Genomic DNA, 57,130 nt, shown 5'->3' on the forward strand with positions numbered 1-57,130 from the left:
CGCCCTCGGCCCGACCGCCGCCCAGGCCGGTTCGGAGAACTCCCCGGGCCGCTTCCGCTTCGACTTCGGCTCGCCGAACGCCGTGCCCGGCACCGTCCTCACGGACGTCGAGCAGAAGATCAACGAGGTGCTGGCCCGCGAGCTCGACGTGCACGCCGAGGTCATGCCGATCGACGAGGCCAAGCGCCAGGGCGCCATCGCCGAGTTCGGCGAGAAGTACGGCGAGAAGGTCCGCGTCGTCACCATCGGCGACTTCTCCAAGGAGCTGTGCGGCGGCACCCACGTGCACAACACCGCCCAGCTGGGTCTGGTGAAGCTGCTGGGCGAGTCCTCCATCGGCTCCGGCGTGCGCCGCATCGAGGCCCTGGTCGGCGTGGACGCCTACCACTTCCTCGCCCGCGAGCACACGGTCGTCGCCCAGCTCCAGGAGCTGGTCAAGGGCCGCCCGGAGGAGCTGCCGGAGAAGATCTCCTCGATGCTCGGCAAGCTGAAGGACGCCGAGAAGGAGATCGAGAAGTTCCGCGCGGAGAAGGTCCTGCAGGCCGCCGCCGGTCTGGTCGACTCCGCCCAGGACGTCCGCGGGGTGGCCCTGGTCACCGGCCAGGTGCCGGACGGCACCGGCGCCGACGACCTGCGCAAGCTGGTCCTCGACGTCCGCGGCCGGATCCCCTCCGACCGCCCGGCCGTCGTGGCCCTCTTCACCACGGCCAACGGCAAGCCGCTCACGGTCATCGCCACCAACGAGGCCGCCCGCGAGCGCGGCTTCAAGGCCGGCGAGCTGGTCCGCACGGCCGCCAAGACCCTCGGCGGCGGCGGTGGCGGCAAGCCGGACGTCGCCCAGGGCGGCGGTCAGAACCCGGAGGCCGTCGGCGCGGCCATCGAGGCCGTCGAGCGTCAGGTGCTGGAGATCGCGTGACGATGCGTCGAGGCCGCCGGATCGCGGTCGACGTCGGGGACGCCCGGATCGGGGTCGCCTCGTGCGACCCCGACGGGGTCCTCGCGACGCCGGTGGAGACCGTGCCGGGGCGTGACGTCCCGGCCGCCCACCGGCGGCTGCGCCAGATCGTCGAGGAGTACGAGCCGATCGAGGTCGTCGTGGGTCTGCCCCGCTCGCTCAGCGGGCGGGAGGGCCCGGCCGCGACCAAGGTCCGCGCCTTCGCCCGGGAGATGGCCAAGGGCATCGCGCCGATCCCGGTCCGGCTCGTGGACGAGCGCATGACGACGGTGACGGCGACCCAGGGCCTGCGGGCCTCGGGCGTGAAGTCCAAGAAGGGGCGCTCCGTCATCGACCAGGCCGCCGCTGTGATCATCCTTCAGAACGCTCTTGAGTCCGAACGGGTATCAGGTAATCCGCCTGGCGAGGGCGTCGAAGTGGTCATCTGATCGCGATACGGTAACGTTCCGCGCGATGCGGCGGTGTTCGAACAGCTGCCGCACAACGTAGAGGCGGAACGTCCGGAAGCCTCGCGGCTGTTTGGGGATCGATGACTGAGTATGGCCGGAGCCCCGGCTCCGAACCGTGGCACCCCACGGACCCGCTGTACGGGGACCAGGGGTGGGAAGGCCAGCAGCAGTACCCGCAGCAGGCGCAGTACGGTCACCAGGGGCTTCAGGGCCATCAGGACCCGTACGGACAGCAGCAGGCGTATGCCGACGGCACGTACCCCCAACAGCCGCAGAGCTACGACGACGGGCAGCACGAGCAGCGGTACGACGGGCAGCAGTACGGCGCACAGCAGTACGGCAACCAGGAGTACGGCGCGCAGCAGTACGGCGGACAGCAGTACGGGAACCCGGGCGGTTACGACACGCCCGGGTATCCCGCACAGCAGTACGACGGCACCTGGGAAACCGGCCAGGCGGCCATGCCGTACAACGCTCCTCCCGCCGATCCCTACGGCGGCCAGAACCCGGACCTCTACGGCACCCCCGAGGCGTACCCGCCGCCGCAGCCGCCGGGCCACCGGCAGGTCCCGCCGCAGCCGGCCACGGACTGGGAGGCGGAACCGCAGGAGGAGGACCATCCCTTCTTCACCGGCGAGGAGCCCGCCCAGGGCACCCGCCGGCGTCGCGGCCGCGAGGACCGCGAGGACGAGTACGCCGAGGACGAGTACGACGACGACGCGTACGAGGAGGAGCCGGGCGGCCGCCGCGGCTCCCGCTCCGGCGGCGACCGCCGCGGCAACAAGGGCCGCAAGGCGAAGAACGGCATGGCCTGCCTGGTGGTGGCCGCCGTCATCGTCGGCGGCGTGGGCGGCATCGGCTACTTCGGCTACCAGTTCTGGCAGGGCCAGTTCGGTGCCGCGCCGGACTACGAGGGCACGGGCAGCGGAGACGTCCAGGTCGAGATCCCCAAGGGGGCCGGCGGCTACGAGATCGGCAACGTCCTCAAGAAGGCCGGTGTCGTCAAGAGCGTCGACGCCTTCGTCTCCGCCCAGCAGAAGAACCCCAAGGGCATCACGATCCAGGCCGGCGTCTACACCCTGAAGAAGGGGATGTCCGCCGAGAGCGCGGTCGCTCTGATGCTCGACCCGGTGAGCCAGAGCAACTTCGTCATCCCCGAGGGCCGGCGGAACGTCTGGGTGTACGAGCAGGTCGACAAGCGGCTCGACCTCAAACCCGGCACCACCCAGGGCATCGCGAAGGCCAAGGCGAACGAGCTCGGCCTCCCGGACTGGGCGAAGGACCACAAGAACGTCAAGGACCCGCTGGAGGGCTTCCTCTTCCCGGCGAGCTACCCGGTGGCCAAGGGCAACAAGCCCGAGGACGTGCTCCGCAAGATGGTGAGCCGCGCCAACCAGGAGTACGGGAAGTTCGACCTGGAGGGCAAGGCGAAGGCGCTCGGCGTCGACGGCCCCTGGGAACTCGTCACGATCGCGAGCCTGGTCCAGGCGGAGGGCACCTCGCACGACGACTTCCGCAAGATGGCCGAGGTGGTCTACAACCGCCTCAAGCCGAACAACCCGCAGACCTACGGCGGGCTCGAGTTCGACTCGACGTACAACTACATCAAGAACCAGAGCAAGCTCGACCTCTCCCTGGCGGAGCTGCGGAAGTACGACAACCCGTACAACACGTACTTCGTCAAGGGCCTGCCGCCCGGTCCGATCGGCAACCCCGGTGCCGAGGCCATCACGGGCACGGTCAACCCGACGAGCGACGGCTGGTACTACTTCATCTCCCTCGACGGCAAGACCTCGCAGTTCACGAAGACGAACGCGGAGCACCAGAAGCTCGTCGAGAAGTTCAACGAGTCGAGGAAGAACTGATGGCAGCAGCGCGCCGGGCGGCGGTCCTGGGATCGCCCATCGCCCACTCGCTCTCCCCGGTGCTGCACCGGGCCGCCTACCGGGAGCTCGGTCTCGACGACTGGTCGTACGGCCGGTTCGAGGTCGACGAGGCCGCGCTCCCCGGCTTCGTGGAAGAGCTGGACGCCTCGTGGGCGGGGCTGTCGCTGACCATGCCGCTGAAGCGGGCGATCATCCCGCTGCTCGACGAGATCACCGACACCGCGGCCTCGGTCGAGGCCGTCAACACGGTCGTCCTCACCGAGGACGGCCGCCGCGTCGGCGACAACACCGACATCCCCGGCATGATCGCCGCGCTGCGCGAGCGGGGCGTCGAGAAGGTGGACTCCGCGGCCGTCCTCGGCGCGGGTGCCACCGCCTCCTCGGCCCTCGCCGCACTCGCCCGGATCTGCTCCGGTCCCGTCACCGCGTACGTCCGCAGCGAGGCCCGCGCCGACGAGATGCGCGGCTGGGGCGAGCGGCTCGGCGTCGACGTGCGCACCGCCGCCTGGGACGACGCGGCGGAGGCCTTCGCCGCGCCGCTGGTGATCGCCACCACCCCGGCCGGCACCACCGACGCCCTGGCCGCGGCCGTCCCCGACGCGCCCGGCACCCTGTTCGACGTCCTGTACGACCCGTGGCCCACCCGGCTCGCGGCCGCCTGGTCGGCGCGGAGCGGGAAGCTCGTCGGCGGGCTCGACCTCCTCGTGCACCAGGCGGTGCTCCAGGTGGAGCAGATGACCGGCCGCGTCCCGGGGCCGCTGGCCGCCATGCGGGCGGCGGGGGAGCAGGCGCTCGCCGAGCGCTGAGCCGTGGATCCGAGGGGGACGTACAGATCATGGGGGGCGACGTGCTGCTCGCGTCGAAGTGGGACATCGCGGTCGATCTCCTGCGGCTGATACGGGGTGTGATCGGGTTCGTGCTGATGGACGGGCCGGACTGGGTCCGCTATCCGGCCATCGCGCTGGGGTCCGGACTCGCCCTGTACATCGCCTGGAGCTGGTGCCGCGACCGGTGGTGGCCGCGGGGGAGCGAGCCGGCGGAGGAGGCGGACGCCTCACCCGACTCGTGAGACATGCGTTCCGACCCGTGGACCGGAGATCGATCGGATCCCCGGACGTGGGAGGATCGGGGGAGGCGGACCAGGGCCGCGCACCCAGGTCGCGCCGTCGCAGTGCCCAGGCGCGAGCATGAGGAGCATCGTTGAGCAGGTTGCGTTGGCTGACGGCGGGGGAGTCCCACGGACCCGCGCTGGTTGCAACCCTTGAGGGACTTCCGGCCGGCGTTCCGGTCACCACGGAGCTGGTGGCGGACCATCTCGCGCGGCGGCGTCTCGGCTATGGACGCGGTGCCCGCATGAAGTTCGAGCAGGACGAGGTCACCTTCCTGGGTGGCGTCCGGCACGGGCTGTCCCTCGGTTCGCCGATCGCCGTGATGGTCGGCAACACCGAGTGGCCCAAGTGGGAGAAGGTCATGTCGGCCGACCCGGTCGACCCCTCCGAACTCAAGGAGACCGGCCGCAACGCGCCGCTCACGCGCCCGCGCCCCGGCCACGCCGACCTGGCCGGCATGCAGAAGTACGGCTTCGACGAGGCCCGGCCGATCCTGGAGCGCGCCAGCGCCCGGGAGACCGCCGCCCGTGTGGCCCTCGGCGCCGTGGCCCGCTCCTTCCTGAAGGAGACGGCCGGCATCGAGATCGTCTCGCACGTCGTGGAGCTGGCCTCCGCCAAGGCCCCGTACGGCGTGTACCCGACCCCGGCCGACGTAGAGAAGCTCGACGCCGACCCGGTGCGCTGCCTCGACGCCGACGCGTCGAAGGCGATGGTCGCCGAGATCGACCAGGCCCACAAGGACGGCGACACCCTCGGCGGCGTCGTCGAGGTCCTCGCCTACGGCGTGCCCGTCGGCCTCGGCTCCCACGTGCACTGGGACCGGCGCCTCGACGCCCGGCTCGCCGCCGCCCTCATGGGTATCCAGGCCATCAAGGGCGTCGAGGTCGGCGACGGCTTCGAGCTCGCCCGCGTCCCCGGCTCCCAGGCCCACGACGAGATCGTGAAGGGCCCCGACGGCCTCACCCGCAGCAGCGGCCGGGCCGGCGGCACCGAGGGCGGCCTCAGCACCGGCGAGCTGCTGCGCGTCCGCGCCGCGATGAAGCCGATCGCCACCGTGCCGCGCGCCCTGGCGACCGTCGACGTGGCCACCGGCGAGGTCGCCGCGGCCCACCACCAGCGCTCCGACGTCTGCGCCGTGCCGGCCGCCGGCATCGTCGCCGAGGCGATGGTCGCGCTGGTCCTGGCGGACGCCGTCCTGGAGAAGTTCGGCGGCGACAGCGTCCCCGAGACCCGCCGCAACGTGCGGTCCTACCTCGACAACCTCCACATCCGGTGACCGGGGGCCCGCTGGTCGTCCTCGTCGGCCCGATGGGCTCCGGCAAGTCCACGGTGGGCGCGCTCCTCGCCGAACGGCTCGGCGCGCCCTACCGGGACACGGACGCCGACATCGTCGCCGCCGAGGGCCGCGAGATCGCGGACATCTTCGTCGAGGACGGCGAGGACCACTTCCGCGCCCTGGAGCGCGAGGCCGTGCGCAAGGCCGTCGCCGAGCACGAGGGCATCCTCGCGCTCGGCGGTGGCGCCGTGCTCGACGCGGGCACCCGTGCCCTGCTGAGCGAGCTGCCCGTCGCCTACCTGTCGATGGACGTCGAGGCGGCCGTGCGCCGCGTCGGCCTCGGCGCCGCCCGCCCGCTGCTCGCCGTCAACCCGCGCCGCCAGTGGCGCGAGCTGATGGACGCGCGCCGCCATCTGTACGAAGAAGTCGCGAGCGCCGTCGTCGCCACCGACGACCGCACGCCCGAAGAGGTCGCCGACGCGATCCTCGACGCACTGGAGTTGAAGGACGTATGACGGACCAGGCAGTGACCCGTATCCAGGTCGGCGGCTCCGCGGGCACCGATCCGTACGAGGTGCTGGTCGGCCGGCAGCTGCTCGGTGAGCTCCCCGGCCTGATCGGTCCCCGGGCCAAGCGGGTGGCCGTGATCCACCCCGAGGCGCTGGCCGAGACGGGCGAGGCGCTGCGCGCCGACCTCGCCGACCAGGGCTACGAGGCCGTCGCCATCCAGGTGCCCAACGCCGAGGAGGCCAAGACCGCCGAGGTCGCCGCCTACTGCTGGAAGGCGCTCGGCCAGACCGGCTTCACCCGCACCGACGTCATCGTCGGCGTCGGCGGCGGCGCCACCACCGACCTGGCCGGCTTCGTCGCCGCCACCTGGCTGCGGGGCGTGCGCTGGATCGCCGTGCCCACCACCGTCCTCGCCATGGTCGACGCGGCCGTCGGCGGCAAGACCGGCATCAACACCGCCGAGGGCAAGAACCTCGTCGGCGCCTTCCACCCGCCCGCCGGGGTGCTGTGCGACCTTGCCGCGCTCGACTCGCTGCCCGTGCACGACTACGTCAGCGGGCTCGCCGAGATCATCAAGGCCGGCTTCATCGCCGACCCGGTCATCCTCGACCTCATCGAGGCCGACCCCGAGGCCGCCCGTACCCCGGCCGGACCGCACACCGCCGAGCTCATCGTGCGGTCGATCCGGGTCAAGGCCGAGGTCGTGTCCGGCGACCTCAAGGAGTCCGGCCGCCGCGAGATCCTCAACTACGGGCACACGCTCGCGCACGCCATCGAGAAGAACGAGCGGTACAAGTGGCGCCACGGTGCCGCCGTCTCCGTCGGCATGGTCTTCGCCGCCGAGCTCGGCCGGCTCGCCGGCCGTCTCGACGACGCCACCGCCGACCGGCACCGCGCCGTCCTGGAGTCGGTCGGGCTGCCGCTCACCTACCGCGGCGACCAGTGGCCCAAGCTCCTGGAGACCATGAAGGTCGACAAGAAGTCCCGCGGCGACCTGCTGCGCTTCATCGTCCTCGACGGTCTGGGCAAGCCGGTCGTCCTGGAGGGCCCCGACCCGGCCGTCCTCGTCGCGGCGTACGGCGAGGTGTCCGCGTGACCGAGCGGCGTCGCGTCCTCGTACTGAACGGCCCGAACCTCGGGCGCCTCGGCTCCCGGGAGCCCGACATCTACGGCGCCACCTCCTACAAGGGGCTCGTCGAGTCCTGCCGGAGCCTCGGCGAGGAGCTGGGCTTCGACGTCGAGGTGCGCGAGACCAACGACGAGGGGGAGATGATCCGCTGGCTGCACGAGGCCGCCGACGGTTCGCTCCCGGTCGTCCTCAACCCGGGCGCCTTCACCCACTACTCGTACGGGATGCGTGACGCGGCCGCCCAGCGGACCGCGCCGCTGATCGAGGTGCACATCTCGAACCCGTACACCCGTGAGGAGTTCCGCCACACCTCGGTGGTCGCCGCCGTCGCCACCGGCACCGTCGCCGGCTTCGGCATCGGCTCCTACCGGCTCGCCCTGCGCGCGCTCGCGGAGGAGCTCGGCGCCTGACCGGTGTCACCGCGGCGCCCCTGCGGGCACGTCGATCCGCCCCCGGCCGTTTCCCCTCGGGAAGCCGGGGGCGGTAACGTTCCGGCAACGACGGATTCATCGGCGCAGGGACGGAGTGGGGCACCGGATGCAGCACGGGATGGGGGCTCCGTTGCCACCGCACGAAGCCGCGGGCCAGGCCCACTGGGGCGCCGGGGCCCCCGGAGCCCGGGCCCAGGGCGGTCACCCGCCGGTCCCGGCGCACCACCCGTACCCGGCCCCGCCGAGCCCCCAGGGCCCCCCGGCCCCGCCGAGCCCCCAGGGCCCCCCGGCCCCGCCGAGCCCCCAGGGCCCCCCGGCCCCGCCGAGCCCCCAAGGACCCCCGGCCCCGCAGGCCCCGGCCTCCCATGCCCCGGGTCCCGCTCCGGCCCCGCATGCCGCCGCCGCTCCTCAGGGGCCGCCGCCCGGGTGGGGAGGCGGACAGGTCACCGGGCACATCACCATGCCGCCCGCCGTGACCGGCACCGGTGCCGCCACCCTCGCCGTGCTGCTGATCGGCCCGGCCGGCGCCGGCAAGACGACCGTCGCCCGCCACTGGGCCGCCCGGCGCCCGGTCCCGACCGCCCACATCAGCCTCGACGACGTGCGCGAATGGGTCTGCTCCGGCTTCGCCGACCCGCAGTCGGGGTGGAACGAGAACTCCGAGGCCCAGTACCGGCTCGCCCGCCGCACCTGCGGCTTCGCCGCCCGCAACTTCCTCGCCAACGGCATCTCCTGCATCCTCGACGACGCCGTCTTCCCCGACTGGCCGGTCGTCGGCCTCGGCGGCTGGAAGCGCCACGTGGGGCCCGGCCTGCTGCCCGTCGTCCTGCTCCCAGGTCTCGACGTCGTCCTGGAGCGCAACGCCGAACGCAGCGGCAACCGGCGCCTCTCGGACGAGGAGGTCGCCGCCATCCACGGCCGGATGGCCGGCTGGTACGGCTCCGGACTCCCGATCATCGACAACTCGACGTACGACGTGGAGACCACCGCCCGCGTCCTGGACGACGTCCTGGCCCGCGCGATATCCGGCCGGCCCCCGGCCTGACCCGCGGTCCGCACGGCTCGACCCGCGGGCCGTACGGCCTGACGCCCCCGACCCGCCCCGGCGACCCGGTGCCGCAGGTACGGCGCACGGCCGCTGCCCGCACGGCCGCTGCCCGGTCGGGCGTTCACAACAGGCCACCGGGCCCGGCCGCTCGTAGGCTCGGAAGCATGTCAGAGGTGTATGCGGACCGGCGTCTACGGCTGCGCGACCGGTGCATGGCCGCGGGAAGCCCGGCCGCCCTGGTCTCCCGCCCCGCCAACGTCCGCTATCTCACCGGCGGATCGCCCGCCGGCGCCGTGCTGCTGCTCGGCCCCGACGAGGACGTGCTGCTCTGCCCGACCGCGCCGGGCGGCGACCCGGCCGACGGGCGGGTCGACGAGATGCTGCGCCAGCTGGTGCTGCCCACCGGCGGCGGCGATCCGGCGGTCGCCGGCGTCGACTTCGCCCGTAAGGCGGGCGCCGACGCCCTCGCCGTCGAGGAGCACCACCTGACCGTGGCCCGGCACCGCGCCATGGGCTCGGTCGCCCCGGGGCTGCGCCTCGCCGACCTCTCGTACGCCGTGGAACAGCAGCGCATCGTCAAGGACGAGGACGAGATCGCCTGTCTGCGGATCGCCGCCGAGATCGCCGACCAGGCCCTCGGCGAGCTCCTGGAGTCGATCCTGGTCGGCAGGACCGAGCGGCACCTCGCCCTCGAACTGGAGCGCCGGCTCGTCGACCACGGCGCCGACGGGCCCGCCTTCGCCACCTCCGTGGCCACCGGGCCGCACTCCGGGCGGGCCGGACACCGGCCCACCGACCGCCGGGTCGAGGAGGGCGACTTCCTCTCCGTCTGCCTCGGCGCCAACTACCGCGGCTACCGCTGCGAGATCGGCCGCACCTTCGTCATCGGCACCACCCCCGCGGACTGGCAGATCGAGCTGTACGATCTCGTCTTCGCCGCTCAGCGGGCCGGCCGCGAGGCCCTGGTGCCCGGCGCCGCGTACCGGGACGTCGACCGCGCGGCGCGGCAGATTCTCGCCGCGGCGGGCCACGGCGACGTCGCCACGGCCCTCACCGGGCACGGCGTCGGCCTGGAAATCGACGAGGACCCGCAGCTCGCACCCGCGGCCATGGGTAAACTGGACGCTTGTGTGCCGGTCACCGTCGAACCGGGGGTCCACCTCCCGGGCCGGGGCGGGGTCCGGATCGATGACACGCTCGTCGTACGCCAGGAGGCGGACGGCGGACCCGAGCTACTCACCATCACGACCAAGGAGCTGCTCGCGCTGTAGCGGCGCGTAAGCCTCCCGGTCCCACGTCAGTCCAGGAGATTCCGCAACCGTGGCTTCCACGAACGACCTCAAGAACGGCATGGTGCTCAAGCTCGAAGGCGGCCAGCTCTGGTCCGTCGTCGAGTTCCAGCACGTCAAGCCCGGCAAGGGCCCGGCCTTCGTGCGCACCAAGCTCAAGAACGTGCTGTCCGGCAAGGTCGTCGACAAGACCTTCAACGCCGGCGTGAAGGTCGACACGGCCACCATCGACCGCCGCGACATGCAGTTCTCCTACATGGACGGCGACTACTTCGTCTTCATGGACATGGAGACCTACGACCAGCTGCACGTCGACCGCAAGGCCGTCGGCGACGCCGCCAACTTCCTCATCGAGGGCTTCACCGCCTCCGTGGCGCAGCACGAGGGCGAGGTGCTCTACGTCGAGCTCCCGGCCGCCGTCACGCTGACCATCCAGCACACGGACCCGGGCGTCCAGGGTGACCGCTCCACCGGTGGCACCAAGCCCGCCACCCTGGAGACCGGCCACGAGATCCAGGTCCCGCTCTTCATCACCACCGGTGAGAAGATCAAGGTCGACACCCGCACCAGCGACTACCTCGGCCGGGTGAACGACTAACCGTGGCCGCCCGGAGCAAGGCCCGCAGGCGGGCCTTCCAGATTCTGTTCGAGGCCGACCAGCGCGGTGCCTCGGTGCAGGAAGTCCTCGCGGACCAGGTCCGGATGCACCGGACCGACGACCGCCAGCCGCCGGTGAACGAGTTCACCATGCAGCTGGTCGAGGGCTACGCCCAGCACGTGGCCCGGATCGACGAGCTCATCGCCACCTACGCGGTGGACTGGGACCTCGATCGCATGCCCGTCGCCGACCGGAACATCGTGCGCCTCGCCGCGTACGAGCTGATCTGGGAGGACGGCACGCCGGACGCGGTGGCGATCGACGAGGCCGTGCAGCTCGCCAAGGAGTTCTCCACGGACGAGTCGCCGACCTTCGTGAACGGCCTGCTCGCGCGCTTCAAGGACCTGAAGCCGCGCCTGCGCCGGGACGCCTGAGCGGCTCCCCGGCAGTCGAAGGGGTCCGCAGCACCTCGCGTGCTGCGGGCCCCTTCGCCGTGTCTCCCTCGCGTGTCCCGTTCGCCCTGTCCGCCGGTGGTCCGTCATCCGTTCGTCGTCGTACCGCCGAACGGGTGAAAGAGGCGTGCGGAGGCATGCGAAACGCCGGGGCCCCGGGAGTCGTGATGACTCCCGGGGCCCCGGCGGCACGTTTCTGCGCTGACCTGTCGGGTCAGTTCTCCTCGTGGGCGACCGCACGGCGCGCGTCCGCGTCGAGGACACCCCAGCTGATGAGCTGCTCGGTCAGGACCGAGGGCGACTGGTCGTAGATCACGGCAAGGGTGCGCAGGTCGTCCTGGCGGATCGACAGCACCTTGCCGTTGTAGTCGCCGCGCTGCGACTGGATCGTCGCCGCGTAGCGCTGGAGGGGCCCGGCCTTCTCCGCGGGGACGTGGGCCAGCCGCTCCAGGTCGAGGACCAGCTTCGGCGGCGGCTCGGCGGCGCCGCCCGGCGTGGTGCCCGGCAGCAGCTCCTGCACCGGCACCCCGTAGAAGTCCGCCAGCTCGGCCAGACGCTGCACGGTCACGGCACGGTCGCCACGCTCGTACGAACCGACCACGACCGCCTTCCAGCGGCCCTGGGACTTCTCCTCCACACCATGGAGGGAAAGGCCCTGCTGGGTGCGGATCGCACGGAGTTTGGCCCCGAGCTGCTTTGCGTATTCGCTGGACATAACGCTCCCGGACGCTGTGACGACTGCGGCTGCGCCGCGCGGCTGGTAACTCACTGTGAGGTTACGCAGCGTGACACTCTCCCGTCAAGCCGAATGGTCCATACCGCCCTCTCCCGAGGTACGGCGCCCGGAGCGGCGCACGGGGGGTGAGCTGGGCACACCGCCACCCCTGGTAAGGTGGACGGCGCAATTCCGACGTCCTTTAAGGTCCGTCCCGTGAGGCGGAGAAGGAGGTCCGTTTTCACATGGACGCACAGCAGCAGCACACCGATGTGGCCCGGCCCGTTCTCGAGGCCCCCGACATCGCGCGGGTTCTGACCCGCATCGCCCACGAGATCGTCGAGCGCGCCAAGGGCGCCGACGACGTGGTCCTCCTCGGCATCCCGACCCGCGGTGTCTTCCTCGCCCGCCGGCTCGCGGAGAAGCTCGAGTCCATCACCGGCGCCAAGATCCCGGTCGGCTCCCTGGACATCACCATGTACCGGGACGACCTGCGGCTGAAGCCGGCCCGCGCGATCGGCCGCACCGAGATCCCCGGTGACGGTGTCGACGGCCGTCTCGTCGTCCTCGTCGACGACGTCCTCTTCTCCGGCCGCACGATCCGCGCCGCCCTCGACGCCCTCGGCGACATCGGCCGCCCCCGCGCGGTCCAGCTCGCCGTCCTCGTCGACCGGGGCCACCGCGAACTCCCGATCCGCGCCGACTACGTCGGCAAGAACCTCCCCACGTCGCTGCGGGAGACGGTCAAGGTCCAGCTCGCCGAGGAGGACGGTCGCGACACCGTGCTGCTCGGCAGCAAGCCCGCCTCCTCCTAGCCGGACCGGCACACCCGACGGGTCCAGGGCACGCCCCTGCGCACCCGCATGCCCTCACCCTCCCCACCAGGAGTGAAAACCCCGATGATGCGTCACCTCATCTCGGCCGCCGACCTCACCCGCGACGACGCCGTCCTCATCCTCGACACCGCCGAGGAGATGGCCCGGGTGGCCGACCGGCCCATCAAGAAGCTCCCGACCCTGCGCGGGCGCACGATCTGCAACCTGTTCTTCGAGGACTCCACCCGCACCCGCATCTCGTTCGAGGCGGCCGAGAAGCGCCTCTCCGCCGACGTGATCAACTTCGCGGCCAAGGGCTCCAGCGTCTCCAAGGGGGAGTCCCTCAAGGACACCGCGCAGACCCTGGAGGCCATGGGCGTCGACGCCGTCGTCATCCGGCACAGCGCCTCCGGCGCCCCGTACCGCCTGGCCACCTCCGGCTGGATCGACGCGCCCGTCATCAACGCCGGCGACGGCACCCACCAGCACCCGACGCAGGCCCTGCTCGACGCCTTCACCATGCGCCGCCGCCTGGTCGGCCGGGACGCCGGCCTCGGCCAGGACCTGGCCGGCAAGCGCGTCACCCTCGTCGGCGACGTCCTGCACAGCCGGGTCGCCCGCTCCAACGTCGACCTGCTGCACACCCTCGGCGCCGAGGTCACCCTGGTGGCCCCGCCCACCCTGGTCCCCGTCGGCGTCGAGACCTGGCCCTGCGAGGTCTCGTACGACCTCGACAGCGTGCTGCCGAAGTCCGACGCGGTGATGATGCTGCGTGTGCAGCGAGAGCGGATGAACGCCGCCTTCTTCCCCACCGAGCGCGAGTACTCGCGTCGCTACGGGCTCGACGGCCACCGGATGGCGAAGATGCCCGAGCACGCCATCGTCATGCACCCGGGGCCGATGGTCCGCGGCATGGAGATCACCGCCGAGGTCGCCGACTCCGACCGCTGCACGGTCGTCGAGCAGGTCGCCAACGGCGTCTCCATCCGGATGGCCGTCCTCTACCTGCTGCTCGGCGGCTACGAGCCCGCCACCCCCGCCACCGCCCGTCCCACCGAGGAGAGCTGAGACCCCCCATGAGCAAGATCCTGATCCGTGGTGCGAAGGTCCTCGGCGGCGAGGCGCAGGACGTCCTGATCGACGGCGAGGTCATCGCCGAGGTGGGCACCGGCCTGTCGGCCGAGGACGCCCAGGTGATCGAGGCCGAGGGCCAGATCCTCCTCCCCGGCCTGGTGGACCTGCACACCCACCTGCGGGAGCCCGGCCGCGAGGACTCCGAGACCGTCCTCACCGGCACCCGCGCCGCCGCCTCCGGCGGCTACACGGCCGTCTTCGCCATGGCCAACACCCACCCCGTCGCCGACACCGCCGGCGTCGTCGAGCAGGTCTACCGGCTCGGCAAGGAGGCCGGCTACTGCGACGTCCAGCCCATCGGCGCCGTCACCGTCGGCCTGGAGGGCAGGAAGCTCGCCGAGCTCGGCGCCATGCACGACTCCGCCGCCGGCGTCACCGTCTTCTCCGACGACGGCAAGTGCGTCGACGACGCCGTGATCATGCGCCGCGCCCTGGAGTACGTGAAGGCCTTCGGCGGCGTCGTCGCCCAGCACGCCCAGGAGCCCCGCCTCACCGAGGGCGCCCAGATGAACGAGGGCATCGTCTCCGCCGAGCTCGGCCTCGGCGGCTGGCCGGCCGTCGCGGAGGAGTCGATCATCGCCCGCGACGTCCTCCTCGCCGAGCACGTCGGCTCCCGCGTCCACATCTGCCACCTCTCCACCGCCGGCTCCGTCGAGATCGTCCGCTGGGCCAAGTCCCGCGGCATCGACGTCACCGCCGAGGTCACCCCGCACCACCTCCTCCTCACCGACGAGATGGTCCGCACGTACAACCCGGTCTACAAGGTCAACCCGCCGCTGCGCACCGAGCGTGACGTGATGGCGCTGCGCGAGGCCCTCGCCGACGGCACCATCGACATCGTCGCCACCGACCACGCCCCGCACCCGCACGAGGACAAGGACTGCGAGTGGGCCGCCGCCGCCATGGGCATGGTCGGTCTGGAGACCGCCCTGTCCGTGGTCCAGCAGACGATGGTCGAGACCGGCCTGCTCGACTGGGCCGGCGTCGCCGACCGGATGTCCGTCCAGCCGGCGCGGATCGGGCAGGCCCGCGGGCACGGACGCCCCGTCTCGGCAGGTGAGCCCGCCAACCTGACGCTGGTCGATCCGGCATACCGTGGTGTCGTGGACCCCGCCGACTTCGCCTCCCGCAGCCGCAACACCCCCTACGAGGGCCGCGAGCTGCCGGGCCGCGTCACCCACACGTTCCTGCGGGGCCGGGCAACGCTCGTCGACGGGAAGCTGGCGTGACACCACTCACTCACCTGGCCGAGGCGGCCGGACAGAAGTCCGCCGAGGTCACCGACTGGGCCGGACGGATCGGCTGGGTCGCCGGACTGCTGCTCTTCATCGCCTTCGTCTACTGGCTGATGCGCCAGGGATGGAAATGGCGCGGCAGCCTCCAGTCCGGACTCCCGCCCCTCCCCGAGGTGCCGGAGACCCCCGGCGGGGCCGAGCCGGCCAGGCCGGCCGTGCTGTCGATGAGCGGCCGCTACCACGGCTCCACCACGGCCGGGCAGTGGCTGGACCGGATCGTCGCCCACGGCCTGGGCGTCCGCAGCCGCGCCGAGCTCACCCTGACGGACGCCGGGATCAGCGTCGTACGCCCCGGGGCGAACGACTTCCTCATCCCGGCCCACGCCCTGCGCGAGGCCCGCCTCGACAAGGGCATCGCGGGCAAGGTCCTCACCGAGGGCGGCCTGCTGGTCGTCACCTGGGCCCACGGCGACACCCTGCTCGACTCCGGCTTCCGCGCCGACCGGGCGGCCGAGCACGCCGCCTGGGTCGAAGCCCTGAACAACCTGAACACCGCAAGCACGACGGAAGGCATCGCACGATGACAACCTCCATCCAGGGGGCTGCCTCTCCGAGGCACAAGGCAGTTCCCGCCGTACTCGTCCTGGAGGACGGCCGCATCTTCCGCGGCCGCGCCTACGGGGCCGTGGGGGAGACCTTCGGCGAGGCCGTGTTCTCCACCGGCATGACCGGCTACCAGGAGACCCTCACCGATCCGTCGTACCACCGCCAGGTCGTCGTGATGACCGCCCCGCACGTCGGCAACACCGGCGTCAACGACGAGGACCCCGAGTCCGCCCGCATCTGGGTCTCCGGCTACGTCGTCCGCGACCCCGCCCGCGTCTCCTCCAACTGGCGGGCCCAGCGCTCCCTCGACGAGGAGCTGCGCCACCAGGGCGTCGTCGGCATCCAGGGCATCGACACCCGCGCCCTCACCCGCCACCTGCGCGAGAGCGGCGCCATGCGCGTCGGCATCTTCTCCGGCAGCGCGCTGCCGGACGAGGGCACCATGCTCGCGGAGGTGCGCCAGCAGCCCGAGATGAAGGGCGCGAACCTCTCCGCCGAGGTCGCCACCAAGGAGACCTACGTCGTCCCCGCGATCGGCGAGAAGAAGTTCACCGTCGCCGCCGTCGACCTCGGCATCAAGGGCATGACCCCGCACCGGATGGCCGAGCGCGGCATCGAGGTCCACGTGCTGCCCGCCACCGCCACCGCCGAGGACGTCTTCGCGGTCGAGCCGGACGGCGTGTTCTTCTCCAACGGCCCGGGCGACCCGGCCACCGCCGACGGCCCCGTCGCCGTCATGCAGGAGGTCCTGCGCCGCAAGACCCCGCTGTTCGGCATCTGCTTCGGCAACCAGATCCTCGGCCGCGCGCTCGGCTTCGGCACCTACAAGCTGAAGTACGGCCACCGGGGCATCAACCAGCCCGTCCAGGACCGCACCACGGGCAAGGTCGAGGTCACCGCGCACAACCACGGCTTCGCCGTCGACGCGCCCCTCGACAAGGTCTCCGACACCCCCTTCGGGCGTGCCGAGGTCTCCCACGTGTGCCTGAACGACAACGTCGTGGAGGGCCTGCAGCTGCTCGACCAGCCGGCCTTCTCCGTCCAGTACCACCCCGAGGCGGCCGCGGGCCCGCACGACGCCGCGTACCTCTTCGACCGCTTCGTATCCCTGATGGAGGCCGAGCGTGCCTAAGCGCACCGATATCCAGTCCGTCCTGGTCATCGGCTCCGGCCCGATCGTCATCGGCCAGGCCGCCGAGTTCGACTACTCCGGCACCCAGGCCTGCCGGGTCCTCAAGGCCGAGGGCCTGCGCGTCATCCTGGTCAACTCCAACCCGGCCACGATCATGACCGACCCGGAGATCGCCGACGCCACCTACGTCGAGCCGATCACCCCCGAGTTCGTCGAGAAGATCATCGCCAAGGAGCGCCCCGACGCCCTGCTGCCCACCCTCGGCGGTCAGACGGCCCTCAACACGGCCATCTCCATGCACGAGCAGGGGGTGCTGGAGAAGTACAACGTCGAGCTGATCGGCGCCAACGTCGAGGCGATCAACAAGGGCGAGGACCGCGACCTCTTCAAGGAGGTCGTCGAGGAGGTCCGCCGCAAGATCGGCCACGGCGAGTCCGCCCGCTCGGTCATCTGCCACTCCATGGACGACGTCCTCAAGGGCGTCGAGACGCTCGGCGGCTACCCCGTCGTCGTCCGCCCCTCCTTCACCATGGGCGGCGCCGGCTCCGGCTTCGCCCACGACGAGGAGGAGCTGCGCCGCATCGCCGGCCAGGGCCTCACGCTCTCCCCGACCACCGAGGTGCTCCTGGAGGAGTCCATCCTCGGCTGGAAGGAGTACGAGCTCGAGCTGATGCGCGACAAGGCCGACAACGTCGTGGTCGTCTGCTCCATCGAGAACTTCGACCCGATGGGCGTGCACACCGGCGACTCCATCACCGTCGCCCCGGCGATGACCCTGACCGACCGCGAGTACCAGCGGCTGCGCGACATCGGCATCGCGATCATCCGCGAGGTCGGCGTCGACACCGGCGGCTGCAACATCCAGTTCGCGGTGAACCCGGTCGACGGCCGGATCATCGTCATCGAGATGAACCCGCGCGTCTCCCGTTCCTCCGCGCTCGCCTCCAAGGCCACCGGCTTCCCGATCGCCAAGATCGCCGCCAAGCTGGCCGTCGGCTACACGCTGGACGAGATCCCCAACGACATCACCGAGAAGACCCCGGCCTCCTTCGAGCCGACCCTCGACTACGTCGTGGTCAAGGCCCCGCGCTTCGCCTTCGAGAAGTTCCCCTCCGCCGACGCCACGCTGACCACGACCATGAAGTCGGTCGGCGAGGCCATGGCGATCGGCCGCAACTTCACCGAGGCCCTCCAGAAGGCCCTGCGCTCCCTGGAGAAGAAGGGCTCGCAGTTCGCCTTCACCGGCGAGCCCGGCGACAAGGCCGAGCTCCTGGAGCTGGCGGTCCGCCCGACCGACGGCCGCATCAACACGGTCATGCAGGCCATCCGCGCCGGCGCCACGCCGGAGGAGGTCTTCGAGTACACCAAGATCGACCCCTGGTTCGTCGACCAGCTCTTCCTCATCAAGGAGATCGCCGACGAGCTCGCCGAGGCCGAGAAGCTCGACCCCGAGCTGCTCGCCGAGGCCAAGCGCCACGGCTTCTCCGACGCCCAGATCGCGGAGATCCGCGGCCTGCGCGAGGACGTCGTCCGCGAGGTCCGGCACGCCCTCGGCGTCCGCCCGGTCTACAAGACGGTCGACACCTGCGCCGCCGAGTTCGCCGCCCGGACGCCGTACTTCTACTCCTCCTACGACGAGGAGTCCGAGGTCGCGCCGCGCGAGAAGCCCGCGGTGATCATCCTGGGCTCCGGCCCGAACCGCATCGGCCAGGGCATCGAGTTCGACTACTCCTGCGTCCACGCCTCCTTCGCGCTCAGCGACGCGGGCTACGAGACCGTGATGGTCAACTGCAACCCCGAGACCGTCTCCACGGACTACGACACCTCCGACCGCCTGTACTTCGAGCCCCTGACGCTCGAGGACGTGCTGGAGATCGTCCACGCCGAGTCGCTGGCCGGCCCCGTCGCCGGTGTGGTCGTCCAGCTCGGCGGCCAGACCCCGCTGGGTCTCGCCCAGGCGCTCAAGGACAACGGCGTCCCGGTGGTCGGCACCTCCCCGGAGGCCATCCACGCCGCCGAGGACCGCGGCGCCTTCGGCCAGGTCCTCGCCGACGCCGGGCTGCCCGCGCCCAAGCACGGCACCGCGACCACCTTCGCCGGCGCCAAGGCCATCGCCGACGAGATCGGCTACCCCGTGCTCGTCCGCCCCTCGTACGTGCTCGGCGGCCGCGGCATGGAGATCGTCTACGACGAGGCGCGCCTGGAGGCGTACATCGCCGAGTCCACCGAGATCTCCCCGACCCGCCCGGTCCTCGTCGACCGCTTCCTCGACGACGCCATCGAGATCGACGTCGACGCGCTCTACGACGGCCAGGAGCTCTACCTCGGCGGCGTCATGGAGCACATCGAGGAGGCCGGCATCCACTCCGGCGACTCGGCCTGCGCCCTGCCCCCGATCACCCTCGGCGGCTACGACATCAAGCGCCTGCGCGCCTCCACCGAGGCGATCGCCAAGGGCGTCGGCGTCCGCGGCCTGATCAACATCCAGTTCGCGATGGCCGGCGACATCCTCTACGTCCTGGAGGCCAACCCGCGCGCCTCCCGCACCGTCCCCTTCACCTCGAAGGCGACCGCGGTGCCGCTGGCGAAGGCCGCCGCCCGCATCTCGCTCGGCGCCACCATCGCCGAGCTCCGCGCGGAGGGCCTGCTGCCCAAGCAGGGCGACGGCGGCACCCTGCCGCTCGACGCGCCGATCTCCGTCAAGGAGGCCGTGATGCCGTGGTCGCGCTTCCGCGACATCCACGGCCGCGGCGTGGACACCGTCCTCGGCCCGGAGATGCGCTCCACCGGCGAGGTCATGGGCATCGACTCGGTCTTCGGCACGGCGTACGCCAAGTCGCAGGCCGGCGCCTACGGCCCGCTGCCCACCAAGGGCCGCGCGTTCATCTCGGTCGCCAACCGTGACAAGCGCTCGATGATCTTCCCGGCCCGTGAGCTGGTCGCCCACGGCTTCGAGCTGCTCGCCACCTCCGGCACGGCCGAGGTGCTCAAGCGCAACGGCATCAACGCCACCATCGTGCGCAAGCTCAGCGAGGGCGAGGGCCCCGGTGGCGAGAAGACGATCGTCCAGCTGATCCACGACGGTCAGGTCGATCTCATCGTCAACACCCCGTACGGCACCGGTGGCCGCCTCGACGGCTACGAGATCCGTACGGCGGCGGTCTCGCGGGGCGTCCCGTGCCTCACCACGGTCCAGGCGCTCGCCGCGGCCGTCCAGGGCATCGACGCGCTCAACCACGGCGACGTGGGCGTCCGCTCGCTCCAGGAGCACGCGGCACACCTGATCGCGGCCCGCGACTAAGCAGTCCGAGGAAGCAGGGGGACACCGGCAGGACCCGCGGTGTCCCCCTCTTCATGAGCGCACGAGGGATATTTCGGACGATGTACAAGCTGTTCTTCAACCTGTTCTTCAAGCGGATGGACCCCGAGGAGGCCCACTACCTCGCCTTCCGCTGGATCCGGCTCGCCGCCCGCACCCCGGTCCTGCGCACCTTCGTCGCGGCCGTCCTCGCCCCCCGGTACGAGGCACTGCGGACCGAGGCGCTCGGACTGCGGATGCACGGCCCCTTCGGACTCGCCGCTGGCTTCGACAAGAACGCCGTCGCCATCGACGGCATGGCCATGCTCGGCTTCGACCACGTCGAGATCGGCACGGTGACCGGGGAGGCCCAGCCCGGCAACCCCAAGAAGCGCCTCTTCCGGCTCGTCCCGGACCGCGCCCTGATCAACCGCATGGGCTTCAACAACGAGGGCTCGGCCGCGGTCGCCGCCCGCCTGGGCGCCCGCAACCCGGTCTTCCGGACGGTCGTCGGCGTCAACATCGGCAAGACCAAGGTCGTGCCCGAGGCCGAGGCGGCCGCCGACTACGTGAAGTCCACCGAGCGGCTCGCCCGGCACGCCGACTACCTGGTCGTCAACGTCTCCTCCCCGAACACCCCGGGCCTGCGCAACCTCCAGGCCACCGAGTCGCTGCGCCCGCTCCTCACGGCCGTCCGCGAGGCCGCCGACCGGTCCGTGGAGGGCCGCCGCGTCCCGCTCCTGGTGAAGATCGCCCCCGACCTCGCCGACGAGGACGTGGACGCCGTCGCCGACCTGGCCCTGGAGCTCGGCCTCGACGGCATCATCGCCACCAACACCACCATCGCCCGCGAGGGCCTCGGCCTGGCCTCCGACCCCGCGCTCGTGCGGGAGACCGGCGGCCTGTCCGGCGCGCCCGTCAAACAGCGCTCCCTGGAGGTCCTGAGCCGCCTCTACGCGCGCGTGGGGGACCGGATCGTCCTGATCGGCGTCGGCGGCATCGAGAACGCCGAGGACGCCTGGCAGCGCATCCTCGCCGGCGCCACCCTGATCCAGGGCTACAGCGCCTTCATCTACGAGGGCCCCTTCTACGCCCGCGCGATCCACAAGGGCCTCGCCGCGCGCCTCGCGGCCTCCCCGTACGCCACCCTCGCCGAGGCCGTCGGCGCCGCCCACCGCACCGCTTCCGGAAAGGCCACCGCATGACCTCCTTCGGCACCCGTCTCCGCGCCGCCATGGACGAGCGTGGACCCCTGTGCGTCGGCATCGACCCGCACGCCTCCCTGCTGGACTCCTGGGGCCTGTCCGACGACGTCGCCGGCCTGGAGCGTTTCACGTTCACCGTGGTCGAGGCGCTGGCCGACACGGTCGCGGTCTTCAAGCCGCAGGCCGCCTTCTTCGAGCGTTTCGGCTCGCGCGGCGTGGCCGTCCTGGAGCGGGCCGTCGCGGACCTGCGCGCGGCGGGCGGCCTGGTCGTCATGGACGCCAAGCGGGGTGACATCGGCTCGACGATGGCCGCCTACGCGGAGGCCTTCCTGCGCAAGGACTCCCCGCTCTTCTCGGACGCGCTGACCGTCTCCCCGTACCTCGGCTACGGCTCCCTGAAGCCGGCCGTGGACCTCGCCCGGGAGAACGGCGCCGGGCTCTTCGTGCTCGCGCTGACCTCCAACCCGGAGGGCGCCGAGGTCCAGCGGGCCGTCCACCCCGACGACCCGGCCGGCCGGACCATCGGCGCGAGGATGCTCGCGCACCTGGCCGAGGAGAACGCGGGGGAGACCCCGATGGGCTCCTTCGGCGCGGTCGTCGGCGCCACGCTCGGCGACCTGTCCGCCTTCGACCTCGACATCAACGGCCCGCTGCTCGCCCCGGGCATCGGCGCCCAGGGCGCGACCCCGGCCGACCTGCCCGCCGTCTTCGGCGCGGCGGTGCGCAACGTGGTCCCGAACGTCAGCCGCGGCGTCCTGAAGGCGGGTCCCGACGGCGTCGCCTTGAAGGCCGCGGCGGAACGTTACGCGAACGAGATCCGCGAGGCGGTGGGCGCCTGAGGCACTTCGGGGACCGGTTTCGGGCGGTTCTCGCCAATCCGCAGGTCGGGCGGCGTGTCCTCGCCGTCTCACTCCTTGTCAAAAGTTGACCCAAAACAGCGTCGTTATGTCTGAAATGTCCTGGTCGGTCGATGCTGACCAGGACTTTTCGTCTGTTCTCGCTGACTGGAGCGGCCTTGGCCGCTAGTCTCCGGGACAGAGTCGGCGTTCGGCGTACTCCACGTCGGTCGTTGCTCCACTGGTGTGGGGCGCCCAGCTTCGTCGCGGGGTGCCCGGCTTCCCACCGGTCCGTATCCGACAGTTCGACATCCGAGGTGACGTAGGCGTGGCTCTTCCGCCCCTTACCCCTGAACAGCGCGCAGCCGCGCTCGAAAAGGCCGCCGCGGCTCGCCGGGAGCGGGCCGAGGTCAAGAATCGACTCAAGCACTCCGGCGCCTCCCTCCACGAGGTCATCAAGCAGGGCCAGGAGAACGACGTCATCGGCAAGATGAAGGTCTCCGCGCTGCTCGAGTCCCTGCCGGGCGTGGGCAAGGTCCGCGCCAAGCAGATCATGGAGCGACTGGGCATCTCCGAGAGCCGCCGGGTCCGTGGCCTCGGCTCCAACCAGATCGCCTCCCTGGAGCGCGAGTTCGGCGGCGCCGGCGCCTGACGGCGGCCCCGGCCCGGGACGCGCGTCCCGGGCACTCCGGTAAAGCTGGAATAATCGCTGCATGGCAGCAGAGGTACGTCCGCGACTGACCGTGCTCTCCGGCCCCTCAGGGGTGGGCAAGAGCACGGTCGTCGCTCATATGCGCAAGGTCCACCCCGAGGTCTGGCTCTCGGTGTCGGCCACGACACGAAAGCCGCGCCCCGGCGAGAAGCACGGCGTCCAGTACTTCTTCGTCACGGACGACGAGTTCGACAAGCTGATCGCCAACGGCGAGCTGCTCGAGTGGGCCGAGTTCGCGGGCAACCGCTACGGCACCCCGCGCCGCGCGGTCCTCGACCGCCTGGAGGCGGGTGAGCCGGTGCTCCTGGAGATCGACCTCCAGGGCGCGCGTCAGGTCAAGGAGTCCATGGACGAGGCCCAGCTGGTCTTCCTGGCCCCGCCCAGCTGGGACGAACTGGTCCGCCGGCTCACCGGCCGCGGCACCGAGTCCCCCGACGTGATCGAGCGCCGGCTGCAGGCCGCGAAGGTCGAACTGGCCGCCGAGTCGGAGTTCGACACCACGCTCGTCAACACCTCGGTCGAGGACGTCGCGCGTGAGCTGCTAACGTTGATGAACGTTGTCTGATCTTTTTTCCATCTTCGGAAGGTAGAGCGTGTCCTCTTCCATCACCGCGCCCGAGGGCATCATCAACCCGCCGATCGACGAGCTGCTCGAGGCGACGGACTCCAAGTACAGCCTCGTGATCTACGCGGCCAAGCGTGCGCGCCAGATCAACGCGTACTACTCGCAGCTCGGCGAGGGTCTGCTCGAGTACGTCGGTCCGCTCGTCGACACCCACGTCCACGAGAAGCCGCTCTCGATCGCCCTGCGCGAGATCAACGCGGGCCTGCTGACCTCCGAGGCCATCGAGGGCCCGGCTCAGTAAGCCTGTAACGCTTGTCACCACAGGCCCGGCGGAACATCCGCCGGGCCTGTGGTGTCTCATGGAGACGTACGCATCCGAGCCTTCAGGGGAGCAGAGTTGAGCGCGGTGACGAAGCCGAAGGTCGTCCTGGGCGTGAGCGGCGGCATCGCCGCGTACAAGGCCTGCGAGCTGCTGCGCAGGCTCACCGAGTCCGGTCACGACGTGCGCGTGGTGCCCACCGACTCCGCCCTGCACTTCGTCGGCGCGGCCACCTGGTCCGCCCTCTCCGGCAACCCGGTCTCCACCGAGGTCTGGGACGCCGTCCACGAGGTCCCGCACGTCCGGATCGGCCAGGCCGCCGACCTCGTCGTCGTCGCCCCCGCCACCGCCGACATGCTCGCCAAGGCCGCCCACGGCCTCGCCGACGACCTGCTCACCAACACGCTGCTCACCGCGCGCTGTCCGGTGGTCTTCGCCCCGGCCATGCACACCGAGATGTGGGAGCACCCGGCCACCCAGGAGAACGTGGCCACCCTCCGCCGCCGCGGCGCCGTGGTCGTCGAGCCCGCCGTCGGCCGGCTCACCGGCGTCGACACCGGCAAGGGCCGGCTGCCGGACCCGGGGGAGATCTTCGAGATCTGCCGCCGCGTCCTGGCCCGCGGGGTCACCGCCCCCGACCTGGCCGGCCGCCATGTGGTGATCAGCGCCGGCGGCACCCGTGAGCCCCTCGACCCGGTCCGCTACCTGGGCAACCGCTCCAGCGGCAAGCAGGGCTACGCCCTCGCCAGGGCCGCCGCCGCCCGCGGCGCCCGGGTCACCCTGATCGAGGCCAACACCGGGCTGCCGGACCCCGCCGGCGTGGACCTCGTGCACGTCGGCACCGCCGTCCAGCTGCGCGAGGCCGTCCTCAAGGCGGCCGCCGACGCCGACGCGGTCGTGATGGCGGCGGCCGTCGCCGACTTCCGCCCCGCCGCCTACGCCCCCGGCAAGATCAAGAAGACGGACGACGGCGGCGCTCCGACCATCGAACTGGTCCGCAATCCGGACATCCTCGCGGAGATCTCCGCCGAGCGCGCCCTGCCCGGCCAGGTGGTCGTCGGCTTCGCCGCGGAGACGGACGACGTCCTCGACAACGGGCGCCGGAAGCTGCGGCGCAAGGGCTGTGACCTGCTCGTCGTCAACGAGGTCGGGGAGCGCAAGACCTTCGGCTCGGAGGAGAACGAGGCCGTGGTCCTCGCCGCCGACGGCACCGAGACCCCCGTACCGTACGGACCCAAGGAAGCGCTGGCGGAGACGGTGTGGGACCTGGTGGTGCCGCGGCTGCGCGCCGTGGCCGGGTGAATCCCGCGCCAACGGAGCGCGACCGCCCGATATCGCTCCCACGGCCGAGAGAAAATCTACGAAAGCGGACAAAAAGCCTGCTCGGTGGGGCCGGGAGAACCCGGATTCAGCAATCCCATGCCGGGGGACCTGGCCAGATGCCCGATCGTGACGGATAGACTGTCCTCTGGAACGTCGCGGGGCGCAGCCCCCTGCCGGTCCGCAATCGCCTAGCCAGCAGCCGCTGCAACCTCAGGGAGCGTTGTGTCCCGTCGCCTGTTCACCTCGGAATCCGTGACCGAGGGCCACCCCGACAAGATCGCTGACCAGATCAGCGACACCATTCTCGACGCGCTGCTCAAGGAGGACCCCACCTCCCGCGTCGCCGTCGAGACGCTGATCACGACCGGCCTCGTGCACGTCGCCGGTGAGGTCACCACCAAGGCCTGGGCGGACATCCCGACCCTCGTCCGCAACAAGATCCTCGACATCGGGTACGACTCCTCGAAGAAGGGCTTCGACGGCGCGTCCTGCGGCGTCTCGGTCTCCATCGGGTCGCAGTCCCCGGACATCGCGCAGGGCGTCGACACCGCCTACGAGTCGCGTGTCGAGGGCGACGAGGACGAGCTCGACAAGCAGGGCGCCGGCGACCAGGGCCTGATGTTCGGCTACGCGTCGGACGAGACCCCGAACCTGATGCCGCTCCCGATCGAGCTGGCGCACCGCCTGTCCCGCCGCCTCACCGAGGTCCGCAAGAACGGGACCATCCCGTACCTGCGCCCCGACGGCAAGACCCAGGTCACCATCGAGTACGACGGCGACAAGGCCGTCCGCCTCGACACCGTCGTGGTCTCCTCGCAGCACGCCTCCGACATCGACCTCGAGTCGCTGCTCGCGCCCGACATCCGCGAGTTCGTCGTCGAGCACGTGCTGAAGCAGCTCGTCGAGGACGGCATCAAGCTCGACACCGACGGCTACCGCCTGCTGGTCAACCCGACCGGCCGCTTCGAGATCGGCGGCCCGATGGGCGACGCCGGCCTCACCGGTCGTAAGATCATCATCGACACCTACGGCGGCATGTCCCGCCACGGTGGCGGCGCCTTCTCGGGCAAGGACCCGTCCAAGGTCGACCGCTCGGCCGCCTACGCGATGCGCTGGGTCGCCAAGAACGTCGTCGCCGCGGGCCTCGCCTCCCGCTGCGAGGTCCAGGTCGCGTACGCGATCGGCAAGGCGGAGCCCGTCGGCCTCTTCGTCGAGACCTTCGGCACCAACACCATCGAGACCGAGAAGATCGAGCACGCCATCGGCGAGGTCTTCGACCTCCGCCCGGCCGCGATCATCCGCGACCTCGACCTGCTCCGCCCGATCTACTCCCAGACCGCCGCCTACGGCCACTTCGGCCGCGAGCTGCCGGACTTCACGTGGGAGCGCACGGACCGCGTGGACGCCCTGAAGAAGGCCGCGGGCGTCTGACCCCAGCCCTTCACCCGTCACGGGACGAGGCCCGGCACCCCCAGGGGGTGCCGGGCCTTCGCCGTGCCCGCCCCCCTGTCGGTGGCGTCTGGTAGGTATGAGGCTGTGAGCAGCGAGAACGAGAAGGCCGGGGGGGCGCCCGGGCATGCCGAGCCCGAGCAGCTCGCGCTCATCCGGGAGACCGTGCGGAAGGCGAAGGTGCCCCGCGCCAAGCCGCGGACCTGGCGGGGGGCCGCGCTGGCCAAGGAGCTTCCGGTCGCCCGGGTCGTGGTCAACAAGGGCGTGCTGCACCTCGACCAGTTCTTCGACTACGCCGTGCCCGAGGAACTGGACGAGGCCGCCCAGCCCGGGGTGCGGGTCCGGGTGCGGTTCGGGGCCGGCGCACACCAGGTGCGGGGCGGGCGTCGGGAGGGCGGGCGGCTGATCGACGGCTTCCTCGTCGAGCGGCGCGCCGAGTCCGACTACTCCGGACCGCTCGCCGCGCTCGCCGACGTCGTCTCGCCCGAGCCGGTGCTCGGACCCGAGCTGCTCGGCCTCGCCCGGGCCGTCGCCGACCGGTACGCGGGCAGCCTCGCCGACGTGCTCCAGCTCGCCGTGCCCCCGCGCAACGCCCGCGCCGAGAGCCGGCCCTCGCCCGCGCCGCTGCCCCGGCCGGCCCCGCCCGAGCCGGGCAGCTGGGCGCGGTACGAGCGGGGAGCCGCCTTCCTGGACTCGCTGGCGCGCGGCGGGGTGCCCCGTGCCGTCTGGAACGCCCTGCCGGGGCCGCACTGGGCCGAGGAGATCGCCCGGGCGGTCGCCGCCACCCTCGCCTCCGGGCGCGGCGCCCTCGTGGTCGTCCCCGACGGCCGTGCCGCCGCCCGCGTCGACCAGGCCCTCACGGACCTCCTGGGCGAGGGGCGGCACGCGCTGCTCACCGCCGAGGCCGGCCCCGAGAAGCGGTACGGGCAGTGGCTCGCCGTCCGGCGCGGCGCCGTCCGCGCCGTCGTCGGCACCCGGGCCGCCATGTTCGCGCCCGTACGCGAGCTCGGACTCGCCGTCATCTGGGACGACGGCGACACCAGCCACAGCGAACCCCACGCCCCGCAGCCGCACGCACGGGACGTCCTGCTGCTGCGCGCCGCCCACGACCGCTGCGCCTTCCTGCTCGGCTCCACCAGCTGCACCGTCGAGGCCGCCCAGCTCGTCGAGTCCGGCTGGGCCCAGCCGCTCGTGGCCGGGCGCGACCAGGTGCGCAGCGCCGCGCCCCTGGTACGGACCGTCGGCGACACCGAGCTGGCGCGGGACGAGGCCGCCCGCGCCGCCCGGCTCCCCACCCTCGCCTGGCAGGTCGTGGGGGAGGGGCTGAAGACCGGGCCCGTGCTCGTCCAGGTGCCCCGCCGCGGGTACGTCCCCCGGCTCGCCTGCGAGCGCTGCCGCACCCCCGCCCGCTGCCGGCACTGCTCCGGCCCCCTGGAGGCCCCCGAGCAGCAGGAACTGCACTGCGGCTGGTGCGGACGCGCGGCGGCCGACTGGCACTGCGTGGCCTGCGGATCGAACCGGCTGCGCGCGCAGGTCGTCGGCGCCCGCCGCACCGCCGAGGAACTGGGCCGCGCCTTCCCGGCCGTGCCCGTACGCACCTCCGGACGCGACCACATCCTGGACCGGGTGCCGGGCCGGCCCGCCCTGGTGGTCAGCACCCCGGGCGCGGAGCCCGTCGCCGAGGGCGGCTACGCGGCAGCCCTGCTCCTCGACGGCTGGGCCATGCTCGGCCGCCCGGACCTGCGGGCCGGCGAGGAGGCGCTGCGCCGCTGGATCGACGCGGCCTCGCTGGTGCGTGGCCAGACGGCCGGCGGGACCGTCGTGGTCGTCGCGGAACCCACCCTGCGGCCGGTCCAGGCCCTCGTGCGCTGGGATCCCGTCGGGCACGCCCAGCGCGAGCTCGCCGAACGGGCCGAGCTGGGCTTCCCGCCCGTCTCGCGCATGGCCGCCGTCGCGGGTCCGCCCGAGGCCCTCGCGGCCTTCCTGGCCACCGCCGAACTGCCCCCGGACGCCGAGATCCTGGGCCCGGTCCCGCTCCCCGTCACCCGCCCCGGCGGCCCGCGCCGCCCCGGCGACACCCCGCCGGGCGAGCAGTGGGACCGCGCCCTCGTCCGCGTCCCGCCGGGCAGCGGCCACGCCCTGGCCACCGCGCTGAAGCAGGCCCAGGCCGCCCGCCTCGCGCGGGGCGGGGGCGAGCCGGTACGGGTGCGGGTGGACCCGCCGGACATCGGGTAGCGACCGGAGACGGCCGAGGATCCTCCGACTCGGGCTGCCCGGCGGAAGGACCCGCAGCAGCGGCTGGTGACGACGCGAAGGACATGAGCCACCTGAGCCGGGCCGGCCGTCGGATGGTCGTATCGCTGCGGCACCGAACGCCGCCTCCTCGTGCTCCGTTCGGATGCCATTGACGTTTCGCGGCGAGGAAAGGGCGCGATTCAGGTGTGCACTGCCGTGGGGAATCCGGAACACGGGAGGAAGGACGGCTGTGTCTCAAGGCGCGAAAAGGGGTTCTCTCCCCATCGTCTCAGGACCCGCGCAGTTCGCGGTTCGGTCGCGGACACTGCCCGGCGGGGAGGTCTGGTTCACCTGCGGACAGGCGTGGGCATTCGACTCCGAGGACGGTCCGGCCTACGCGATCCGCATGACGATGACACCGGTGAACTGGGACGGGGACCTGCTCCTGATGCCCATCGCCGAGGACCTCAGGACGAATCCACAGGACTGACCCCCCTGCAAGGCCGGAAGGAATCACGTGCACGCCAGCGAGCAGGACCACCTCACGGAAACCAGAACACCCGATGACGTCGACGGAGTCCTGGAATTCCTCTGGCTCGAACTCACGAACCGCTGCAATCTGCAGTGTGTGCACTGCTACACAGAGTCGCATCCGCACAGTGGCGACCGGGACCTGCTGACTGCTGACGACTACGAGGCGGTGCTGACCCAGGCCTTCGACCTCGGCTGCCGCAAGGTCCAACTGATCGGCGGCGAACCCCAGCTCAACCCGGATTTCCGGCGTCTGTTGCGCCGCAGCGTGGAACTCGGCTACGAATTCGTCGAAGTGTTCAGCAACCTCACGATGCTCGACGAGGAGACCGTCACGTTCTCGTCCGAGAACGGAGTGTATTTCGCCACTTCGGTCTATGCCGACGAACCGGCCGCACACGATGCCGTCACCACCGTACGAGGCAGCCACCGGCGCACCGTGGATAATCTGCGCCGGCTCGTCCAGCGCGGGGTACGGACACGGGCTGCCGTCATCGACGTGAACCAGGACGCCGAGGCCGCGGAACGCACCGTGAAATTCCTGGCCGATCTGGGAGTCGGCGGCTCCACCCGGTCGTCCGAGGTGCGGGAGTTCGGACGGGCGCAGGAACTCCTCGGACAGGAATCGCGGCTGTCCGGCCTGTGCGGATACTGCTGGAGCGGAAAGCTCGCCGTCGCTCCGGACGGAAAGGTCTTCACCTGCGTCATGGCCAGAGAGTGGCCCGTCGGAGACGTCCTCGACCAATCGCTCGGCGACATTCTGCACGGTGCCGAGCTCGCCCGGATCCGCCGTGAGATCCACGAGACGGTGTGGCTGCCGGCCACCGCCGGCCAGGAGCGTTGCCCTCAGAGCTGCGGGCCGGATCTCTCCTGCCCGTGCGACCCCCTGCTCTGCCCGAAGTGCTGCGATCCGACGCACCTGCAGTGAATCGCCCACGCGGGCCGGCGGGAGAGAGACGACGGTCGCCGGCCCGGTGCGTGGGCGAGGGCGTGCGATGCCCACCCGTCCCGCCCTGCGGGACGACCGCCCACGCGGCGGTGGGGCGAGGGGCCCGGCCCCGCGGCGGCGTGGGCGGTCGGCCCCGCGGCTCAGCCGTTGCGCGGGGCGGGGAAGGCCGGCGCGCGGGACTCCTCGCGGAGGGTCTGGCTGCCCGAGGTCGGCTGGGGCGGCATGCTGCGGGCCGGCGGGACGACCGGCATGGTGCGGGCCGCGGCCGGCTCCGGCGTGCGGTCCTGCTCCAGGGCGACGCCCGGCTGCGGGGCGCGGCGGGAGCCGTAACGGCGGTGCACCGCCTGCTTGGTGACTCCGAGCGCGGAGCCCACCGCGTCCCACGAGAACCCGAGCGAGCGGTCGAAGTCCACCGCGGCCGTCACCAGGGTCTCGACGCTGTCCCGCAGCTCCTGGGCGAGCCGGACGGTGGGGGCGGGGGCGCGTCCGTAGACGACGAAGCCCGTCGAAGGGGCGGAGCGGCGAGGGCGGTAGACATTGCCCAGCTGGGCCGTCAGCGTGCGCAGTGCGTCCACCTGCCGCCGGACCCGCTCGATGTCCCGCACCAGCAGGTGCAGACTCGCCCGGGCCTGGGCGTCGTGGGTTGCGTGGTCGGCCATGGATAAGCCTCTCGAACCGGCGTGACAAAGGGGCGGGTCGCTGGGGGAGGGCGACCCGATTCGGTCAATCTCTCTTGACCAACGCGCCACACGGGGTTGGGTCACGCTGCGGGGGCGTATGGGCATATGCGAAGGGCGCTCGTCCGCACGTACGCCCCCTGAGGGCGGTCACGGGCCCGGAAGGCGGGGCGGGCCCCACCGCGCCTAGACTGGTGCGCTGCCCTCCCCCACGCTCTCGGCTGCGCTCGAGCGGGGAGGTACCACCATCGCCCCGAGATGCGAGGTTTTCCCGCGTGAAGCTCGTCTTCGCAGGCACCCCCGAGGTCGCCGTTCCCGCCCTGGACGCCCTGCTCGCCTCCGGGCGGCACGAGGTGGCCGCCGTCGTCACCCGGCCCGACGCTCCCGCCGGGCGCGGGCGCCGGCTCGTCGCGAGCCCCGTCGCCGAGCGCGCGGAGGAGGCGGGCATCGAGGTCCTCAAGCCCGAACGGCCCCGTGACGAGGCCTTCCTGGCGCGGCTGCGGGAGATCGCGCCGGACTGCTGCCCGGTCGTCGCCTACGGCGCGCTGCTGCCCCGGGTGGCCCTCGACATCCCGGCCCACGGCTGGGTCAACCTGCACTTCTCGCTGCTGCCCGCGTGGCGCGGCGCGGCGCCGGTGCAGCACGCGATCATGGCGGGCGACCAGGTGACCGGCGCGTCGACCTTCCAGATCGAGGAGGGGCTCGACTCGGGCCCGGTGTACGGCGTCGTCACCGAGGACGTCCGCCCCACCGACACCAGCGGCGACCTCCTGACCCGCCTCGCCTTCGCGGGCGCGGGACTGCTCGCGGCGACCATGGACGGCATCGAGGACGGCGTCCTCAAGGCCGTGCCGCAGCCGGCCGACGGGATCACGCTTGCCCCGAAGATCCAGGTCGAGGACGCCCACGTCGACTTCGCGGCCCCGGCGCTCCGTGTCGACCGCGTGGTCCGCGGCTGCACCCCGGCCCCCGGTGCCTGGACCCTCTTCCGCGGCGAGCGCCTCAAGCTGATCCAGGTCGCCCTCCTGCCGGACCGCACCGACCTGGCGCCCGGCGAGCTCGCCGTCGGCAAGAACAACGTGTACGTGGGCACCGGCTCCCACGCGGTGGAGCTGCTGTGGGTCCAGCCCCAGGGCAAGAAGCCGATGAAGGCGGCGGACTGGGCCCGCGGCGTGCGCATCGCTCCGGGTGAGCGCGTCGGTGTGTAGTGGGCGGGGCGAGCTCGGCGGGGCCGTCGGTGTGTAGCGGGCGGGGCGAGCGCGGCGGGGTGTAGCGGTCCGGGCGTGCGCGTCGGGGCATAGCGGGCAGGGGCGTCCGACGGGCCCGGAACGAGGAGGGCGGGTCCTTCCGGCTCCGGGCCCTTCCGGCTCCGGGTGTGCCCGCCGCCCTCCGCCTGCCTCCGCCGCCCTCCGCGACCCGCCTCCGCCGTCCGCCGCCCGCCTCCGCCGCCCGCCTCCGTCCGCCCGGGAGCGGGCGGACGGAGGGATTAGGCTGAGAGGGTTCTACCTTCCCCATGCGTCACGCGGAGCACCTTTGAGCGAGCAGGCACGTCGCCGTACCCCCAAGCCCTACCGTCGGCCCAAGAAGGACCCGGTGCGGATCCTCGCGTTCGAGGCGCTGCGGGCGGTGGACGAGCGGGACGCGTACGCGAACCTCGTGCTGCCGCCGCTGCTGAAGAAGGCGCGGGAGAAGAACGAGGGGTTCGACGGGCGCGACGCGGCGCTCGCGACCGAGCTCGTGTACGGGACGCTGCGGCGGCAGGGGACGTACGACGCGATCATCAGCGCCTGTGTGGACCGGCCGCTGCGCGAGGTCGACCCGCCGGTGCTCGACGTGCTGTCCCTCGGCGCGCACCAGCTGCTCGGGACGCGGATCCCGAGTCACGCCGCCGTGTCCGCGACCGTCGAGCTGGCCCGGGTGGTGCTCGGCGACGGGCGGGCCAAGTTCGTGAACGCCGTGCTGCGCAAGATCGCCCAGGACGACTTCGAGACCTGGGTGGAGCGGGTCGCGCCGCCCTACGACGAGGACGCCGAGGAGCATCTCGCCGTCGTCCACTCGCACCCCCGCTGGGTCGTCTCCGCGCTGTGGGACGCCCTCGGCGGCGGGCGGGCCGGGATCGAGAGCCTGCTGGCGGCCGACAACGAGCGGCCCGAGGTCACCCTCGTCGCCCGGCCCGGCCGGGTGAGCACCGAGGAGCTGGCCGCCGCGGCCGAGACCGAGCCCGGGCGCTGGTCCCCGTACGCGCTGCGGCTCGCCGAGGGCGGCGAGCCCGGCGCCATCCAGGCCGTCGCGGAGGGCCGGGCCGGCGTCCAGGACGAGGGCAGCCAGCTCGTCGCGATCGCCCTCGCCAACGCGCCCCTCGACGGCCCCGACACCCGCTGGCTCGACGGCTGCGCCGGCCCCGGCGGCAAGGCGGCCCTGCTCGGCGCGCTGGCCGCCGAGCGCGGCGCCGCCCTGCTGGCCTCCGAGAAGCAGCCGCACCGCGCCCGCCTGGTCGAGCGCGCGCTGGCCGGCAACCCCGGCCCGTACCAGGTGATCGCCGCCGACGGCACCCGCCCGCCGTGGCGCGAGGGCGCCTTCGACCGGGTTCTGATGGACGTGCCGTGTTCCGGCCTCGGCGCCCTGCGCCGCCGCCCCGAGGCCCGCTGGCGCCGCCGCCCCTCCGACCTCGACGGCTTCGCCCCGCTCCAGCGCGGGCTGCTCGCCGAGGCGCTGCGGGCCGTCCGCGTCGGGGGAGTGGTGGGGTACGCGACCTGCTCGCCGCACCTCGCCGAGACCCGCGTGGTCGTCGACGACGTCCTGAAGAAGGTGGGCGGCGCCGAGCTGATCGACGCCCGCCCGCTGCTGCCCGGCGTGCCGGACCTCGGCGACGGCCCGGACGTCCAGCTGTGGCCGCACCTGCACGGCACGGACGCGATGTACCTGGCGCTGATCCGCCGTACGGCCTGAACCCGGCCCGAGGACGGGGCGGCGCCGGCACCGGGGTCTCCGGGCCCGGTGCCGTCCCCACGCCCGGCCTTCGGCGGACCCGACGCTCGGTCATCTAGGTACGAGTACTCATGAGTTGAGCGTTGCTTGTGCGATGTAGTGTTCCTCGCTGGCGATCCAGAGCGGTGAAACGGGGGGCACGAACGCGTGGCGTGGGACGAGTGGGACCAGATCAAGGCCGAGGTGGCCGGCGGACAACCCGCGGCGATGCGACTCAACCATGTCCCGGTCGAGCCCAGCAGCGGGCCCAGCGCCGTGACGGGCGGCCTGAAGTCCAGTCAGAAGGCGTGGAACACGGCCGGTGAGGGCGTGGGCTCCCTGCGCCAGGGCATCGGCACCGGCCTGACCAAGCTGGACGAGGGCCAGGCGGGACTCGGCGCGACCACGGGCTGTCTGACCGCGGCCGCGCAGAAGGACGTCTACGACTCCTGGAAGAAGTACGCCGAAAGCGTCAGCAAGCGGTGCGGTTCGCTCCAGGGAATCCTGCAGCAGGTCGGCCACGACGTGCTGACGACCGATGACGCGGTCAAGGGCGAGATGGACCGGCTGAGCCGCGAGTACGCGGACACGGACGCCGTCGGCGGCCAGACGAAGGGCCGGTGACGGCGGCATGGACTACGCCACCCTCAAGGCCTTCAAGCCCGCCGAGTTCGAGGGCGCCGCCGACGGCTACCGGGCCCTGGGCAACGCGGCCCAGGCAGCCAAGGAGCACATCGAGAACACCGTCGCCACGGGGATGCGCAAGTCGCTGTCGGGCGAGGCGATGGAGGCCTCGCAGAAGCAGCTCAAGGCACTGGCGAAGAACTTCCACTACGCCCTGACCGAATGCCATGTGGTCAGCACGGCCCTGAACGGGTTCGCCTACGACATGGCGGCCGCCCAGCGGAAGCTGGAGGCGGCGATCGCCGACGCCCAGGCGGACGGCTGCACGGTCACCGCGGACGGCTCGGTCGCCTTCCCGGCGGGCCGGAAGCCCGGCGCGGACAAGGACACCGAGGGCGGCACCGTGACGGGGAGCGCCGGAGGCAACGAGACCTCCGACGCCCTGGAGCGCCAGGCGGCGAACATCCACCCGAACCCGAACTACGGGAAGGCGATGGGGTACGCCGACCGGATAGCCGACGCGGTCAAGGAAGCCACGGACGCGGACGCGAAGTGGGAGCCGAAGATACGGGCCCTCAAGGCCGATGACGACCTGACCGTGTCCGACAAGGACTGGACGGACGTCACGTCGGACACCGGGGGCGTGCGCGAGGCGGCCGACGCCTACCTCCACACGATCAAGGCGCCGCCCAAGAACGACTGGCCCCAGGACAACGCCAACTGGTGGAACGGCCTGACCGACGAGCAGCGCGAGGCCTACGTCACCATGCACCCCGCCAGCGTCGGCGCGCTCGACGGCCTTCCCTCGACCGTGCGCGACGAGGCGAACCGCACCGTGCTGGCGGAACAGCGCGCCGCCAAGCAGCTGGAGTACGACGCCTGGCTCAAGAAGGAACCGGAGCACTACCGGCCCTACATCAGCCCCGTCACCGGTCGCGAGGTGAAGGGCGCGATGGTCCCGACGGACGAGTGGAAGGAGTGGGACGAGAAGCGGAAGCAGCTGGAGAACGGCTACAAGGGCATGGACGCCATCCAGACCCGGTTCGACAACTTCACGAGCGAGAGCAACCGCCCTTACCTTCTCGGCTTCGACGGCAACAACATGGGGCGTGCGATCGTCTCCATCGGGAACCCGGACACCGCTGACAACGTGGTGACATATGTGCCGGGGACGTTCGCCAAGCTGGAGTCCATAGGCGGAGACATGGACCGGGCGGTGGCGCTCCAGGCGGAGGCCGAGCGTCAGGACGGCGCCCACTCGACGGCCTCGATCGTGTGGCTCGGCTACGACGCCCCGCAGGGCATCATGACCGACGCGACGGAGACCAAGTGGGCCGACAACGCGAGGGAGCCGCTCGGCAACTTCATCCAGGGGATCGAGGAGGCCAACCACCGCGAGGGCGGTGTGAACCAGACGCTCCTCGGTCACAGCTACGGCTCCCTGGTGGTGGGGGAGACCATGAGCATGCACGTGGACCTGCCGGTCGACAACGCGATCATGGTCGGCAGCCCGGGCGTCGGAGTGGACCACGCCAAGGACCTGAACATTCCGCCGGACCACGTCTTCGCGGCCACGGCCCAGAACGACCTCATCAACGTCGCCCCGCCGTTCGCCAAGGACTACCTCAGTCCGAAGGGGTACTGGGACACCTTCTTCGACCACGACGCGATCGTGCACGGAACCGACCCGACCTCCGAGGACTTCGGCGGCCAGGTCTTCGAGGTCCCCAACGGGAAGCTGCCGATCGTGCATGACTGGGATCTGATGCCCGCGCACTCCCAGTACTGGGACGAAAAGCCCCTCGGCACCCTGGGGAAGATCGTGACCGGAGGACGACTGTGAATCCACGCAAGGCCATCCCGGCCGCCGCACTGCTGGCCATGACGATCATGGTGAGCGCGTGCGGGGCGCAGGGCGACGGACAGACCGGCGGCAACGCACCGAAGCAGGTAACGATGAACGAGCAGCAGGCGATCGACCGGGCAGAGGAGATCATCGGCGAGGCGGTGGCCGGCATGTCGCCCCGACCGACACTGGAGCGCATGGGCAACGCGCCCGTCGGCGCCTGCATCGCCAGGGACGACCACGGTGCCGACGACCGGGTGCAGGTGACCCTCATCTACAAACTGACCGGCGTTCCGGGGGCCCAGGCCCAGAACCTCGTGCGCCAGGCACGGGACGCCTGGCTGAAGAAGGGCTACAAGTACAACACCTCGGGCGAGGTCGACTGGGCCGGAGCCTTTCCGACGGTCTACATGCGTACGGAGCCCGACGACTTCTGGATGGACGCCGTCACCGGAGTCGTGGACCGGGCCAAGGGTGAAGGGATCGCCTCTCTCAAGGTGACCTCGCCCTGCTTCCTCCCGCCCGGCAAGGGCTCGGCCGCCGCGGCCGATCCGGCCGCGTTCGAGACCGCGGACGCCGACTCGCCGGCCGCGCGCCGGGCTCTCGGGCACTCCAGCCGGATCTACGACGTGCTGGGGGTCGGCGCGGCGCCCACGCAGCCCGGGGAGGGCCTCAGCGAGGTCCGGACCGAGTCCGGAGCCGCGGTCCATCACACCTGGTCGACCGCGCCGCTGTCGGAGGAGGAGCAGGCCCGGGCCGTGGCGCGCGCCCGGGAGTACTTCCAGGGCGCGGGGTGGCGCGTCCGTCCCATGCCGACCGCCGCGGGTGCCCCGGGCGTCGTCGCCGGGCAGCCCGACGAGCACACGGTCGCGCAGATCGCGGTTTCGGACACCGGCGCGGTGCTGGTCGCGGTCACGACGCCGCACGAGGGCCCGGAGTCAGCGGACGTGTGACAGCCGATTCCGCCGGCCCTACCGGCGGAATCGACTGGTCTGTACCATTACGTACCCCGCGTGAAAAGGTCTCCGCATTCTCCTGACCGCTTCGCGGCAAAGAAGTACTCAAGAACGTGGCAGGCTTGGCACATGGCGCAGATCAATCCCAGCATCCTGTCCGCGGACTTCGCCCGGCTCGCCGAGGAGGCGAAGGCGGTCGACGGGGCCGACTGGCTGCACGTCGACGTGATGGACAACCACTTCGTGCCCAACCTGACGCTGGGCGTGCCGATCGTCGAGTCGCTCAGCCGGGCGACCGACACCCCCCTCGACTGCCACCTGATGATCGAGGACCCGGACCGCTGGGCCCCGCAGTACGTGGAGGCGGGCGCGGGTTCCGTGACCTTCCACGTCGAGGCCGCGGCCGCGCCCGTACGCCTCGCGCGGGAGATCCGCGCCAAGGGCGCGCGGGCGTCCATGGCGCTCAAGCCCGCCACCCCGATCGAGCCGTACGAGGACCTGCTGCCCGAGCTGGACATGCTCCTGATCATGACGGTCGAGCCCGGCTTCGGCGGTCAGGCCTTCCTCGACATCATGCTTCCGAAGATCCGCCGCACCCGTGAGCTGATCTCCAAGCACGGTCTGGAGCTCTGGCTCCAGGTCGACGGCGGCGTCGCCGAGTCCACCATCGAGCGGTGCGCCGAGGCCGGCGCCGACGTCTTCGTGGCCGGTTCCGCCGTCTACGGGGCCGCCGACCCGGCCGACGCCGTCCGCTCCCTCCGGGCCAGGGCCGAGTCCGCGACCGCCTCGGCGGCGTGGGCGTGTGGCCACTGAGCCTCCAATGACCCACCGGTACGTGAACGCGGTCCGTCGGGCCGCCGACACGGCCGAGTCGGACCCGCCGGATCTGACAGGATGAACGGTGAGTCCAGAGTGTGAACAGCACCAGCCGGAACACGGCACATGAGCAGCGGTACGTGAACAGCAGTGAGGAGATCGCGGTGGCGGGTATGTCGGCGGGACGGTCAGCCCTGCGGATGGGCCCCGCGGAGCTCGTGCAGGCGGCGGCCATGGCCCGCCGCTTCTACCTCGAGGGCAAGTCGAAGATCCAGATCGCCGAGGAGTTCGGCGTGAGCCGCTTCAAGGTGGCCCGGGTCCTGGAGACGGCCCTGGAGCGCGACCTCGTGCGCATCGAGATCCGCGTGCCGGCCGAGCTGGACGCGGAGCGCTCCGACGCGCTCCGCGCCCGCTACGGGCTGCGCCATGCCGTGGTCGTCGAGTCGCCGGCGGAGGGCGAGGACGAGTCGCCCGACCCGGAGAACCTCGGCGAGGTCGCGGCCGACCTGCTCGGCGAGCTGGTCAACGAGGGAGACGTGCTGGGCCTGGCCTGGGGCCGCTCCACCATCCACATGGCGGCGGCCCTGGACCGTCTCCCGCCCTGCACCGTCGTGCAGCTCACCGGCGTGTACGACGCGGGCACGGCCGAGCGCGGCTCCGTCGAGGCGGTCCGGCGGGCCGCCCAGGTCTCCGGCGGCGAGGCCCACCCCATCTACGCGCCGATGCTGCTGCCCGACGCGGCGACCGCGAACGCGCTGCGCAGCCAGACCGGCATCGCGCGGGCCTTCGAGTACTTCGACAAGGTGACCGTCGCCTGCGTCTCCATCGGCTCCTGGGAGCCGGGCATCTCGACCGTGCACGACATGCTCTCCGAGGAGGAGCGCGCCCACTACGCCTCGCTCGGCGTCGCCGCCGAGATGTCGGCGCACCTCTTCGACACCGAGGGCCGCCGGGTCGGCCGCGACCTGGGCGAGCGCTGCATCACCGTCGAGGCGGACCGGCTGCGCCGGATCCCCGAGGTCGTCGCCATCGCCGGCGGCCAGCGCAAGGCGGCGGCGATCGGCGCGGTGCTCCGCTCCGGCCTCGTCACCAGCCTGGTGACCGACCGCTCGGCCGCCGACTACCTGCTCAGCGAGTTCAGCCCGGGCCCCCGCCCGGCCCTCGACCGCACGGACCCGGACGGCAACTGACCCCACCGGGCGCGCCCGCGCGCCCTCGCGGGCGGGGCGGTGGCAGCATCGGCGCATGATCCACCGCTGCGCCCGGCTCGGGCTCACGCTCCTGGCCGGGCTCGCGCTGCTCCTCACCGGGCTCACGGGGTGCTCCGGCGGCGGCACGGGCCCGGGCGACGCCGCCCCCTCCCGTACCCCCGCCCCCTCCCGTACCGCCGCCTCCGGTCCCGCCTCCGCCGGTGCCCCCACACGGGCCTCCGGGCGCCCCACGGCCTCGTCCGGCCTCCCCACCGTCCGCGAGGACGAGCTGCCCCGCGAGGCCCGTCAGACCCTCGCGCTCATCAGGAGCGGTGGCCCCTTCCCGTACGCCAGGGACGGCGCGGTCTTCTCGAACTTCGAGCGCGTCCTGCCGCGGCGCCAGCGGGGCTACTACCACGAGTACACCGTCAGGACCCCCGGCGAACGCGACCGGGGCGCGCGGCGCATCGTCACCGGGCAGCGGGGGGAGACGTACTACACGGACGACCACTACCAGAGCTTCCGGGAGGTGGTCACCGATGAGGATCGATGACGCCGTCGTCCTCGACCTGCACGGGGTCACGGACAAGACGGCCTTCATCAACCGCTGCGTGCACGCCCTTCCGCTGCCGGTCTGGTTCGGCCGCAACTGGGACGCCCTCGCCGACTGTCTCGCCGATATGCGCCAACCCATGGCGATCGTGGTGACCCACTGGCAGGCTTATGCGGAGGCCGAACCGGACGAGTGGTCCATCGCCCAGGAGGTGTTCTCGGCGGCTGCCCGGGCCAGCTCCGCCGGCCTCGCGGTCCTGCTGTCGCTCGGGGGTCACCCCGACGATTTGGAGGATCGGACAGGCGCCTCGGCGCAAGGCTCGGATGATTAGCCCGCACCTTCCGCGCCCCCCGGCGTGGGACAATGAACTACGTGCTTTTTCCCCTGGCTGAAATGCCTAGGGGCCGATCCGAACGACTGGGATGTCAGCACGTGCGTTTCCTCAATGACGTCAAGCCGCCGTACGACCTCACGTACGACGATGTGTTCATGGTGCCGAGCCGCTCGGCCGTCGGCTCCCGCCAGGCCGTGGACCTCGCCTCGCCCGACGGGACCGGTACGACGATCCCGCTGGTCGTCGCCAACATGACCGCCATCGCCGGCCGCCGCATGGCCGAGACCGTCGCCCGCCGCGGTGGCCTGGTCGTCATTCCGCAGGACATTCCGATCGACGTCGTCACCGACGTCATCGGCTGGGTCAAGTCCCGCCACCACGTCCTCGACACCCCGATCGTCCTGGACCCGCACCAGACGGTCGCCGACGCGCTCTCCCTGCTGCCCAAGCGGGCGCACAACGCCGGTGTCGTCGTCGACGAGAACCGGCGCCCGGTCGGTGTCGTCACCGACGCCGACCTGTCCGGCGTGGACCGCTTCACCCAGCTGTCCGAGGTCATGTCGAAGGACCTGCTGCTCCTCGACGCCGACATCGACCCGCGCGAGGCCTTCAACACCCTCGACGGCGCCAACCGCCGCTACGCCCCGGCCGTCGACGCCGACGGCAAGCTGGTCGGCATCCTCACCCGCAAGGGCGCCCTCCGCGCGACCCTGTACACCCCCGCCACCGACGCCGACGGCAAGCTGCGCATCGCCGCCGCCATCGGCATCAACGGCGACTTCGTCGGCAAGGCCAAGCAGCTGCTCGACGCCGGCGTGGACACCCTCGTCATCGACACGGCCCACGGCCACCAGGAGTCGATGATCAGCGCGATCAAGGCCGTCCGCGCGCTCGACCCGCACGTCCCGATCGTGGCCGGCAACATCGTCGCCGCCGAGGGCGTCAAGGACCTCGTCGAGGCCGGCGCGGACATCATCAAGGTCGGTGTGGGCCCCGGCGCCATGTGCACCACCCGCATGATGACCGGTGTGGGCCGCCCGCAGTTCTCGGCCGTCCTCGAGTGCGCCGCCGAGGCCAAGAAGTACGGCAAGCACGTCTGGGCCGACGGCGGTGTCCGTCACCCCCGCGACGTCGCCATGGCGCTCGCCGCCGGCGCGTCCAACGTCATGATCGGCTCCTGGTTCGCCGGCACCTACGAGTCCCCGGGCGACCTCCAGCACGACGCCCAGGGCCGTGCGTACAAGGAGTCCTTCGGCATGGCCTCCGCCCGCGCCGTCCGCAACCGCACGAGCGACGAGTCCGCCTACGACCGCGCCCGCAAGGCGCTGTTCGAGGAGGGCATCTCCACCTCGCGCATGTTCCTCGACCCGCAGCGCCCGGGCGTCGAGGACCTGATCGACTCGATCATCGCCGGTGTCCGCTCCTCCTGCACCTACGCCGGTGCGGGCTCGCTCGCCGAGTTCGAGGAGCGGGCCGTGGTCGGCATCCAGTCCGCCGCGGGTTACGCGGAGGGCAAGCCGCTGCACGCCAGCTGGAGCTAGTCCGGCACCGCCGGCACGCGTCGGCACACCGTGGGCCCCCGGGAAATCCCTCCCGGGGGCCCACGGCGTTCCCGTACGGTCGGCCGCATGGACCGTACGGAGATCAGGCCCTGCCGGGCCGAGGACCTCGACCTGCTCGACCGCCACCTGCCCGCCCCGGGGGCGCCCACCCGGCACGCCGACCGGCTGGCCCGCCAGGAGGCCGGGCTCGGGACGTATCTGATCGCCTGGCGGGACGGCCTGCCGGCCGGTCACGGGCAGGTCCGCTGGGACGGCTGCGCCGCGCCCGAGGTACGGGCCGCGCTCGGGGACTGCCCGGAGTTCAACGGCCTCGACGTCCGCGCGGAGCTGCGCGGCCAGGGCATCGGCACGGCCCTGGTCCGCGCGGCCGAGGAGCTGGCCCGCGAGCGCGGCAGGACGCTCCTCGGCCTCGGCGTGGCCCACGACAACCCCCGGGCGGCGGCGCTGTACGCCCGCCTCGGCTACGCGCCCGTGACGGCGTACACCGACCGTTACGGGTACACGGACGCGGACGGCGTCCGGCGCGACCACGCCGACGGCTGCACCTTCCTCGTCAGACGGCTCGACTGACCGGCCGGTCCACGAAGCCGGCCGCCCGCAGCGCCCCCGCCACCGCCTCGGCGAGCCGCGCGTGCCCCCGGTCGTTCGGGTGCAGGCCGTCCGCCAGGTCCTCCGGGGAGAGCAGCGGGCCGCCGGGCAGCAGGGCCAGGCGGGCGTCGCCGGCCGCCACGAGGTCCCGTACGGCCTCCTCCATCGCCGTACGCAGCTCCGCGAGCGTCGCGCCCAGGGCGTTGCGGGTGTGCTCGGCCGCCGGGCGCAGGACGGGCGAGAGCAGCAGCAGCGGGGTGTCGGGGTGGCCGCGGCGGACCAGGCCGACGAAGGCCCGGGTCGTCTCGTAGAGCAGGGGCGCCGAACTGGGCACGGCCGCCCAGCAGTTGGTGCCGAAGGCCAGGGTGATCAGCGCGCCCGGGAGCCGGGCCAGGTGCTCGGCGAGGGGAAGCTCGCCGCGGGCGCCGCCCGCGTAGCCGAGGTTCACCGGGTCGAGGCCGAGGGTCCGGCCGGCCGTCGCGGGCCACGCGTGTGCGGGGCGGGTGGACCACCAGCCCTCGGTGATGGAGTCGCCGTGGACCAGCCAGCGGGGGCGGCGCGGCGCGGGGGAGAGGCGCCCGCCGACCGGCCGCAGGCCGCGCACGACCGGCGCCTGCCCCTCCGGCAGGTGGACGGTGAACTCCCCTCCCGCCGGGGGGAGTTCGATCCGGACGACGGCCTCCTCGGCCGGCTCGGCGAACACCTCGGTGACGCAGCGCGTCCCCCGCCAGAGCGCGAAGCAGTGCCGCAGGGCCCGCAGGGAGTCGCCGGCCGGCGGGGGCGCCGCCCGGTAGCGCAGCTCGACCGCCCGGGTGCCGGGCGCGGCCGTGAACTCCACCCGCACGCCGATGGGCAGCGCGGCCCGCTCGGCGATGTCCCAGGGCAGGCGTCCGAGGTCGGCGGGGTCGGCGCGGACGGGCCGGTCGCCGTCCAGCCACGCCGTGCCGCGGAGAAAGGGTTCGGGCTCCAGCCAGCTCACGAGGACCTCCGTTCGGGCGGGTGCAGGGTGGGTCGTCGGGCCCGAGGAGTCAATGCGCATGACGGGCACGTCATGCCCCCGATGTGTCGATTCATGCGGGGGAGCGCAATGTTTCCCCGTCTGTGCCCGAAGAGCGCAATGATCATCCGGCAGTGCGCAACAACCCTGCATTACGACTGCGAAGCTCTAGCCCTTAGGCTCGTGCCCCGTACCAGGAGTGGCGGCGACCGCCTGCTCGGCGGTTCCCCCTTCCCCCGTGGGCTGTCTCGGCATGCCCGCGTACCGCCGCGGTCCCCGCTCGTCGACAGGCAGCGATAAGGAGCCCCCGCAGTGCTTGACCACGGCGCAGCCCCACCGGCCGAGGACACGTCCGTCCCGACCGCCCGCACGACCTCCGGGCTCTCCGCCCTGACCCGCCGCAAGCCGGTAGAGAACCTGGTGGCGGAGGGTGGCCAGGGCGAGGGCGGCACCCTCCGCCGCTCGCTCTCCATGTGGCAGCTGACCATGATCAGCATCGGTGCGACGCTCGGCACCGGCATCTTCGTCGTGCTCGGCGACGCCGTTCCGAAGGCCGGCCCCGCGGTCACGCTGTCCTTCGTGATCGCCGGCCTCACGGCCCTCTTCTCGGCCCTCTCGTACGCCGAGCTGGCCGGTTCCATACCGGTCGCCGGTTCCTCGTACTCGTACGCGTACGCAACTCTGGGCGAACTCGTCGCCTGGGTCTGCGGCTGGTGTCTGGTCCTGGAGTACGGCGTGTCCGTGGCCGCCGTGGCGGTCGGCTGGGGCGAGTACCTCAACGAGCTGCTCGACGGCACCATCGGCGTCACCATCCCCGACGTGCTGTCCTCCGCCCCCGGTGAGGGCGGCATCATCAACCTGCCCGGCCTGATCGTCGTCCTGCTGGCGATGGTGTTCCTGCTCGGCGGCGCCCGTGAGTCCGCCGTGGCCAACACGATCATGGTCGCGGTGAAGATCGCCGCGCTCGTGCTCTTCTGCGCCATCGGCTTCATGGGCTTCAAGTCCGGCAACTACAAGGACTTCATGCCGCTCGGCGTCACGGGCATCGGCGCCGCCAGCGCCACCCTCTTCTTCTCGTACATCGGCTTCGACGCGGCCTCCACGGCCGGCGAGGAGGCCAAGAACCCCAAGCGCGACCTGCCGCGGGCGATCATGCTCTCGCTGATCATCGTCACGGTGTTCTACGTCCTCGTCGCCGCCGTCGCGGTCGGCGCCTGGAACTGGAAGGACTTCGAGGGCTCCGAGGCCACCCTGGCGGCGATCATGAACGACGTCACCGGCCAGACCTTCTGGGGCACCCTGCTCGCCGCCGGCGCCGTCATCTCCATCGCCAGCGTCGTCCTGACCGTGCTCTACGGCCAGACCCGCATCCTCTTCGCCATGTCCCGCGACGGCCTCGTCCCGAAGGCCTTCGGCCGGGTCAGCGCCAAGACCGGCACCCCGCGCGTCAACACGGTGATCGTCTCCCTGTTCTGCGCCGCGCTCGCCTCGGTGATCCCGCTCGGCAAGCTCGTCGACGCGACCAGCATCGGCACCCTCTTCGCCTTCGGACTGGTCAACATCGCGGTCGTCGTGCTCCGCTACACGCGCCCCGACATGCCGCGCACCTTCAAGGTGGTGTTCGGGCCGGTCTTCCCCGTGCTCGGCTTCTTCTTCTGCGCGTACAACATGTTCAGCCTCGACTCCGTCACCTGGGTGGTCTTCGGTTGCTGGATGGCCGCGGGACTCGTGTTCTACTTCCTGTACGGCATGCGCCGCTCCCGACTGGCCACGGCCCCGGCCCTGGCAGAGGCCCCCGCAGAGAAGTGATCCACCCGTAGTGCGACTCAACGACCTCGACGAACGCATCGTCCACGCCCTCGCGGAAGACGCCCGCCGCAGCTACGCCGACATCGGCTCGCTCGTCGGCCTCTCCGCGCCCGCCGTGAAGCGGCGCGTGGACCGGCTCCGGGCCGAGGGCGCCATCACCGGCTTCACCGTACGGGTGGACCCGGCGGCGCTCGGCTGGGAGACGGAGGGGTTCGTCGAGATCTACTGCCGCCACAACACCTCGCCGGAGGACATCCGGCGAGGGCTGGAGCGGTACCCGGAGGTGGTGTCCGCGTCGACCGTCACCGGTGACGCGGACGCCGTCGTCCAGGTCTTCGCCTCCGACATGCGCCACTTCGAGCGGGTCCTGGAGCGCATCGCGGGTGAGCCCTTCGTGGAGCGCACCAAGTCCGTCCTGGTGCTCTCGCCGCTCCTGCGGCGCTTCTCCTCCGGCTCGCCCGCGTAGCGGCCGCCCGGCAGCGCCGCGCACGCCCGCCGGGCGGGCCGCCCACCCCCGTGGGGCGGCCCGCCCGGCGGGCGTTTCTCATTCGGTGGGGTACTCCAGCTGCCAGGGCAGCACGTGGAAGTCACCGGTGCCGTCCTCGACCTTCTCGAACGGGGCCGAGCTCAGGCAGGGCGGCACCTCCAGGTCCGTCTCCCGTCCGACCCAGCTGTAGCCCAGCCGGTCGTGCTTCCCGAGGTCGTTGACGGAGACGCCGACCCGCTTGCCCAGGCGCTCCTTGATGTCGGTGTCGACGATGACGCCGGTCACCACGGCCATCTTGCCGCCGGTGACCAGGCAGTCCACCTTCGCCACCGCGTAGCCGCCCGGGAAGCCGGGCTTGTAGTGGCTGAACCGGAAGGTGCCCGTGGCCGCCTGCGGGTCGTCGTTGTGCTCCGCCGCCAGATGCGCGTCGAAGCTGAAGGTGATGTCGTCCCCGGCCGGCCGGTACAGCTTCGCGGTGCCGGTGAGCGCCGCCGCCTCCCGGCTGCCGCCCCTCCCGTCGCCCGAGGCGGTGGCGGAGCCGGCCGCCCCCGCCGTGATCAGCAGGGCGGCGGCGACAGCGGCGATCTTCGTACGGCGGTTCATGACGTGCGGTCCCTTCGGCAGGCCGTTTCGGCAGGTCGTCCGGGGTGTCTTCCGGACGCCCACCACTCTTCCGCGCGGCCGGCGCCAGGGCGTCGGGCCGGGGGAGGGTCCGCGTCTCCGCCACGCGGCGGGGGAGCCGTACGCCTGCGGTCGGAGGGGTGCGCAACGAATCGCCGCCAGGGCCGACGATCGCGCAACGGTTCGACGGTCGGTCCGCAACGGTCTCGCCTTGTCCCGGCCGAGCCCGAAACCGTACCGTTTTTGACGTCTTCCCTTTGAATTTCTCCTCGAAATTCTCCCTCCCCTCCGGCCCCGAGGATCGCTCATGCCCGCGCTGCGCATCGCCCTGCTCCAGAGCTCCGGAGAGCTCGGTGACGTCGCCGCCAACCTGAAGATCCTCGACGAGGCCGCCGGACGCGCCGCCGCGGCCGGAGCCGGCCTGCTGCTCGCCCCCGAGTTGTTCCTCACCGGCTACGCCATCGGCGCCGACATCGCCCGGCTCGCCGAGCCCGCCGACGGGCCCTCCGCGCAGGCCGTCGCCGAGATCGCCGTCCGCCACGGCCTGGCCGTCGGCTACGGCTACCCGGAGCGCGACACCGGGGCCCACGGGGTGCTGCACAACTCCGCGCAGCTCTTCGGTGCCGACGGCGCCGTGCTCGCGCACTACCGGAAGACCCACCTCTTCGGTGACTTCGAGCTCGAGTGGTTCACCCCCGGCGACCAGGCCGTCGTCCAGGCGCGGCTCGGCGGCCTCACCGTCGGCCTGATGATCTGCTACGACGTCGAGTTCCCGGAGAACGTACGGGCGCAGGCGCTGGCCGGCACGGACCTCCTCCTCGTGCCGACCGCCCTCATGCACCCGGCCGAGATCGTCCCCCAGGCCGTCGTTCCCGTGCGCGCCTTCGAGAACCAGCTCTACCTGGCGTACGCCAACCGGACCGGCCCCGAGGGCGCATTCGAGTTCGTCGGCCTGTCCACGCTGGCCGGCCCCGACGGCACCGCCCGGGCCCGCGCCGGACGCGGCGAGGACCTGGTCCTCGGCGACGTCGACCCCGACTTCCTCGCGGCCTCCCGCGCGGAGAACCCCTACCTCCGCGACCGCCGCCCCGGCCTGTACGGCCCCCTGGTCCACGACCGGGCCTGAGCCGCCCCCGCCCTCCCGCCTGTTTCACCGTTTCGTGCAAGGAGTCCGTACCCCATGACGTCCACCGTGCCCAACGCCGTCGAGCACGCCGACGAGCAGCAGCCGCCGATCACCATGTTCGGTCCGGACTTCCCGTACGCCTACGACGACTTCCTGGCCCACCCGGCCGGTCTCGGGCAGGTCCCCGCGACCGAGCACGGCACCGAGGTCGCGATCATCGGTGGCGGCCTCTCCGGCATCATCGCCGCGTACGAGCTGATGAAGATGGGCCTCAAGCCCGTCGTCTACGAGGCCGACCAGATCGGCGGCCGGCTGCGCACCGTCGGCTTCGAGGGCCCGGAGACCGAGGGCCTGACGGCCGAGATGGGCGCGATGCGCTTCCCGCCGTCCTCCACCGCGCTCCAGCACTACATCGACCTGGTCGGCCTGGAGACCAGGCCGTTCCCGAACCCGCTGGCCGAGGCCACCCCGTCGACCGTGGTCGACCTCAAGGGCGAGACCCACTACGCCGAGACCATCGACGACCTGCCGCAGATCTACCGCGACGTCGCCGAGGCGTGGAACGCGTGTCTGGACGAGGGCGCCGACTTCTCCGACATGAACCGGGCGATGCGCGAGCGCGACGTCCCGCGCATCCGCGAGATCTGGGCCAAGCTCGTCGAGAAGCTCGACGACGAGACCTTCTACGGCTTCCTCTGCAAGTCGGAGGCCTTCCAGTCCTTCCGCAAGCGCGAGATCTTCGGACAGGTCGGCTTCGGCACCGGCGGCTGGGACACCGACTTCCCGAACTCCATCCTGGAGATCCTCCGGGTCGTCTACACCGAGGCGGACGACCACCACCGCGGCATCGTCGGCGGCTCGCAGCAGCTGCCGCTGCGCCTGTGGGAGCGCGAGCCGGAGAAGATCGTGCACTGGGCCCAGGGCACCTCGCTGAGCTCCCTGCACGAGGGCACCCCGCGCCCGGCGGTGACCCGCCTGCACCGCGCGGCCGGCAACCGGATCACGGTCACCGACGCCTCCGGCGACATCCGCACCTACCGCGCCGCGATCTTCACCGCCCAGTCGTGGATGCTGCTGTCCAAGATCGCGTGCGACGACTCGCTGTTCCCGATCGACCACTGGACCGCGATGGAGCGCACCCACTACATGGAGAGCTCGAAGCTCTTCATTCCCGTGGACCGTCCGTTCTGGCTGGACAAGGACGAGGAGACGGGCCGGGACGTCATGTCGATGACGCTCACCGACCGGATGACGCGCGGCACCTACCTGCTGGACGACGGCCCGGACAAGCCGGCCGTCATCTGCCTCTCGTACACGTGGTGCGACGACAGCCTGAAGTGGCTGCCGCTGTCCGCGAACGAGCGGATGGAGGTCATGCTGAAGTCGCTCGGCGAGATCTACCCGAAGGTCGACATCCGGAAGCACATCATCGGCAACCCGGTGACGGTCTCCTGGGAGAACGAGCCCTACTTCATGGGCGCCTTCAAGGCCAACCTGCCCGGCCACTACCGCTACCAGCGCCGCCTGTTCACCCACTTCATGCAGGACGGCCTGCCCGAGGACAAGCGCGGCATCTTCCTGGCCGGCGACGACATCTCGTGGACGGCCGGCTGGGCCGAGGGCGCGGTGCAGACGGCGCTCAACGCGGTCTGGGGCGTCATGCACCACTTCGGCGGCGCGACCGACGGCACCAACCCCGGTCCGGGCGACGTGTACGACGAGATCGCCCCGGTCGAGCTGCCGGAGGACTGAGTCCCGGGACCGGGTCCAAGGACGATCAGGGCCGCGCGAGCGGGGTGAGCAGCATCCGCCCCACCAGGCCCACCGACCGGTCGAGGCGTTCGGTGAACTCCTCGGCCAGGTCGGGCAGCCGCCGCAGCTGCCACAGCGAGCGGGCGGCGAGCCAGGCCCCGTCCCGGGCCCGGTCCAGGCTCCAGCAGCCGAGCAGATGCGTCAGCGGGTCCGCGACCTCCAGGAGGTCCGGGCCCGGCATCAGTTCGTCCCGGATGCGCTCCTCCAGGAGCACGAGGACGTCACCGACCCGGTCGAACTCGTCCTCCAGGTCCGTGGGCGCGCAGTCCAGGGTCCGGCAGGTGTCGACCACCGCGAGCGCCAGGTCGTGGCCGATGTGCGCGTTGATCCCGGCGAGCGCGAACTGCAGCGGCCGTACCCCGGGGTGCCGCCGGTAGTGGAAGAGCGGACGCCAGCAGGCGGGGGCCCGGCTGCCGCCGGCCACGGCGTCGACGACCGCGAGATAGCGCTGGGCGAACCGTACGTCGAGGGTGGCGGCGGCCCGCCGGTCGGCGAAGGTGCCCGCCTCGATGGCCCGGCCGATCTCCTCGGTGACCGTCAGATAGACCCGGTTGAACACCGCGACCCCGTCGGCCGGGTGCCAGGCCGCGCGAAGCGACCGCATCCGGTCCACGACGGGGTCGAGCGCCACGAACGGCCCGATCTGCCGACTGGTCTGCTGGGTCTGCGCCATGGGGGCAGGCTCCCAGCCGCCGGGCCCGGAGGGAACTCCTCGGGCCCGGCTTCGCCGGAACGGGCGAATCACTCAGTTCTTCGACGTCTCCTCGGCGCCGGCCTCGTACGAGCTGGTGCCGGAGTCGAGCAGGGGCTCCTGCTCCTTCAGGTGGGCCGGGGCGAAGGCGCGCAGCACGTGGTAGCCGGTGATCACGACGAGCGTGCCGAGGGCGATGCCGCCGAGCTCGAAGGTGTCGGTGAAGGTGAGCTTCACGCCGCCGACGCCGATGATGATGCCGGCCGCGGCCGGGACCAGGTTGAGCGGGTTGCGCAGGTCGACGTCGGCGTTGATCCAGATCTGCGCGCCGAGCAGGCCGATCATGCCGTACAGGATCACGGTGATGCCGCCCAGCACGCCGCCCGGGATGGCGGCGACGACCGCGCCGAACTTCGGGCAGAGGCCGAACAGCAGGGCGAATCCGGCCGCGGCCCAGTAGGCGGCGGTGGAGTAGACCCGGGTGGCGGCCATCACGCCGATGTTCTCGGAGTACGTGGTGTTCGGCGGCCCGCCCACGGCGGTGGACAGCATCGAGGCGGCGCCGTCGGCGGCGATCGCGGTGCCCAGCCTGTCGTCCAGCGGGTCGCCGGTCATCTCGCCGACGGCCTTGACGTGTCCGGCGTTCTCGGCGATCAGCGCGATGACGACGGGCAGCGCGACGAGGATCGCGGACCACTCGAAGCCGGGGCCGTGCAGCGAGGGCAGGCCGATCCAGTCGGCCTTGGCGACGCCGGAGAGGTCCAGCCGCCAGTGGTCGGTGACCTGGCCGCTCGCGGACATCGAGTGGATCTTGCCGAAGACCAGGTCGAAGACCCAGGAGATGCCGTAGCCGAAGATCAGGCCGAGGAAGATCGCGATGCGCGACCAGAAGCCGCGCAGACAGACCAGGGCCAGGCCGGTGAAGAGCATCACGAGCAGCGCGGTCCACTGGTCCTGCGGCCAGTAGGTGGCGGCGGTGACCGGGGCCAGGTTGAAACCGATCAGCATGACCACGGCGCCGGTGACGATCGGCGGCATGGCCGCGTGGATGATCCGCGCACCGAACCTCCGCACCGCGAGGCCGGCCAGGAACAGCACCCCGCCGACCACGAACACCGCGCCGGTCACGGTGGCGCTGGTGCCGCCCGAGGCCCGGATCGCGGCGGCGACGCCGACGAAGGAGAGCGAGCAGCCCAGGTACGAGGGGACCGTGCCGCGGGTCGCCAGCAGGAAGATCACGGTGGCGACACCGGACATCATGATCGCGAGGTTGGGGTCCAGGCCCATGAGCACCGGGGCCACGAACGAGGCGCCGAACATCGCCACCACGTGCTGGACGCCGAGGCCGACCGTACGGGGCCAGGAGAGCCGCTCGTCCGGCCGGACGACGGCTCCCGGAGCGGGTGTCCTCCCGTCGCCGTGCAGGGTCCAGCGCACGCCGAGGCTCATGTGGTCGCTCCAGTTCTCCGGGTTCCGGTGGCTCCCCGTCCCGACGTGTCGGAGCCGGAGAAGATCAGCCACATGGTAATGCGCCGCAGGTCAGCGGACCCCTTGCGCCGCCTCGGCCTCGGCCGCGCCCGCCGTGGTCCGGGCACCGGGCCGGAGCACGCCCGCGCCCAGGACGAGTCCGAAGGTGAGCAGTGTGACCAGGCCGAAGGAGACGACCAGCGAGCTGGCGTCGGCGATGCCGCCGATCGCCGAGGGGGCGACGAGACCCGAGGTGTACGTGATGGTCGCGACGCCCGCGATGGCCTGGCTGGGGTTCGGGCCGCTGCGTCCGGCGGCGGCGAAGGCCAGCGGGACGACGACCGCGACCCCGAGCCCGATCAGGCCGAAGCCGGCCATGGCGAGCACCGCGTGCGGCGCGAACACCACGAGCAGCCCGCCGAGGGTGGCCGCGAGGCCCCCGACCCGTACGGTGCGCACCGCGCCGAAGCGGTCCACGACCCGGTCGCCGACCAGCCGGGCCAGGGCCATGGTGAGGGCGAAGGCGGTGGTCGAGGCGGCGGCGAGACCGGCCGAGGTGCCGAGCTCGTCCTTGAGGTAGACCGCCGACCAGTCGAGGCTCGCGCCCTCGGCGAAGACGCCGCAGAACCCGATGGCGCCGATGACCAGGGCGGACTTCGGCGGCAGCGCGAAGCGCGGCGGCGCCTCCTCCTCGGGGGCGCTGTGCAGGTCGAGCACGCCCTGGCAGCTGATCAGGCCGAGCGCGGTGAGGGCCAGGGCGGCGATCAGGTGGTGCAGCCGGGCGTCGCCGCCCAGGTGGGCGGCGAGCGTGCCGGCCGCCGAGCCGAGCAGGGCGCCGGCGCTCCACATGCCGTGCAGGCCGGACATGATCGAGCGGTCGAGCCGGTTCTCGGTCTCGACGCCGAGCGCGTTCATCGCGACGTCGGACATGCCGGCGGTGGCGCCGTAGACGAGGAGGGCCGCGCACAGGCCGTAGATGTTCGGCGCGAGCGAGGGCAGGGTCAGGGACAGGGTCCACAGGGCGAGCAGTCCGCGCAGCGCGTTGCGCGCCCCGAAGCGGTGGCTGATCGCTCCGGCCAGCGGCATCGCGAGCGAGGCGCCGATCGCCGGGAAGGCGAGGGCGAGGCCGAGCTGGCCGGCGCTCACGCCGGCGTGCTCCTGGATCCAGGGGATGCGGGTGGCGAAGCTGCCCGTCACGGCGCCGTGGACGCAGAAGACGGCGGCGACGGCGTGTCTGGCCCGGCGCAGCCGGTCGGTGGTGAAGACGGTCTCCGCCGCCATGTGCCCTCCCCTGGGAGTCGGTCCTCGGATCGCCGGTAAACTATCAGGAACCCTGCCTGATAAATAGTGGGGGCACGCGCCCCGGACGGCCGATCGCGTCTGAGAGGATCCCCGCATGGCCGCATCCCCGAGCACCGCACGGGCCATCAACGACCGGCTCGCCCTGCGACTGCTCCAGGACGAGGGCCCGTTGACGGCCTCCCAGCTCAAGACTCTCACCGGGCTCTCCCGGCCCACCGTCGCCGACCTCGTCGAACGGCTCCGGGGCTCGGGGCTCGTCCATGTCGTCGGCGAGTCCGGGGCCGAGCGGCGCGGCCCCAACGCCAAGCTGTACGGGATCGTCGCCGGCCGCGCCCACCTGGCCGCCCTCGACGTCCGCACGCGCTCGGTGTCGGTCACCGTCACCGACCTCCTCGGCGGCACGCTCGCCGAGGCCGCCGCCCCGGTCGGCGACGACGGAGGCACCGGCCCCGCCGTGGAGAAGGCCGTCACCCTCCTGGAACGGACCGCGAAGGAAGCCGGCGTCGAACGGCTGCACACCGTGGCCGTCGGCGCGCCGGGCCTCATCGACCCGGCGACCGGCGAGCTGCGCGACTCCACGGGGCTGCCCGCCTGGCACCGCCGGCTGATCGGCGTCCTCCAGGAGCGGCTCCCGGCGCATGTCCTGGTCGAGAACGAGACCAACCTCGCCGCCGTCGCCGAACTGCGCGAGGGCGCGGCCAGCGACCGGGACGACTTCGTCCTCCTCTGGCTCGGCCAGGGCGTCGGCGCGGCGGTCGTCCTCGACGGCCGGCTCCGGCGCGGGGCCTCCGGCGGCGCCGGCGAGATCGGCTTCCTGCCCGTGCCCGGCACCTCGGGGCTGCCCACGGCCTCCGGCTGCGACGGCGGCTTCCACGAGCTCGTCTGCGTCGCCGCCGTGGAGGCCCTGGCCGTCGCGCACGGCCTCGCCCCGGCCACGGCGCTCGCCTCCGGGCACGGCCCCTTCCTCGACGCCCTCGCCCACCGCCTGGCCGTCGGCGCGGCGGCGGTCGCCTCCGTCCTGGACCCCGGCTGCGTCGTCCTGGCCGGCGAGACCGGCCATCAGGGCGGCCCGGAACTCGCCGCGCGCGTCGAGGCGGCGCTCGCCACGCTCTCGCCCCTGCGCACCGAGGTCCGCGCCACCACCCTGGGCGACGCGGCGGTCCTGCGGGGCGCCCTCCTGCGGGCCCGGGACGCGGCCCAGGACGAGCTGTTTCCCTGAGGGGGTCCCTGACGGAGCCCTGAGGAGCCCCTGACGGAGCCCTGAGGAGCCCTGAGGAGCCCCTGAGGGAGCCCCAGGGAGCCCCTGAGGGGGCTCTGAGAGAGCCCCGGAGAGGGCCGGGATCTCCGAAAAACGGGGTCCCGTGCGGAAACACACCCGCGCCGCGCCCCGGACAGGGGGCGCGGCGCGGTGCGGGGGAGGCCCGGCGGCGGCCAAGGGCCGTGAGACCGCCGCCGGGAGTCGCGGGTTCAGCGGGTCAGCAGGCGCCCTGGTCCTTCCAGACGCCCCATTCGCCGGTCGTGCCCGGCTCCTCGTTCTGGGTCCACCACTGCGCCTTCCAGGTGTGGCCCTTGTGGGAGACGGCGCTGCCGCCGGTGTAGACCTGGCCGGCCACGTACGCCGGGGCGGTGCAGGTGCCGCCGGTCGGCGTCGGCGTCGGGGTCGGGGTCGGCGAGGTGCCGGTCGGGGTGGGGGTGGGCGATGTCGTGGTCGCCGTGGGCGTCGGGGTCGGGGTGGCGGTTGAGCCGCCCGGCTCCACCACCGTCGTGCCGCGCGCCAGGTCACCGGCGAGCGCGTAGGTCGTGCCGTTGATCGTCACCGTCCAGTTCGACGGGGTCGAGACCGGCAGGTAGTAGTTGAACGCCAGGTCGACGGTCGCGCCCGGGGCGAGGGACTGCCAGGCCGGGAGCTTCAGGGAGACCCGGTGGAAGTCGCCCTTCAGGCCGCCCACGTTGCTGCCCGTGTGATCGCTGCTGATCACCTTGGTGCCGAAGCCGGACTGGTCGGAGGCGTTGTTCGGGGCCGAGGTCGCGTAGTCGAACTGGAACTCGGTGCCGCCCGGCAGCGTGGTGGCGGTGTTGTTGGTGATCTTGATCTTCGGTGTGATCGGGTAGTTGGAGTCGCCGAGCTTGAACTCGGTGAACTCCACGCCCACCTTCACGGCCTGCGTCGGCAGCGCCCTGTTCGACTTCTTGGCGCCGTACGGCGCGGCCGCCTTGAACTTGTCGTACATCAGCGAGGTGAGCGTCGAGCCCATCTCGTACTGGCCCTTGGCCGCGTTCCAGGCGTAGTCGCCGGCCATCTCCCAGACCATCGTGCCGCCGATGCCGCGGTCGACCACGTAGTCGGCCTTCGCGGCCACGGACTGCTCGTCCTCGGTGGAGAGGAAGACCTTCTTCTGGGCGTTCCACAGCCACGGGGCGACCAGGGTGGCGTCGTACCTGCGGACGTAGGTGCCGGTCAGCGTGGTGTTCGCGGGGAAGCCGTACTGGGTGACGTAGTCGCCGACGATCCCCTTCTCCAGGTTCTTGGCGTGCCACATCGGGTTGGAACCGGCGGGCGACTCCTGCCCGTTGGTGTCCTTGTCGTGCCACAGGTTGTCGATGCCGACGGCACCGTCACCGCACTTGGTCAGGCCGGCGCCGGCCGGGCAGGTGGTCGCGGCGGCCTTGCCCCACAGGCCGTCGGTGCCGCCCTGCACGTTCTTGTGGCCGCGGGTGTAGTACGGCAGGCCGATGTTGATCCGGCCGGCCGGCATCGAGCCGCGGAAGTAGTGGTAGGCCCAGTCGGTGTTGAGGTAGCCGATGCCGCCGTACTGCGAGGAGCCGTAGACGTTGGCCGCGGCGAGCTCGGCGTCCTTGCCGTCGTCGAAGAGCGAGGCGTTCGGGCCGACGTACTCGTTCCAGGCGCCGTGCAGGTCGTAGGACATGATGTTGACGTAGTCCAGGTACTTCTGCATCTGGAAGGTCTCCATGCCCCGCAGCAGGTAGCCCGAGGAGGGCGCGGCGACGGTCAGCAGGTAGTGCCTGCCGTCGGCGGCGCCGGCCGTGTCGAGCTTCTCGCGCAGGGACTTCATCAGGGCCGCGTAGCCCTGGACGAGACCGGCCCGGCGGGCGTTCGCGAGCTGCCAGTCGAGCGGGTTTCCCGCGTCCTTCATCGTCGTCGGGTACTCGTAGTCGATGTCGACGCCGTTGAACCCGTACTTCCGGATGAAGTCGACGGCCGAGCCGGCGAACGTGTCGATCCCGGCCTGGTTGACCGACCCGTCGGCGTTGGTCGCCATCGCGTAGAAGCCGCCGGAGTTCACCCGGCTGCCGTTGTCGTCGAAGTAGCCGCCGGTCTCCGCCCAGCCGCCGACGGAGATCAGCGTCTTGACGTTCGGGTGCTGCTTCTTGAACTTGTTGAGCAGGTTGAAGTGGCCCTTGTAGGCGTACGCCGGGTCCATCTCGGCGCCCGCGACACCGGGCCAGGTCATCCCGGTGGCCGCGTTGCCGGGCCCGTCCGCGCCCACGGACAGCTTGTTGTCGCCGCCGACGTGGCCGAAGGCGTAGTTGATGTGGGTGACCTTGTCCCACGGGATGTCCTTGGCGAGGTAGGCGGGCTCGCCGTTCTTTCCGGTGCGCCAGCCGGTGAAGTAGCCGATGACCCGGCGCTGGTGGTCCGCGCCCATCTTCTCGCGGCCCTCGGTGTCGTAGACCGAGCAGTACGGGACGTCGACGCCGGGGGTCTTGTAGAGCCCGTCGGGGCGACAGGACTCGTTGTCGGCCGCGTACGAGACACCGCCGGCGGCGAGGGAGCTGATCAGCAGCCCGGCGACGGCGGCGCCGGACGCGAGCAGGCTCGCTCTCTTCTTCGTGGGGGACAGCACGTTCGGTTCCTCCAGGGGAGGTCGGCAGAACACAACGAACAAGGGGGTGGGTCGTGTCGGGCCCGTGGAGTGCGCACACCGGCGGGCCGTACCTCGGAGGTGACACGGAGATTAAGAGGACTAGACCAGTGCGTCAATAGGTCTGGACCAAGGCGGGGTTACGTGGCAGGGTGAGCGCGGGCTGTGAGCCAGCCCACAGGGCTTCACCCGTATGGCCGGTGCCCGGTCGTGGCAGACTGGCCCTGTATCAGCAGCAGCGCACTCCGGGGTCGGTGTAATTCCGAACCGGCGGTATAGTCCGCGACCCGTCCGCAGCCAGCGGCCGGTTGACCAGGTGAGATTCCTGGACCGACGGTGAAAGTCCGGATGGGAGGCAGTGCGCGGCGGGCGACCCCTTTCCAGGGGTGAGCCGGCCGTACGTCCGCTGGTCGCCGTACCCGTACGCGGGGCCGGCGCACCGCAGGACTCTCGGCTTCGGCGCACCCTGTGCGAGGCCGTCGTTTCCGCTCCCTGTCGTCATCGACAGGCCCCGGAGTCCGTGCCCGAAGAGGCAGGAGGACCCGGTGGCCACCCAGGCCGACATCACCGCCATGCGACGCGCGATCGCGCTCGCCGCCCGCGGTCTCGGCTCCACCAGCCCCAACCCCG

53 protein-coding genes and 1 riboswitch (2 of these 54 cut by a window edge) are annotated in these 57,130 nt (G+C 72.1%); of the genes, 45 read left to right on the forward strand and 8 right to left on the reverse strand.

What is annotated here, in order from left to right; all coding sequences use genetic code 11:
• The 13 genes from alaS to nusB all read left to right on the forward strand — a co-directional run.
• A protein-coding gene (alaS, locus tag ACIGXE_RS26095; protein WP_399751314.1) for an alanine--tRNA ligase crosses the window boundary here: on the forward strand, positions 1–916 show its 3' end. It extends 1,754 nt beyond the left edge of the window; the window shows 916 of its 2,670 coding nt (coding positions 1,755–2,670); its start codon lies beyond the left edge, outside the window; the stop codon is at positions 914–916.
• Positions 917–918: 2 nt separating this feature from the next.
• Positions 919–1,383 carry a Holliday junction resolvase RuvX gene (ruvX, locus tag ACIGXE_RS26100; protein WP_365342788.1) on the forward strand — a complete coding sequence of 155 codons (465 nt, stop codon included), beginning with the start codon at positions 919–921 and terminating at the stop codon, positions 1,381–1,383.
• Positions 1,384–1,484: 101 nt separating this feature from the next.
• Entirely contained in the window at positions 1,485–3,269 is a 1,785-nt protein-coding gene (gene mltG, locus ACIGXE_RS26105) for an endolytic transglycosylase MltG (protein WP_399751315.1), read from the forward strand.
• Complete coding sequence (locus ACIGXE_RS26110) at positions 3,269–4,096, forward strand: shikimate dehydrogenase (protein WP_399751316.1); 828 nt, start codon at positions 3,269–3,271, stop codon at positions 4,094–4,096. Before mltG ends, ACIGXE_RS26110 begins: the two co-directional genes overlap by 1 nt.
• Positions 4,097–4,125: 29 nt before the next feature.
• Positions 4,126–4,359: a hypothetical protein gene (locus ACIGXE_RS26115; RefSeq protein WP_399751317.1), complete on the forward strand. Its 234-nt coding sequence runs from the start codon at positions 4,126–4,128 to the stop codon at positions 4,357–4,359.
• A gap of 131 nt (positions 4,360–4,490) precedes the next feature.
• The gene (aroC, locus tag ACIGXE_RS26120; RefSeq protein ID WP_399751318.1) at positions 4,491–5,675 is read left to right on the forward strand and encodes a chorismate synthase; all 1,185 of its coding nucleotides are present in this window, start codon (positions 4,491–4,493) and stop codon (positions 5,673–5,675) included.
• Positions 5,672–6,190 (forward strand): shikimate kinase, encoded by a 519-nt coding sequence (locus ACIGXE_RS26125; RefSeq protein WP_399751319.1) that lies wholly within the window; start codon positions 5,672–5,674, stop codon positions 6,188–6,190. The genes aroC and ACIGXE_RS26125 overlap by 4 nt, the downstream gene beginning before the upstream one ends.
• Positions 6,187–7,281 carry a 3-dehydroquinate synthase gene (gene aroB / locus ACIGXE_RS26130; RefSeq protein WP_399751320.1) on the forward strand — a complete coding sequence of 365 codons (1,095 nt, stop codon included), beginning with the start codon at positions 6,187–6,189 and terminating at the stop codon, positions 7,279–7,281. The genes ACIGXE_RS26125 and aroB overlap by 4 nt, the downstream gene beginning before the upstream one ends.
• Entirely contained in the window at positions 7,278–7,724 is a 447-nt protein-coding gene (aroQ, locus tag ACIGXE_RS26135) for a type II 3-dehydroquinate dehydratase (protein ID WP_399751321.1), read from the forward strand. Before aroB ends, aroQ begins: the two co-directional genes overlap by 4 nt.
• Before the next feature lie 127 nt (positions 7,725–7,851).
• A complete protein-coding gene (locus tag ACIGXE_RS26140; protein ID WP_399751322.1) occupies positions 7,852–8,790 on the forward strand; it encodes an AAA family ATPase in 939 nt (312 codons plus the stop codon).
• A gap of 167 nt (positions 8,791–8,957) precedes the next feature.
• Positions 8,958–10,064 carry an aminopeptidase P family protein gene (locus tag ACIGXE_RS26145; RefSeq protein WP_399751323.1) on the forward strand — a complete coding sequence of 369 codons (1,107 nt, stop codon included), beginning with the start codon at positions 8,958–8,960 and terminating at the stop codon, positions 10,062–10,064.
• 49 nt (positions 10,065–10,113) lie between these two features.
• On the forward strand, positions 10,114–10,680 hold the full coding sequence (gene efp / locus ACIGXE_RS26150) for an elongation factor P (RefSeq protein ID WP_391112532.1): 567 nt from the start codon (positions 10,114–10,116) through the stop codon (positions 10,678–10,680).
• Between the two features lie 2 nt (positions 10,681–10,682).
• Entirely contained in the window at positions 10,683–11,114 is a 432-nt protein-coding gene (nusB, locus tag ACIGXE_RS26155) for a transcription antitermination factor NusB (RefSeq protein WP_399751324.1), read from the forward strand.
• A gap of 232 nt (positions 11,115–11,346) precedes the next feature.
• Here nusB and bldD read toward each other — a convergent pair whose 3' ends face one another.
• Positions 11,347–11,847: a transcriptional regulator BldD gene (gene bldD / locus ACIGXE_RS26160; RefSeq protein ID WP_189976704.1), complete on the reverse strand. Its 501-nt coding sequence runs from the start codon at positions 11,845–11,847 to the stop codon at positions 11,347–11,349.
• A 245-nt stretch (positions 11,848–12,092) separates the two neighbouring features.
• On the opposite strand from bldD, the gene pyrR reads away from it, so the two are divergent.
• From pyrR to ACIGXE_RS26235, 15 genes are all read left to right on the forward strand, one after another.
• Positions 12,093–12,662 carry a bifunctional pyr operon transcriptional regulator/uracil phosphoribosyltransferase PyrR gene (gene pyrR / locus ACIGXE_RS26165; protein WP_399751325.1) on the forward strand — a complete coding sequence of 190 codons (570 nt, stop codon included), beginning with the start codon at positions 12,093–12,095 and terminating at the stop codon, positions 12,660–12,662.
• A gap of 84 nt (positions 12,663–12,746) precedes the next feature.
• Positions 12,747–13,730 carry an aspartate carbamoyltransferase catalytic subunit gene (locus tag ACIGXE_RS26170; protein WP_399751326.1) on the forward strand — a complete coding sequence of 328 codons (984 nt, stop codon included), beginning with the start codon at positions 12,747–12,749 and terminating at the stop codon, positions 13,728–13,730.
• 8 nt (positions 13,731–13,738) lie between these two features.
• Positions 13,739–15,025: a dihydroorotase gene (locus tag ACIGXE_RS26175; RefSeq protein ID WP_399751327.1), complete on the forward strand. Its 1,287-nt coding sequence runs from the start codon at positions 13,739–13,741 to the stop codon at positions 15,023–15,025.
• Positions 15,022–15,615 (forward strand): hypothetical protein, encoded by a 594-nt coding sequence (locus ACIGXE_RS26180; RefSeq protein ID WP_399751328.1) that lies wholly within the window; start codon positions 15,022–15,024, stop codon positions 15,613–15,615. The genes ACIGXE_RS26175 and ACIGXE_RS26180 overlap by 4 nt, the downstream gene beginning before the upstream one ends.
• Positions 15,612–16,769 (forward strand): glutamine-hydrolyzing carbamoyl-phosphate synthase small subunit, encoded by a 1,158-nt coding sequence (gene carA, locus ACIGXE_RS26185; protein WP_399751329.1) that lies wholly within the window; start codon positions 15,612–15,614, stop codon positions 16,767–16,769. Before ACIGXE_RS26180 ends, carA begins: the two co-directional genes overlap by 4 nt.
• Complete coding sequence (gene carB / locus ACIGXE_RS26190) at positions 16,762–20,070, forward strand: carbamoyl-phosphate synthase large subunit (RefSeq protein WP_399751330.1); 3,309 nt, start codon at positions 16,762–16,764, stop codon at positions 20,068–20,070. Before carA ends, carB begins: the two co-directional genes overlap by 8 nt.
• Positions 20,071–20,150: 80 nt before the next feature.
• The gene (locus tag ACIGXE_RS26195; RefSeq protein WP_399751331.1) at positions 20,151–21,272 is read left to right on the forward strand and encodes a quinone-dependent dihydroorotate dehydrogenase; all 1,122 of its coding nucleotides are present in this window, start codon (positions 20,151–20,153) and stop codon (positions 21,270–21,272) included.
• Positions 21,269–22,111 carry an orotidine-5'-phosphate decarboxylase gene (pyrF, locus tag ACIGXE_RS26200; RefSeq protein ID WP_399751332.1) on the forward strand — a complete coding sequence of 281 codons (843 nt, stop codon included), beginning with the start codon at positions 21,269–21,271 and terminating at the stop codon, positions 22,109–22,111. The genes ACIGXE_RS26195 and pyrF overlap by 4 nt, the downstream gene beginning before the upstream one ends.
• Positions 22,112–22,436: 325 nt before the next feature.
• Complete coding sequence (locus ACIGXE_RS26205) at positions 22,437–22,760, forward strand: integration host factor (RefSeq protein ID WP_030493613.1); 324 nt, start codon at positions 22,437–22,439, stop codon at positions 22,758–22,760.
• Between the two features lie 61 nt (positions 22,761–22,821).
• A complete protein-coding gene (gmk, locus tag ACIGXE_RS26210; protein WP_399751333.1) occupies positions 22,822–23,385 on the forward strand; it encodes a guanylate kinase in 564 nt (187 codons plus the stop codon).
• A gap of 28 nt (positions 23,386–23,413) precedes the next feature.
• Positions 23,414–23,686 (forward strand): DNA-directed RNA polymerase subunit omega, encoded by a 273-nt coding sequence (gene rpoZ / locus ACIGXE_RS26215; RefSeq protein WP_005319902.1) that lies wholly within the window; start codon positions 23,414–23,416, stop codon positions 23,684–23,686.
• Positions 23,687–23,791: 105 nt separating this feature from the next.
• Positions 23,792–25,006, forward strand: a complete 1,215-nt coding sequence (gene coaBC, locus ACIGXE_RS26220; protein WP_399751334.1) for a bifunctional phosphopantothenoylcysteine decarboxylase/phosphopantothenate--cysteine ligase CoaBC — start codon at positions 23,792–23,794, stop codon at positions 25,004–25,006.
• Positions 25,007–25,249: 243 nt separating this feature from the next.
• A complete protein-coding gene (gene metK / locus ACIGXE_RS26225) occupies positions 25,250–26,458 on the forward strand; it encodes a methionine adenosyltransferase (protein WP_393008813.1) in 1,209 nt (402 codons plus the stop codon).
• 105 nt (positions 26,459–26,563) lie between these two features.
• A complete protein-coding gene (locus ACIGXE_RS26230; protein WP_399751335.1) occupies positions 26,564–28,711 on the forward strand; it encodes a primosomal protein N' in 2,148 nt (715 codons plus the stop codon).
• 517 nt (positions 28,712–29,228) lie between these two features.
• Positions 29,229–30,170: a radical SAM/SPASM domain-containing protein gene (locus ACIGXE_RS26235; protein ID WP_399751336.1), complete on the forward strand. Its 942-nt coding sequence runs from the start codon at positions 29,229–29,231 to the stop codon at positions 30,168–30,170.
• A 161-nt stretch (positions 30,171–30,331) separates the two neighbouring features.
• Here ACIGXE_RS26235 and ACIGXE_RS26240 read toward each other — a convergent pair whose 3' ends face one another.
• Positions 30,332–30,850 carry a hypothetical protein gene (locus ACIGXE_RS26240; protein ID WP_399751337.1) on the reverse strand — a complete coding sequence of 173 codons (519 nt, stop codon included), beginning with the start codon at positions 30,848–30,850 and terminating at the stop codon, positions 30,332–30,334.
• Between the two features lie 293 nt (positions 30,851–31,143).
• On the opposite strand from ACIGXE_RS26240, the gene fmt reads away from it, so the two are divergent.
• The 11 genes from fmt (at position 31,144) to ACIGXE_RS26295 (ending at position 42,286) form a co-directional block, all read left to right on the forward strand.
• Entirely contained in the window at positions 31,144–32,076 is a 933-nt protein-coding gene (fmt, locus tag ACIGXE_RS26245; protein ID WP_399751338.1) for a methionyl-tRNA formyltransferase, read from the forward strand.
• Positions 32,077–32,401: 325 nt separating this feature from the next.
• Positions 32,402–33,817 (forward strand): RsmB/NOP family class I SAM-dependent RNA methyltransferase, encoded by a 1,416-nt coding sequence (locus tag ACIGXE_RS26250; RefSeq protein WP_399751339.1) that lies wholly within the window; start codon positions 32,402–32,404, stop codon positions 33,815–33,817.
• A gap of 186 nt (positions 33,818–34,003) precedes the next feature.
• Positions 34,004–34,459, forward strand: a complete 456-nt coding sequence (locus tag ACIGXE_RS26255; RefSeq protein ID WP_399751340.1) for a hypothetical protein — start codon at positions 34,004–34,006, stop codon at positions 34,457–34,459.
• Between the two features lie 7 nt (positions 34,460–34,466).
• Entirely contained in the window at positions 34,467–36,302 is a 1,836-nt protein-coding gene (locus ACIGXE_RS26260; protein WP_399751341.1) for an alpha/beta hydrolase, read from the forward strand.
• Positions 36,299–37,258 carry a hypothetical protein gene (locus ACIGXE_RS26265; RefSeq protein ID WP_399751342.1) on the forward strand — a complete coding sequence of 320 codons (960 nt, stop codon included), beginning with the start codon at positions 36,299–36,301 and terminating at the stop codon, positions 37,256–37,258. The genes ACIGXE_RS26260 and ACIGXE_RS26265 overlap by 4 nt, the downstream gene beginning before the upstream one ends.
• 132 nt (positions 37,259–37,390) lie before the next feature.
• Positions 37,391–38,074: a ribulose-phosphate 3-epimerase gene (rpe, locus tag ACIGXE_RS26270; RefSeq protein ID WP_399751343.1), complete on the forward strand. Its 684-nt coding sequence runs from the start codon at positions 37,391–37,393 to the stop codon at positions 38,072–38,074.
• 143 nt (positions 38,075–38,217) lie between these two features.
• Positions 38,218–39,267 carry a sugar-binding transcriptional regulator gene (locus tag ACIGXE_RS26275; RefSeq protein WP_399751386.1) on the forward strand — a complete coding sequence of 350 codons (1,050 nt, stop codon included), beginning with the start codon at positions 38,218–38,220 and terminating at the stop codon, positions 39,265–39,267.
• A gap of 55 nt (positions 39,268–39,322) precedes the next feature.
• Entirely contained in the window at positions 39,323–39,820 is a 498-nt protein-coding gene (locus ACIGXE_RS26280) for a ribonuclease domain-containing protein (protein WP_399751344.1), read from the forward strand.
• Positions 39,807–40,151, forward strand: a complete 345-nt coding sequence (locus ACIGXE_RS26285) for a barstar family protein (protein WP_399751345.1) — start codon at positions 39,807–39,809, stop codon at positions 40,149–40,151. Before ACIGXE_RS26280 ends, ACIGXE_RS26285 begins: the two co-directional genes overlap by 14 nt.
• A 101-nt stretch (positions 40,152–40,252) precedes the next feature.
• Entirely contained in the window at positions 40,253–41,695 is a 1,443-nt protein-coding gene (locus ACIGXE_RS26290; protein WP_399751346.1) for a GuaB1 family IMP dehydrogenase-related protein, read from the forward strand.
• A gap of 87 nt (positions 41,696–41,782) precedes the next feature.
• Positions 41,783–42,286 carry a GNAT family N-acetyltransferase gene (locus ACIGXE_RS26295; RefSeq protein ID WP_399751347.1) on the forward strand — a complete coding sequence of 168 codons (504 nt, stop codon included), beginning with the start codon at positions 41,783–41,785 and terminating at the stop codon, positions 42,284–42,286.
• Here the strand turns inward: ACIGXE_RS26295 and ACIGXE_RS26300 are convergent.
• Complete coding sequence (locus ACIGXE_RS26300; RefSeq protein WP_399751348.1) at positions 42,270–43,283, reverse strand: GDSL-type esterase/lipase family protein; 1,014 nt, start codon at positions 43,281–43,283, stop codon at positions 42,270–42,272. The genes ACIGXE_RS26295 and ACIGXE_RS26300 overlap by 17 nt on opposite strands.
• Positions 43,284–43,613: 330 nt before the next feature.
• On the opposite strand from ACIGXE_RS26300, the gene ACIGXE_RS26305 reads away from it, so the two are divergent.
• Complete coding sequence (locus ACIGXE_RS26305; RefSeq protein ID WP_399751349.1) at positions 43,614–45,110, forward strand: amino acid permease; 1,497 nt, start codon at positions 43,614–43,616, stop codon at positions 45,108–45,110.
• A 10-nt stretch (positions 45,111–45,120) separates the two neighbouring features.
• On the forward strand, positions 45,121–45,576 hold the full coding sequence (locus ACIGXE_RS26310) for an Lrp/AsnC family transcriptional regulator (protein ID WP_030691274.1): 456 nt from the start codon (positions 45,121–45,123) through the stop codon (positions 45,574–45,576).
• Between the two features lie 78 nt (positions 45,577–45,654).
• Here the strand turns inward: ACIGXE_RS26310 and ACIGXE_RS26315 are convergent, their stop codons facing one another.
• Positions 45,655–46,200, reverse strand: a complete 546-nt coding sequence (locus tag ACIGXE_RS26315) for a Repetin (RefSeq protein ID WP_399751350.1) — start codon at positions 46,198–46,200, stop codon at positions 45,655–45,657.
• Between the two features lie 325 nt (positions 46,201–46,525).
• Here ACIGXE_RS26315 and ACIGXE_RS26320 point away from each other — a divergent pair, with 325 nt between their 5' ends.
• Together ACIGXE_RS26320 and ACIGXE_RS26325 are read left to right on the forward strand one after the other, a co-directional pair.
• Positions 46,526–47,344, forward strand: a complete 819-nt coding sequence (locus tag ACIGXE_RS26320; RefSeq protein ID WP_399751351.1) for a carbon-nitrogen hydrolase family protein — start codon at positions 46,526–46,528, stop codon at positions 47,342–47,344.
• A 54-nt stretch (positions 47,345–47,398) separates the two neighbouring features.
• A complete protein-coding gene (locus ACIGXE_RS26325) occupies positions 47,399–49,096 on the forward strand; it encodes a flavin monoamine oxidase family protein (protein WP_399751352.1) in 1,698 nt (565 codons plus the stop codon).
• 25 nt (positions 49,097–49,121) lie between these two features.
• Here the strand turns inward: ACIGXE_RS26325 and ACIGXE_RS26330 are convergent, their stop codons facing one another.
• The 3 genes from ACIGXE_RS26330 to ACIGXE_RS26340 form a co-directional block, all read right to left on the reverse strand.
• Positions 49,122–49,829 carry a DUF5995 family protein gene (locus ACIGXE_RS26330; protein WP_399751353.1) on the reverse strand — a complete coding sequence of 236 codons (708 nt, stop codon included), beginning with the start codon at positions 49,827–49,829 and terminating at the stop codon, positions 49,122–49,124.
• A gap of 72 nt (positions 49,830–49,901) precedes the next feature.
• Positions 49,902–51,296 (reverse strand): uracil-xanthine permease family protein, encoded by a 1,395-nt coding sequence (locus ACIGXE_RS26335; protein ID WP_399751354.1) that lies wholly within the window; start codon positions 51,294–51,296, stop codon positions 49,902–49,904.
• A 90-nt stretch (positions 51,297–51,386) separates the two neighbouring features.
• On the reverse strand, positions 51,387–52,595 hold the full coding sequence (locus tag ACIGXE_RS26340; RefSeq protein ID WP_399751355.1) for an MFS transporter: 1,209 nt from the start codon (positions 52,593–52,595) through the stop codon (positions 51,387–51,389).
• A 115-nt stretch (positions 52,596–52,710) separates the two neighbouring features.
• On the opposite strand from ACIGXE_RS26340, the gene ACIGXE_RS26345 reads away from it, so the two are divergent.
• The gene (locus tag ACIGXE_RS26345) at positions 52,711–53,835 is read left to right on the forward strand and encodes an ROK family protein (protein WP_399751356.1); all 1,125 of its coding nucleotides are present in this window, start codon (positions 52,711–52,713) and stop codon (positions 53,833–53,835) included.
• A 256-nt stretch (positions 53,836–54,091) separates the two neighbouring features.
• Here the strand turns inward: ACIGXE_RS26345 and ACIGXE_RS26350 are convergent, their stop codons facing one another.
• A complete protein-coding gene (locus ACIGXE_RS26350) occupies positions 54,092–56,482 on the reverse strand; it encodes a chitinase C-terminal domain-containing protein (RefSeq protein WP_399751357.1) in 2,391 nt (796 codons plus the stop codon).
• 254 nt (positions 56,483–56,736) lie between these two features.
• Positions 56,737–56,866, forward strand: a riboswitch (FMN riboswitch).
• Between the two features lie 179 nt (positions 56,867–57,045).
• Between ACIGXE_RS26350 and ribD the strand changes: the two genes are divergently transcribed.
• Positions 57,046–57,130, forward strand: the start of a protein-coding gene (gene ribD, locus ACIGXE_RS26355; protein ID WP_399751358.1) for a bifunctional diaminohydroxyphosphoribosylaminopyrimidine deaminase/5-amino-6-(5-phosphoribosylamino)uracil reductase RibD. The gene runs 1,001 nt beyond the window's last position; 85 of the gene's 1,086 nt are visible here — the first part of the coding sequence; the start codon lies at positions 57,046–57,048; its stop codon lies off the right edge, out of view.

This window comes from Streptomyces sp. NPDC053431 (genome assembly GCF_044544925.1).
Classification (GTDB): Bacteria; Actinomycetota; Actinomycetes; order Streptomycetales; family Streptomycetaceae; genus Streptomyces.

Excerpts from the sequence above, each read along its gene's own strand:
- ACIGXE_RS26285 (WP_399751345.1), top strand. The coding sequence starts at position 39,807 with ATGAGGATCGATGACGCCGTCGTCCTCGACCTGCACGGGGTCACGGAC.
- ACIGXE_RS26335 (WP_399751354.1), bottom strand. The coding sequence starts at position 51,296 with ATGAGCCTCGGCGTGCGCTGGACCCTGCACGGCGACGGGAGGACACCC.
- ACIGXE_RS26115 (WP_399751317.1), top strand. The coding sequence starts at position 4,126 with ATGGGGGGCGACGTGCTGCTCGCGTCGAAGTGGGACATCGCGGTCGAT.
- mltG (WP_399751315.1), top strand. The coding sequence starts at position 1,485 with ATGACTGAGTATGGCCGGAGCCCCGGCTCCGAACCGTGGCACCCCACG.
- ACIGXE_RS26320 (WP_399751351.1), top strand. The coding sequence starts at position 46,526 with ATGCCCGCGCTGCGCATCGCCCTGCTCCAGAGCTCCGGAGAGCTCGGT.
- ACIGXE_RS26170 (WP_399751326.1), top strand. The coding sequence starts at position 12,747 with ATGATGCGTCACCTCATCTCGGCCGCCGACCTCACCCGCGACGACGCC.
- ACIGXE_RS26140 (WP_399751322.1), top strand. The coding sequence starts at position 7,852 with ATGCAGCACGGGATGGGGGCTCCGTTGCCACCGCACGAAGCCGCGGGC.
- ACIGXE_RS26145 (WP_399751323.1), top strand. The coding sequence starts at position 8,958 with ATGTCAGAGGTGTATGCGGACCGGCGTCTACGGCTGCGCGACCGGTGC.
- ruvX (WP_365342788.1), top strand. The coding sequence starts at position 919 with ATGCGTCGAGGCCGCCGGATCGCGGTCGACGTCGGGGACGCCCGGATC.
- ACIGXE_RS26280 (WP_399751344.1), top strand. The coding sequence starts at position 39,323 with ATGATCCACCGCTGCGCCCGGCTCGGGCTCACGCTCCTGGCCGGGCTC.
- aroB (WP_399751320.1), top strand. The coding sequence starts at position 6,187 with ATGACGGACCAGGCAGTGACCCGTATCCAGGTCGGCGGCTCCGCGGGC.
- ACIGXE_RS26295 (WP_399751347.1), top strand. The coding sequence starts at position 41,783 with ATGGACCGTACGGAGATCAGGCCCTGCCGGGCCGAGGACCTCGACCTG.
- ACIGXE_RS26345 (WP_399751356.1), top strand. The coding sequence starts at position 52,711 with ATGGCCGCATCCCCGAGCACCGCACGGGCCATCAACGACCGGCTCGCC.
- ACIGXE_RS26175 (WP_399751327.1), top strand. The coding sequence starts at position 13,739 with ATGAGCAAGATCCTGATCCGTGGTGCGAAGGTCCTCGGCGGCGAGGCG.
- ACIGXE_RS26260 (WP_399751341.1), top strand. The coding sequence starts at position 34,467 with ATGGACTACGCCACCCTCAAGGCCTTCAAGCCCGCCGAGTTCGAGGGC.
- ACIGXE_RS26340 (WP_399751355.1), bottom strand. The coding sequence starts at position 52,595 with ATGGCGGCGGAGACCGTCTTCACCACCGACCGGCTGCGCCGGGCCAGA.
- pyrR (WP_399751325.1), top strand. The coding sequence starts at position 12,093 with ATGGACGCACAGCAGCAGCACACCGATGTGGCCCGGCCCGTTCTCGAG.
- ACIGXE_RS26315 (WP_399751350.1), bottom strand. The coding sequence starts at position 46,200 with ATGAACCGCCGTACGAAGATCGCCGCTGTCGCCGCCGCCCTGCTGATC.
- ACIGXE_RS26325 (WP_399751352.1), top strand. The coding sequence starts at position 47,399 with ATGACGTCCACCGTGCCCAACGCCGTCGAGCACGCCGACGAGCAGCAG.
- gmk (WP_399751333.1), top strand. The coding sequence starts at position 22,822 with ATGGCAGCAGAGGTACGTCCGCGACTGACCGTGCTCTCCGGCCCCTCA.
- ACIGXE_RS26195 (WP_399751331.1), top strand. The coding sequence starts at position 20,151 with ATGTACAAGCTGTTCTTCAACCTGTTCTTCAAGCGGATGGACCCCGAG.
- rpe (WP_399751343.1), top strand. The coding sequence starts at position 37,391 with ATGGCGCAGATCAATCCCAGCATCCTGTCCGCGGACTTCGCCCGGCTC.
- ACIGXE_RS26330 (WP_399751353.1), bottom strand. The coding sequence starts at position 49,829 with ATGGCGCAGACCCAGCAGACCAGTCGGCAGATCGGGCCGTTCGTGGCG.
- bldD (WP_189976704.1), bottom strand. The coding sequence starts at position 11,847 with ATGTCCAGCGAATACGCAAAGCAGCTCGGGGCCAAACTCCGTGCGATC.
- pyrF (WP_399751332.1), top strand. The coding sequence starts at position 21,269 with ATGACCTCCTTCGGCACCCGTCTCCGCGCCGCCATGGACGAGCGTGGA.
- ACIGXE_RS26110 (WP_399751316.1), top strand. The coding sequence starts at position 3,269 with ATGGCAGCAGCGCGCCGGGCGGCGGTCCTGGGATCGCCCATCGCCCAC.
- ACIGXE_RS26240 (WP_399751337.1), bottom strand. The coding sequence starts at position 30,850 with ATGGCCGACCACGCAACCCACGACGCCCAGGCCCGGGCGAGTCTGCAC.
- carA (WP_399751329.1), top strand. The coding sequence starts at position 15,612 with ATGACAACCTCCATCCAGGGGGCTGCCTCTCCGAGGCACAAGGCAGTT.